Annotated in this window: 55 protein-coding genes (1 of these 55 only partly in view); 34 read left to right on the forward strand and 21 right to left on the reverse strand. The window is 56.3% G+C overall.

The genetic code is table 11. The features are described 5' to 3' along the window. Window positions 1-172: 172 nt before the first annotated feature. The 10 genes from KZO34_RS15975 (at window position 173) to KZO34_RS16020 (ending at window position 7041) form a co-directional block, all read left to right on the forward strand. Window positions 173-808, forward strand: a complete 636-nt coding sequence (locus KZO34_RS15975; RefSeq protein ID WP_219477858.1) for a hypothetical protein — start codon at window positions 173-175, stop codon at window positions 806-808. 72 nt (window positions 809-880) lie between these two features. Continuing rightward, window positions 881-1288, forward strand: a complete 408-nt coding sequence (locus KZO34_RS15980; RefSeq protein WP_219477859.1) for a PaaI family thioesterase — start codon at window positions 881-883, stop codon at window positions 1286-1288. A gap of 75 nt (window positions 1289-1363) precedes the next feature. Continuing rightward, entirely contained in the window at window positions 1364-1924 is a 561-nt protein-coding gene (locus KZO34_RS15985; protein ID WP_219477860.1) for a hypothetical protein, read from the forward strand. Window positions 1925-2016: 92 nt separating this feature from the next. After that, on the forward strand, window positions 2017-3321 hold the full coding sequence (locus KZO34_RS15990; RefSeq protein ID WP_219477861.1) for an FRG domain-containing protein: 1305 nt from the start codon (window positions 2017-2019) through the stop codon (window positions 3319-3321). A gap of 40 nt (window positions 3322-3361) precedes the next feature. Next, complete coding sequence (locus tag KZO34_RS15995; protein ID WP_219477862.1) at window positions 3362-3772, forward strand: hypothetical protein; 411 nt, start codon at window positions 3362-3364, stop codon at window positions 3770-3772. A 599-nt stretch (window positions 3773-4371) separates the two neighbouring features. Then, entirely contained in the window at window positions 4372-4734 is a 363-nt protein-coding gene (locus tag KZO34_RS16000) for a hypothetical protein (RefSeq protein WP_219477863.1), read from the forward strand. 106 nt (window positions 4735-4840) lie between these two features. After that, complete coding sequence (locus tag KZO34_RS16005) at window positions 4841-5374, forward strand: hypothetical protein (RefSeq protein ID WP_219477864.1); 534 nt, start codon at window positions 4841-4843, stop codon at window positions 5372-5374. Between the two features lie 78 nt (window positions 5375-5452). Further along, window positions 5453-5908, forward strand: coding sequence for a hypothetical protein (locus KZO34_RS16010; protein ID WP_219477865.1), 456 nt, complete (start codon window positions 5453-5455; stop codon window positions 5906-5908). A gap of 146 nt (window positions 5909-6054) precedes the next feature. Then, complete coding sequence (locus KZO34_RS16015) at window positions 6055-6588, forward strand: GNAT family N-acetyltransferase (RefSeq protein ID WP_219477866.1); 534 nt, start codon at window positions 6055-6057, stop codon at window positions 6586-6588. Window positions 6589-6705: 117 nt separating this feature from the next. Beyond that, window positions 6706-7041, forward strand: a complete 336-nt coding sequence (locus KZO34_RS16020) for a zinc ribbon domain-containing protein YjdM (RefSeq protein WP_219477867.1) — start codon at window positions 6706-6708, stop codon at window positions 7039-7041. Between the two features lie 349 nt (window positions 7042-7390). Here the strand turns inward: KZO34_RS16020 and KZO34_RS16025 are convergent, their stop codons facing one another. The 3 genes from KZO34_RS16025 to KZO34_RS16035 all read right to left on the reverse strand — a co-directional run bounded on the left by KZO34_RS16025 (window position 7391) and on the right by KZO34_RS16035 (window position 9634). After that, a complete protein-coding gene (locus KZO34_RS16025; protein ID WP_219477868.1) occupies window positions 7391-7843 on the reverse strand; it encodes a hypothetical protein in 453 nt (150 codons plus the stop codon). Further along, entirely contained in the window at window positions 7836-8393 is a 558-nt protein-coding gene (locus tag KZO34_RS16030; RefSeq protein WP_219477869.1) for a hypothetical protein, read from the reverse strand. The genes KZO34_RS16025 and KZO34_RS16030 overlap by 8 nt, the downstream gene beginning before the upstream one ends. A gap of 68 nt (window positions 8394-8461) precedes the next feature. Further along, window positions 8462-9634, reverse strand: coding sequence for an MFS transporter (locus tag KZO34_RS16035; protein WP_219477870.1), 1173 nt, complete (start codon window positions 9632-9634; stop codon window positions 8462-8464). 127 nt (window positions 9635-9761) lie between these two features. On the opposite strand from KZO34_RS16035, the gene KZO34_RS16040 reads away from it, so the two are divergent. Together KZO34_RS16040 and KZO34_RS16045 are read left to right on the forward strand one after the other, a co-directional pair. Continuing rightward, complete coding sequence (locus KZO34_RS16040) at window positions 9762-10721, forward strand: LysR family transcriptional regulator (RefSeq protein ID WP_219477871.1); 960 nt, start codon at window positions 9762-9764, stop codon at window positions 10719-10721. Between the two features lie 587 nt (window positions 10722-11308). Next, window positions 11309-11617: an antibiotic biosynthesis monooxygenase family protein gene (locus KZO34_RS16045; RefSeq protein WP_219477872.1), complete on the forward strand. Its 309-nt coding sequence runs from the start codon at window positions 11309-11311 to the stop codon at window positions 11615-11617. 300 nt (window positions 11618-11917) lie between these two features. Here KZO34_RS16045 and KZO34_RS16050 read toward each other — a convergent pair whose 3' ends face one another. The 4 genes from KZO34_RS16050 to KZO34_RS16065 form a co-directional block, all read right to left on the reverse strand. Further along, window positions 11918-13390 carry a Na+/H+ antiporter NhaC family protein gene (locus tag KZO34_RS16050; RefSeq protein ID WP_257900488.1) on the reverse strand — a complete coding sequence of 491 codons (1473 nt, stop codon included), beginning with the start codon at window positions 13388-13390 and terminating at the stop codon, window positions 11918-11920. A gap of 154 nt (window positions 13391-13544) precedes the next feature. Beyond that, entirely contained in the window at window positions 13545-14828 is a 1284-nt protein-coding gene (locus KZO34_RS16055) for an NAD(P)/FAD-dependent oxidoreductase (protein WP_308318836.1), read from the reverse strand. A 175-nt stretch (window positions 14829-15003) separates the two neighbouring features. Beyond that, entirely contained in the window at window positions 15004-16281 is a 1278-nt protein-coding gene (gabT, locus tag KZO34_RS16060; RefSeq protein WP_219477874.1) for a 4-aminobutyrate--2-oxoglutarate transaminase, read from the reverse strand. Window positions 16282-16311: 30 nt separating this feature from the next. Next, window positions 16312-17775 carry an NAD-dependent succinate-semialdehyde dehydrogenase gene (locus KZO34_RS16065; RefSeq protein WP_219477875.1) on the reverse strand — a complete coding sequence of 488 codons (1464 nt, stop codon included), beginning with the start codon at window positions 17773-17775 and terminating at the stop codon, window positions 16312-16314. A gap of 116 nt (window positions 17776-17891) precedes the next feature. Here KZO34_RS16065 and KZO34_RS16070 point away from each other — a divergent pair, with 116 nt between their 5' ends. Both KZO34_RS16070 and KZO34_RS16075 read left to right on the forward strand, forming a co-directional pair. Beyond that, window positions 17892-18827, forward strand: a complete 936-nt coding sequence (locus KZO34_RS16070; protein ID WP_219477876.1) for a LysR family transcriptional regulator — start codon at window positions 17892-17894, stop codon at window positions 18825-18827. 114 nt (window positions 18828-18941) lie between these two features. Then, window positions 18942-20429 carry an aldehyde dehydrogenase gene (locus KZO34_RS16075; RefSeq protein WP_219477877.1) on the forward strand — a complete coding sequence of 496 codons (1488 nt, stop codon included), beginning with the start codon at window positions 18942-18944 and terminating at the stop codon, window positions 20427-20429. Between the two features lie 53 nt (window positions 20430-20482). On the opposite strand, the gene KZO34_RS16080 is transcribed toward KZO34_RS16075, so the two are convergent. Both KZO34_RS16080 and KZO34_RS16085 read right to left on the reverse strand, forming a co-directional pair. After that, entirely contained in the window at window positions 20483-21292 is an 810-nt protein-coding gene (locus tag KZO34_RS16080) for a LuxR C-terminal-related transcriptional regulator (protein WP_219477878.1), read from the reverse strand. 84 nt (window positions 21293-21376) lie between these two features. Beyond that, window positions 21377-22780, reverse strand: coding sequence for an aspartate aminotransferase family protein (locus KZO34_RS16085; RefSeq protein WP_219478069.1), 1404 nt, complete (start codon window positions 22778-22780; stop codon window positions 21377-21379). Between the two features lie 242 nt (window positions 22781-23022). On the opposite strand from KZO34_RS16085, the gene KZO34_RS16090 reads away from it, so the two are divergent. The 4 genes from KZO34_RS16090 to KZO34_RS16105 all read left to right on the forward strand — a co-directional run bounded on the left by KZO34_RS16090 (window position 23023) and on the right by KZO34_RS16105 (window position 26585). Then, the gene (locus KZO34_RS16090) at window positions 23023-24360 is read left to right on the forward strand and encodes a glutamine synthetase family protein (RefSeq protein ID WP_219477879.1); all 1338 of its coding nucleotides are present in this window, start codon (window positions 23023-23025) and stop codon (window positions 24358-24360) included. A 101-nt stretch (window positions 24361-24461) separates the two neighbouring features. Further along, window positions 24462-25238, forward strand: coding sequence for a glutamine amidotransferase-related protein (locus KZO34_RS16095; protein WP_219477880.1), 777 nt, complete (start codon window positions 24462-24464; stop codon window positions 25236-25238). A gap of 453 nt (window positions 25239-25691) precedes the next feature. After that, entirely contained in the window at window positions 25692-26078 is a 387-nt protein-coding gene (locus tag KZO34_RS16100; protein WP_219477881.1) for a DUF4345 domain-containing protein, read from the forward strand. 156 nt (window positions 26079-26234) lie between these two features. Further along, entirely contained in the window at window positions 26235-26585 is a 351-nt protein-coding gene (locus KZO34_RS16105) for a RidA family protein (protein ID WP_219477882.1), read from the forward strand. Between the two features lie 41 nt (window positions 26586-26626). On the opposite strand, the gene KZO34_RS16110 is transcribed toward KZO34_RS16105, so the two are convergent. Further along, window positions 26627-27211 (reverse strand): hypothetical protein, encoded by a 585-nt coding sequence (locus KZO34_RS16110; protein ID WP_257900490.1) that lies wholly within the window; start codon window positions 27209-27211, stop codon window positions 26627-26629. A gap of 219 nt (window positions 27212-27430) precedes the next feature. Further along, window positions 27431-28333 (reverse strand): LysR family transcriptional regulator, encoded by a 903-nt coding sequence (locus KZO34_RS16115; protein WP_219477883.1) that lies wholly within the window; start codon window positions 28331-28333, stop codon window positions 27431-27433. 138 nt (window positions 28334-28471) lie between these two features. On the opposite strand from KZO34_RS16115, the gene KZO34_RS16120 reads away from it, so the two are divergent. The 4 genes from KZO34_RS16120 (at window position 28472) to KZO34_RS16135 (ending at window position 31132) form a co-directional block, all read left to right on the forward strand. Beyond that, a complete protein-coding gene (locus tag KZO34_RS16120; RefSeq protein ID WP_219477884.1) occupies window positions 28472-29212 on the forward strand; it encodes a nitroreductase in 741 nt (246 codons plus the stop codon). A gap of 47 nt (window positions 29213-29259) precedes the next feature. Then, window positions 29260-29682, forward strand: coding sequence for a hypothetical protein (locus tag KZO34_RS16125; protein ID WP_219477885.1), 423 nt, complete (start codon window positions 29260-29262; stop codon window positions 29680-29682). 184 nt (window positions 29683-29866) lie between these two features. Next, window positions 29867-30622 carry a hypothetical protein gene (locus KZO34_RS16130; protein WP_219477886.1) on the forward strand — a complete coding sequence of 252 codons (756 nt, stop codon included), beginning with the start codon at window positions 29867-29869 and terminating at the stop codon, window positions 30620-30622. A 15-nt stretch (window positions 30623-30637) separates the two neighbouring features. Then, window positions 30638-31132 carry a gamma-glutamylcyclotransferase family protein gene (locus KZO34_RS16135; RefSeq protein ID WP_219477887.1) on the forward strand — a complete coding sequence of 165 codons (495 nt, stop codon included), beginning with the start codon at window positions 30638-30640 and terminating at the stop codon, window positions 31130-31132. Here KZO34_RS16135 and KZO34_RS16140 read toward each other — a convergent pair. Together KZO34_RS16140 and KZO34_RS16145 are read right to left on the reverse strand one after the other, a co-directional pair. Then, window positions 31129-32184, reverse strand: coding sequence for a M14 family metallopeptidase (locus KZO34_RS16140; protein WP_219477888.1), 1056 nt, complete (start codon window positions 32182-32184; stop codon window positions 31129-31131). The two genes, KZO34_RS16135 and KZO34_RS16140, sit on opposite strands and share 4 nt — an antisense overlap. Continuing rightward, window positions 32166-33650: a hypothetical protein gene (locus KZO34_RS16145; protein WP_219477889.1), complete on the reverse strand. Its 1485-nt coding sequence runs from the start codon at window positions 33648-33650 to the stop codon at window positions 32166-32168. Before KZO34_RS16145 ends, KZO34_RS16140 begins: the two co-directional genes overlap by 19 nt. A gap of 169 nt (window positions 33651-33819) precedes the next feature. Between KZO34_RS16145 and KZO34_RS16150 the strand changes: the two genes are divergently transcribed. Further along, window positions 33820-34743, forward strand: coding sequence for a M14 family metallopeptidase (locus tag KZO34_RS16150; RefSeq protein ID WP_219477890.1), 924 nt, complete (start codon window positions 33820-33822; stop codon window positions 34741-34743). 374 nt (window positions 34744-35117) lie between these two features. On the opposite strand, the gene KZO34_RS16155 is transcribed toward KZO34_RS16150, so the two are convergent. From KZO34_RS16155 to KZO34_RS16165, 3 genes are read right to left on the reverse strand one after another with little or no spacing between them, the layout of a single operon-like run. Next, a complete protein-coding gene (locus tag KZO34_RS16155; protein ID WP_219477891.1) occupies window positions 35118-36539 on the reverse strand; it encodes a hypothetical protein in 1422 nt (473 codons plus the stop codon). Then, a complete protein-coding gene (locus tag KZO34_RS16160) occupies window positions 36536-36967 on the reverse strand; it encodes a hypothetical protein (RefSeq protein ID WP_219477892.1) in 432 nt (143 codons plus the stop codon). Before KZO34_RS16160 ends, KZO34_RS16155 begins: the two co-directional genes overlap by 4 nt. A gap of 55 nt (window positions 36968-37022) precedes the next feature. Further along, the gene (locus KZO34_RS16165; protein WP_219477893.1) at window positions 37023-38207 is read right to left on the reverse strand and encodes a hypothetical protein; all 1185 of its coding nucleotides are present in this window, start codon (window positions 38205-38207) and stop codon (window positions 37023-37025) included. Between the two features lie 249 nt (window positions 38208-38456). On the opposite strand from KZO34_RS16165, the gene KZO34_RS16170 reads away from it, so the two are divergent. The 7 genes from KZO34_RS16170 to KZO34_RS16200 all read left to right on the forward strand — a co-directional run bounded on the left by KZO34_RS16170 (window position 38457) and on the right by KZO34_RS16200 (window position 44549). Beyond that, window positions 38457-38885: a DUF4399 domain-containing protein gene (locus KZO34_RS16170; RefSeq protein ID WP_219477894.1), complete on the forward strand. Its 429-nt coding sequence runs from the start codon at window positions 38457-38459 to the stop codon at window positions 38883-38885. Between the two features lie 57 nt (window positions 38886-38942). Beyond that, window positions 38943-39320 carry a nuclear transport factor 2 family protein gene (locus KZO34_RS16175; protein WP_219477895.1) on the forward strand — a complete coding sequence of 126 codons (378 nt, stop codon included), beginning with the start codon at window positions 38943-38945 and terminating at the stop codon, window positions 39318-39320. 35 nt (window positions 39321-39355) lie between these two features. Beyond that, window positions 39356-40279: a glycine betaine ABC transporter substrate-binding protein OsmF gene (osmF, locus tag KZO34_RS16180; protein WP_374706541.1), complete on the forward strand. Its 924-nt coding sequence runs from the start codon at window positions 39356-39358 to the stop codon at window positions 40277-40279. Between the two features lie 33 nt (window positions 40280-40312). Beyond that, the gene (locus KZO34_RS16185; RefSeq protein ID WP_219477896.1) at window positions 40313-41470 is read left to right on the forward strand and encodes an ABC transporter permease; all 1158 of its coding nucleotides are present in this window, start codon (window positions 40313-40315) and stop codon (window positions 41468-41470) included. Window positions 41471-41491: 21 nt separating this feature from the next. Beyond that, complete coding sequence (locus KZO34_RS16190) at window positions 41492-42439, forward strand: ABC transporter ATP-binding protein (protein WP_219477897.1); 948 nt, start codon at window positions 41492-41494, stop codon at window positions 42437-42439. Then, window positions 42439-43182, forward strand: coding sequence for an ABC transporter permease (locus KZO34_RS16195; RefSeq protein WP_219477898.1), 744 nt, complete (start codon window positions 42439-42441; stop codon window positions 43180-43182). Before KZO34_RS16190 ends, KZO34_RS16195 begins: the two co-directional genes overlap by 1 nt. Before the next feature lie 104 nt (window positions 43183-43286). Further along, complete coding sequence (locus tag KZO34_RS16200) at window positions 43287-44549, forward strand: MFS transporter (RefSeq protein WP_219477899.1); 1263 nt, start codon at window positions 43287-43289, stop codon at window positions 44547-44549. Between the two features lie 25 nt (window positions 44550-44574). Here the strand turns inward: KZO34_RS16200 and KZO34_RS16205 are convergent, their stop codons facing one another. After that, window positions 44575-45741, reverse strand: a complete 1167-nt coding sequence (locus tag KZO34_RS16205; RefSeq protein ID WP_219477900.1) for an ADP-ribosylglycohydrolase family protein — start codon at window positions 45739-45741, stop codon at window positions 44575-44577. Window positions 45742-45795: 54 nt separating this feature from the next. Next, window positions 45796-46911 carry a MipA/OmpV family protein gene (locus KZO34_RS16210; RefSeq protein WP_219477901.1) on the reverse strand — a complete coding sequence of 372 codons (1116 nt, stop codon included), beginning with the start codon at window positions 46909-46911 and terminating at the stop codon, window positions 45796-45798. A gap of 178 nt (window positions 46912-47089) precedes the next feature. Between KZO34_RS16210 and KZO34_RS16215 the strand changes: the two genes are divergently transcribed. Continuing rightward, on the forward strand, window positions 47090-49285 hold the full coding sequence (locus KZO34_RS16215; protein ID WP_219477902.1) for an OsmC domain/YcaO domain-containing protein: 2196 nt from the start codon (window positions 47090-47092) through the stop codon (window positions 49283-49285). Here the strand turns inward: KZO34_RS16215 and KZO34_RS16220 are convergent. After that, entirely contained in the window at window positions 49282-51390 is a 2109-nt protein-coding gene (locus tag KZO34_RS16220) for a molybdopterin-dependent oxidoreductase (RefSeq protein ID WP_219477903.1), read from the reverse strand. The two genes, KZO34_RS16215 and KZO34_RS16220, sit on opposite strands and share 4 nt — an antisense overlap. Window positions 51391-51600: 210 nt before the next feature. On the opposite strand from KZO34_RS16220, the gene KZO34_RS16225 reads away from it, so the two are divergent. Both KZO34_RS16225 and KZO34_RS16230 read left to right on the forward strand, forming a co-directional pair. Further along, complete coding sequence (locus KZO34_RS16225) at window positions 51601-52062, forward strand: methyltransferase family protein (RefSeq protein WP_219477904.1); 462 nt, start codon at window positions 51601-51603, stop codon at window positions 52060-52062. A 267-nt stretch (window positions 52063-52329) separates the two neighbouring features. After that, entirely contained in the window at window positions 52330-54276 is a 1947-nt protein-coding gene (locus tag KZO34_RS16230; RefSeq protein WP_219477905.1) for a DUF3604 domain-containing protein, read from the forward strand. 279 nt (window positions 54277-54555) lie between these two features. Here KZO34_RS16230 and KZO34_RS16235 read toward each other — a convergent pair whose 3' ends face one another. Further along, complete coding sequence (locus tag KZO34_RS16235) at window positions 54556-55122, reverse strand: DUF2845 domain-containing protein (protein WP_219477906.1); 567 nt, start codon at window positions 55120-55122, stop codon at window positions 54556-54558. A 171-nt stretch (window positions 55123-55293) separates the two neighbouring features. Here KZO34_RS16235 and KZO34_RS16240 point away from each other — a divergent pair, with 171 nt between their 5' ends. Next, window positions 55294-56115, forward strand: coding sequence for a methyltransferase, TIGR04325 family (locus tag KZO34_RS16240; protein WP_219477907.1), 822 nt, complete (start codon window positions 55294-55296; stop codon window positions 56113-56115). Window positions 56116-56208: 93 nt separating this feature from the next. On the opposite strand, the gene phbB is transcribed toward KZO34_RS16240, so the two are convergent. Beyond that, a protein-coding gene (gene phbB / locus KZO34_RS16245) for an acetoacetyl-CoA reductase (protein ID WP_219477908.1) crosses the window boundary here: on the reverse strand, window positions 56209-56235 show its 3' end. The gene runs 735 nt beyond the window's last position; only the last 27 of its 762 coding nucleotides appear in the window; the start codon falls outside the window, past its right edge; it ends in the stop codon at window positions 56209-56211.

Raw genomic sequence — 56235 nt, forward strand, 5'->3', positions numbered from 1 at the left:
GCCTTGGCTACCGGAGTCCGCTGGAGTTCGAGGGCGCTAACTGATGGAAGCGTGTCCATTTATTTGGGGGAATACCATTCCGGCCCTGGCGAGCCTCCACCGGACGGCCTTTTCTCCGCTTCGCTACGCAAAGGCCGCCGCTGAATATTGGCGTTAGGGTAGAAAGGGAATTATGGAGCTATACCAAGTCATCATAGCCTCAGCAGTTGCAAATGGAGTTGCAATCGGAGCGATTGGTTTTCTTTGTAAGTCCATCATCGCTCACTTCCTGACCAAGGATGTAGAAACCTTCAAGAATAAACTGCAACTGGAGTCAGAGCACTCTATCTCTTCATACCGTTCCGAATTGGAAAAGGAAAGAATCCGGCTGCAGATCTCCTATGGTGGAATTTTTGAGAAGCAGGCAAACGTCATAATCAACCTTTACCAACTAATCGTGGGCTTTGAACGCTCGATTGATGCGGCTGTTCATGCAGCGGGTGACAAAGGAGAGCAGTATGAGGAGTTTATTATTCGCTGGCGAGAACTGTTGTCCTACCTTGACGAGAATAGACTTTTGATTCCAGAGTCAGTGGAAAACTTATTCGAAAAGTTTCATAGGGGCGTTTTCTATAGTGTCAGAGACTACCGGGTATCAGAGAAGCGAATGGCACGACGCAACATGACGAATAATGAGATTGAAAAACTGTTGGCGAAGCAAGACAAGGCACTAGCGGATTTAGATCAGATCCCGGCAATAAAGAGAGAACTTACAGAAAGTCTCCGTGGATTGATCGGAGTGACGGATCATGCACGAGACCTGCCCTAACAATTCGCGTCACTCGGACGCACTAAAGTGCGCCGGTGCGCTCCGGCGTTATATCTGCAAGGAAAGCAAATTATGAGTGAGCTGTTCGAGTTCGGGAAGAATATATTAGAGAGTCAACCGTTCAGCGTTCTACTGGGAACCGAACTAGAAGTTTTCGAGCCTGGGCTGGCCAACCTCTCACTCAAGGTCCGTGATCAGCTGAAGCAGCAACACGGATTTGTTCACGGTGGGGTAATTAGCTACTTGGCAGATAATGCGCTGACCTATGCCGGTGGGTCGGTTTTAGGAGATTCAGTTACCTCGGAGTTCAAAATTAATTATCTGCGCCCAGCTATTGGGAAGAAATTGCTTGCCACAGCCTCTGTACTTTCAGCAGGCAAGAATCAAGCGGTCTGCCAGTGCAATGTGATAGCGATTGGAGACGATGGAGAGTGTACGGTCGCAGTTGCGCAGGGAACCATCACTCGAGTCGCAAAATAGATATAACAAGTCACGGCACGCGGACGGCCATAAAACGGCCGCCCGTGCGCTCAGCGTTAAATTAAGAAGGAAATCATGAGTTCATATTTTAGTTTATTAAAAGATGCAAATAACACATCCAAGAAACTTGGAGCCTCGGGTGTATCTTTGCCAGAGTCTGAGCTGGCCCCGTTGCTCACAGACGAAAAAATGGAGGCTTTGGCATCTCTTCTGGTGGAGCGGTACGGCCCTCCAGCCCCGTCTAAACTTGCGCATAAATGTTTGGCTATTCACTACGAGTTGCTGGAAGACGTCGAAAAGATTATAGGGGTTAAGCCGATATTTACTATTGGCCATATGAATATCCATGGGGAAGAATACTGGCGAATAACTGAAGACCAATTGCTGGAGATGTCGAGGTCGCCGAGTTTTCAATCCAAACGGCATCTGCATGCCTGGTTATCGCTCCCGTCAAGCGAAATCATAGATTTCACTTTCCCTGCCTCCTATGTTGTTGAAACCAAGTATTCCGGTGAAATTGGCGTAGCGATTACAAAGCACCACTCAGAGCTTCAAGGGATGTCATACCACCCAGTGGCACTAGGAGAGGAAGTTCTTTACCGAACGGGCTTAGCTGCTGTGACAATTGGTGCCTAATCATTTAACCAGAGCGCCAACGGGACTGGTTTTCCGCTGACGCGCCAAGCTAGCCCGTTACGCGGGCGTTAAATTAATAATTAGAGGGGCTCATGTACAATCTGCTTGTGACAGCTATGGAAGGAGCTTGGGATGAAGGCTTCTATGAATATGACAGAAGCCGTTTTCTTGAGTACACCAATGAAGAGGTTGCTGAAGCTCTTAAGGACTTAAGTCCAACACACATTGAAAACCTCAAAAGCTACCCCTGTCTTTTTGCGTACGAAGGTGAAGATTCAGATATCCGTATTGGGTATATCACATCTATAAAACTACGCAGAAGAAATATTCTTATTGAATTCGAGTTTGATAAGGATATAGAACCAATACCTTTTGATCAGATTCAGCCTATCGCGCCGCTTTTAGATATACGCGGATGGGAGATGAATAGAACACACTGGGCTGTCAAAGATGAAGACCTCTTTGGCAGGCTAAGTGACCGAGGCATTCTCGAAGGTGATCTTGGCAGAACCGCTGATATACAAGAACGTCCGGTCCCGGAGGAACCTTTAAATCCGGCTATCAGTACGGTCCAGGAGTTTATTGGCAAGGTATTTGGCATCGATCAGGGCGATGACCGTGAAGTATTTTATCGAGGCCATTCCAACAAGAAAAAATACAAACTAGAGCCCTCATTGTTTCGCAGGGATGAAGAGGGTAACTATCTTTACAAGGATAGTGAGCATTTATTGTACAGAGAGCTTTTGGTTTCAAACTCTGCTGACTTTCAAACAGATAAATATACTCTCGATAGCCTTGTAAGGATGCAGCACTACTCATTGCCAACACGGTTGCTCGATATAACTTCAAATCCCTTGATAGCCCTTTATTTCGCGTGCAAATCATCAGGCAACGAAGATGGAGAGGTCATTATATTCTCCGTGAAAAGAAAAGACGTTAAGTATTTCGATTCAGATGTGGCAAGCTGTATCGCCAACCTTGCTAGACTTCCTCAGTCTGAGAAAGATGAAATAAGCTTTAAGGAAGAAGGGTTCAATGATCAGCGACCAGTGAGACGTCTTCTTCACTTTATCAAAGAAGAAAAACCATTTTTTGAGGCCGCTATAATCCCCGACGATCTGCGCAAGATTTTATGCGTCAAAGGAAAACAAAGTAACGACAGAATTTCCTCGCAATCTGGCGCATTTCTGTTGTTTGGCCTGGATTCGATATTTGATGAAGATGGGACGTCTGAGATAACGGTTACGAGAATATCTGTGACTAATAAAAATTATATTTTGGGAGAGCTTGACTATCTGAATATTAATGATAGCACCGTTTTTCCTTATATCGAAAACTCAGCCAAATACGTGGCTAATAAGTTTAAATTTAACAAGTTAATTCAGCCGACCGCTTGAAAACGGCGGCTGATTATAACGTTAAATACCAGAGTTACCCATGGAAGATGAAACAAAAGTGAAAATCGCCGAGCTACAGCAGTTACATGCTTTCGAGCATTTTCGCTCTGTAATCAGCATGGCTGAGCTAGCATTGAAAAGCGCCATCTTGGTGAATGGAGGGGCATGCATTGCTTTGCTGACCTTCATTGGTAATGTGAGCTCCAGCGGCAGCAAGCTAATCGTTTTCGGGCTTTTTGCCTTCGCTTCTGGAGTTTTCTTGGACGCAGTTGCCACTTTCTTAGCCTATCTCACTCAAAACGAGTTCATGCGCCAGATCAACGAAAAAGAAAAGCACAACGATAAACAGTGGCAAAAGCGTTGGGCAATACGGACCTGCGGTGGTTCCTACGTCGCTTTCTGTCTTGGCGCGTTATTGAGCGGATGGAGTTTTCTTGTCTGCAGTATTTAACAAGGCAATTAAATTCGTTCCGGCCTTTTGGCCTCCACCGGACGCCCTTGTCAGGGCGCCGTTTATTGCTGGCGTTATAAATTGAGGTAGTCCAATGACGGGCCTCGTATCCAGAATCCACCAAGGGCGATATGACTCCGAAAAGGAGCTGTTACGTCTCCGTGACAACGCTCTCGAGAGAGGCAGGGTTGATGTCCTGGATGCGGTTCATCAACGGTTGAAGAAAAACTACCCCCTCATTTACCAGAGGCTAGTTGGCCCTCTCACCGATAGAACTCGAGATAAGAAGTTCAAATGCTATTGCAACAACCCGAAGAGTCTCCACGAGATCTATCTGGATATCATGGCGGGCCACGTTCATTATCATTCCTTGATCTGCGACGATTGTTGGCAAGAAGATCTCACTAAAACGTGGGGCTACTACGGTTGGGCGAGCAAGCTAATTCCGCAAGAGGTGTGGCATGCACTCTGCGAAGAACGGGCGTACGACAAGTACGTTGAGTAATTTATAACAAGGCGCAGCAGTTCGCGGCCGATGGCCGCCGGACGCCACTGACGTGGCGCCGCTTAGCTCAGCGTTAGTTTTTAAGGAGTATGTCATGAGGTTTTTGGTTCTGTTTTTGGGATGCGTATGGGCGTTTGGCGTGCAGGCAATCGAGGGAATCAAGGTAGATGACTTCAAAGCTGCCGCAATTGTCCATATTCAGAAGGAGTACCCGAACGTCGCTCCGGATGATCTGGTGTTTTACGATCTCGACATCTCAGTATTAGACAACGATCTTCAAAAAAGTCGTCTGCGGCTTGGTTTTGTTGATGAAAGTTCTCGTCACTCGACTGGGAGCTCTCCTTATGCGTATGACACATACATCGTTAATTTCAAACTTATTTCAGGAGATTTTGTGCGGGCGCACAAAGGGTTCTGGGGAGGCTTTGAGTCGGTTTCGGGTGATGCAATTAAGTGAGCATCTGCAAAGAAACTAACAAGGCCAGGCACGCGACGCCCACTGCATTGTGGCTTCGCCTCCATTCCGTAGCCGCGCATGCTGGCTGGCGTTAGCGAGTAGGTATATGCGTCGGATTTGGATGGTAGCTTTATTAACAGGCATTTTGGCAGGATGTGCCAATGTTTCCCGCTTTGAGAAAGACGCTTTAGTCGCCCATGGAGAACATCTTAATGACGCTCCTGAGACTCTTTATTACACACTATTTATAGAAATTGGCAGGGTGACTGACGCTAAGATAATGAAAGTATTAGTGAAATTGACACCAGATGCGCCTCCCATATTGCTATCAGAAGTGAAACCAGAGTCAGTTGCCAGGTATTTGCCGCGGTTTATACCCCCATCACAATGGCCGGAGCATTTGAAGAAAAAAGTAACAGAATATCAGACCTATGTGGGTGGCGGTTTCCATATCACATTTGACGATGGTCGGTTTAAATCTATAGGAATATGCTCTCACTGTTCCGGAGGTCGTGAGTATCCGGTTATCGGAACTCCAAATGGAAATGACTTTTATACATTGCCAATTACAGAGCAGCAGCTTATAGATGTGTTTGGTTCGCCTAGCCGAGTGTATAAGGTCAATGAAGTTAGGTATTGACGCTAACAAACGCATGCAGTCGGACGCGGCAGCGCCGCGCCGCTGATGCGGGCGTTACAGGGACTTGCAAAGCAGATCATGAGAAGGGAAGCGGTAGTCGAGCATATTGAACTCAATCCTCTCGGTGAATTCCGAATGGGTTGCGACGCCTATGGCATGACGATCAGAACGAATTTCGGTGAAATTGAGACGTTTAAGGATGTCCCAATTATGATCGGGCAAACCGATCACTCGTTGTTTGTCGAACAGTCTTCATGCAAAGGTTATCTCTTGATCAAAGCTGCTTTTGCCACCTACTTCGTGGACATCAAAGATCAAACCATTAGCGTCTACAAAGCTACTGTGCGCGGTCTCAACAATGAGTGGTGTGACGAGAATCCGATCTACGGAAAAGAAACTCGCCACGTGCAGGGCTTTACCCGTCATTACCATCTCCAGTTCCCCTTCGTGAGAAAGGATCGTTTTCATCAGGTTTTCGGAGAATACGAAGCACTGCGTAAGCGCCAAATTCAGGAAGCGACTGATGCCCTGTAACAAGTCAATTAAGTTCGTTCCGGCCCTCGGCTCCCACCGGATGCCTCCGCCAGAGCAACCGATCCCGGAAGATTATGAAACCCTTCATGCCTGAAGTGACTGCCACATCGGCGCATCAGCGAGGCATTATGCACAGGGAGAATTCAGTGCAATTGTTTGAAACACAAAGGCTGATTGCCAGGCAGCTATCCCACCAGGACGTTCCCGTGCTTACTGACATTCTGAGCGACCCGGACGTCATGAAATACTCCGTTCGGGGAGTGTGCGACGAGGAAGCTATCCGCAAATTTATAAACTGGTGCATCGAGTGTTACTCATCCCACGGCATCGGCCCCTGGGCGTTGTCCGAGAGGGGATCAGGCGATCTTGTTGGCTTCTGTGGCGTTGGGCCTGAGCTGGTCGGCGACGTTGAGGAAGTCAATCTGGGCTATCGCCTGGCGCGCAGATTCTGGCATCAGGGGTTGGCCACCGAAGCGGTCAAAGGTGTGATGCGGTATGCCTTCGATCAAAAACACTGTGAGTCGGTCGTTGTTATCATTGAGCCGGAGCATACCGATTCCGTCAGGGTGACTGAGAAGGCAGGATTCGGAGACTACACCGTGCAGGAATTTCATAACCGACTGGTGCGGCTCTATCGAATGACCCGCGAAGACTGGGCGTCGCAGAACCGGCAGATGTAGCTCGTTCCGGGGCTGGCGGCGCGACACCGGTTACTGCTTCGCCGCCAGGTATAAGCGCAACGTCCCGCAGACGAAGCCCCAGCCATTCAATCATCAGAATCCAGAGTAACAACGATCATGTCGTATCCCCCGTGTCCAAAATGCAATTCCGAGTATGTCTATGAAGATCAACCAAACCTTGTTTGCCCCGAGTGTGGTCACGAGTGGAATCCATCGGAGGTAACGGCCGAAGACACCTTCGTTGTCAGGGATGCCAACGGCACGGTTCTGGAAGCAGGCGATCAGGTAACCCTGATTAAGGACCTCAAGGTGAAAGGCAGCTCGCAAGTGCTCAAGATTGGGACCAAGACCGCCATAAGACGAATCGTGGAAGGAAAGGATCATGAGCTCGACTGCAAACTTCCCGGAGTGGGCGAAATGATGGTGACCGCCAAGTTCGTCAAGAAGGTGTAGTTCGTGCCAGCGCCATCCACCGTGCCGGAAAATTCCTATCTTGGCGCCTACCAATCTGACGGCGCTTTCACCGATTGCTACACGATGACGGTGCCGTGAGCCGTCAACTTGTCGGAGCTGGTGGAGGCCTTTTACACAACGCGGCTTTTCAAAGTCGAGCTCTGGTTGTTGTCGAAGACATTGGGATTTCCATCGACTGACGACCAGGCCCGGCAACTTGCACGTGACGAAACCCGCAACTTTTCGGCATGGGTCGTCGAGCACCGGTCAGACAGTAAGTTTGGTCTGGCGTTTCATGCGCTTGGTGGCTTGCATCGTCTCTATTCCAAGCTCTTGCTGGCCTCTTTCCTCAGATGGCCTCAGGGTGAACAGGGGCATTAACCGCGTCGCTGAGAGCCAGGTTGGCTCCTCGTCCCACTCGATAGTGACCATAAACCAGGCCCAGACTGATCAGTGCAGGCAAGGTCACCCCCGCAAAGTCCACCAGCAGGTATTCAGGCCCGCACAGGCCCACGGCGACTTCCAGGACATGGAAGATCGCGTGGCCGACCAGCCAGGTGGTGGGTAGCGCCCACAGCAGCAGCCGATGCTGGCTGTTGCGGGCACCATAAGCGAAAGCCACGCCCATCAGCAGGTACTGGATGCCAATGTCCCGCACAAAGTGCTGATTGAACGATCCCCGAACCGGTACGCCAGGCACGGTCCAATACCAGGCTTCGGGCGCCACCAGCATGAACACGCCGTTGGCGAACAGGGCCAGCCCGATGATGAACGCTGTTACGGTAATCAGTTGTTTAGCCATGTTTCGCCTCCGCTGAGCGGGTGGGGACCAGGGTGTGGTCGTTGACCTGGACACGGCTGCAGGCGTGTCCGTACCCGAGGGTGTATTTCAGTGCCGGGTAGACCCGGGACGAACTGATGCTATAGGCGATGGAGATCAGGCCTTTGCTGCCCCACAGGGCGCGGATCTGCTCCCGCAACTCGTCCGCTTCCGGGTTATGGGCCAGCACCAGCTCGGTAAAGCGAGCCACCAGGGCGGTGCTTTCCGGCAGGCTGTCCAGATCCATGTCCACCATGGCACGAACCCGATCCGGGCTCACCTTTGCTTCCAGCGCCATGTTGACCACCAGTTGCGTGCAGGGGCCGCAATCGTCCCAGATGATCGCCCTTACCCTGGCGGCAAACAGGGGTTCCGCAGGGACTTTCGCTGAATGGACCGCCATCATCTGAAAGCCCAGGTATTTCAGGAACGCTGGTAGGTCGGTCTGCAGGATCTCCTGCAAGTAGCGAACGTCATAGTCGTATCGCCGGTGCATGGCCATCAGCATCTTGTTCAAGAGATATCGAATCATGTTGCTACCTTCTGTGACGTAGGGGTTGATGTAAGTAATGACGAATCAGGGTGTCGGGTTGTGACCGACTATTGCGACAGCGATACGGCGCTTACCGGAGCGTCCTGGGCCTGAACGGGCCGTAACAGCAGCACAAAGCTCATGAAGAAAATGCCTGCACAGCTGTAGAGCATGACCGAAAAGCTGTCGCGCTCGAGCAGGCTGGCGGCGAGCAGGGGACCGGACGCCAGTCCGACGTAGGCGGTGAGGCCGGCCATGGCCGAGAGTCGCCCGGTGCGGTCCATGTCTGCGGTAACCGCGAGCAGGAACGATTGCACCGCGGGCCATGCGAAGAACAGCAGGGCCATCGCCGCCACATAGAGGACGGTGTGCTGGGCGTAGTCCAGCAGAACGACGGCAACCATCGACATGGCCAGACCGGTGGTCACCCAGAACAGGCGGCCAAAGCGCTTGCCACTGATCACCGGCAGCATGGCGCCCAACAGCCCCAGCAAGCCGGTCGCGGCGATGTACTGGCTGACCGGTTCGGCCGCCATGCCCGCATCACGGCCGATCAGCCCCACGTAGGCCCAGATCCCGCTGGCCGCCACCTGATAGCCGAGGATGGCCAGCAGCAGGAGCGTCGTGTTGGCAGGCAAGGGGGTGGATGGTTCGGCTGGACGGCTACCGAGCCGCAGGGTGGGCAGGAACGGAAGGAAAATCAGGCTCAGGGCAGCCAGGGTAGCCATCACGTAGAACACGGCGTGGGGGCCAAGGACGGTTTCCAGTCCCGGCAGCAGATAGATAACCACGGAGCCCAGGCTGAACTGGACGAACATCAACAGGCCGAATGCCCGGTCGGGGTCGTTCAATCGCGCCAGCACCGCAAGCCCAATGCCGACACAGAGCCCGCCCAGCACGCCGGCGCTAAAGCGCCAGCCGAGCAGCAACGGGTAGGGCTCCACCCAGGCGGTGGCCAGGTCAACCATGGCCAGTAGGGTCAGGAAGATCAGCATGGCGTATTGCCATTGCACCCGGCGTATCAGGGCAATCGCAATGGCACTGCCCAGCAAGCCGCCGTAACCGTTGAGCGCAACGATCTGCCCGGCCTGGGCGTCACTGAATCCGATGTTTCCCGCGAGCGCGTTAACGACTCCGGGCAGGAAGTTGATGTAGGCAAGGCCTGCCATGGCAACAAACGCCAGAAGGCAATAGGCCAGGGTGCCGGTGGTGGCTATGGGATTTGGATCATGGTGTTTCAACGGTTTTCCCCAGACATGTGCGTGGTTGGTTAACGAATTCTAGGCACCTGAAAATTCGGGAAAATCGGCCTGTCATCCCAAACAGTCGTGAATATTGTTCATGATTCTTTGTTGCTATACTGGGCTGATGGACAAGTTACGGTCACTGGAAATCTTTATCGCCACCTGTGATGGCGGCAGTTTCGCGGCGGCAGCCAGGTTGTGTGGCAGCGACCCGTCCACCGTCAGCAAGGCCATTGGGCGCCTGGAGGCCCAGTTGGGGCTGACGCTCTTCCAGCGTTCAACCCGGCAACTGCGGATTACCACCGCCGGTGAGCGTTACGCCAACACCGTACGCAAGATGATGCAGGACCTCTCCAGTTGTGAAGCGGAGCTCAAGCAGATCAACCGCTCACCCAGCGGCACTCTGCGCATCAGTTCCGCCGTCTGCTACGGCCACCTCTATCTGCGCCCCTTGTTGCGGGCGTTTTGCCTTCAGTATCCGGACATCCGTCTGGAGCTCGAAATTAATGACCTGCATGTGGATATCATCGACAACGACATCGATGTGGCACTGCGAACCGGCTATGTAAAGGACAGCCGTCTGGTGGCCCGACGCCTCAGCCCGATGGATTTCCTGGTCTGCGCGTCGCCCCGGTATCTGGAGGAGTACGGCACGCCCCGTCGTCGCGAAGACTTTCACTCGCACCCCTGGATTGGTTTTCGCATCAAGGAAACCCAGCAGCTACAGCCGATCTTCCTGCCCGACGAGTCAGGGGAGTATCAGCCCTATGAGCTGGAGCGCCGCTATCTCACGGATGATGGTGAAGCCATGGCGTACATGTGCGTCGACGGTCTCGGCTTTGCCCAGTTGCCTCACTTCCTCGCCAAGGAAGGACTGGACTGTGGTGCCCTGGTGTCGCTATACCCCTATTTCCGCCCCCCGGATCCGGGCAGCGGTGTCTTCGCTATTTACCCCAAACGTGATTACCTGCCCGCCAAGGTTCGGGTGTTCATCGATTTTCTGAACGACGCACTGGCTGCCCGGGGCGAAAGTGCCAACCATACGTGGGCGGAAACCTGGGCGCCGGTTGCTCATCGCGATTGACGAGAGCGCCATGCGTCGACGGCTCGGGGCGGAAACCGATCAGTATTGTCGGCGAGTGCGGCAGTCTGTCTGGTTTGTTCAGTACGATTGCGAGAGCACAACATGGACGCCAGATGATTCCATAGCGAAGTGCTTGCTGACTGGCTACGCTGTTGTTTTATAAAGTGATCATTGGTGCGTTGTTGCTGTGAGATTGCGTAGTCATGATGCAGTCAGCGGTGTGCAATGATGCAGCGGGCCACCTAATTGCTGTTAGGCACCAACAATCAATTTGGACAGACAATGAAAAAACAAGCTATCCCATTTCAGACCATTGACTGGGCAAGTGTTCCGAGGACCGAGCACAAAGGTGAAGTTACCAACGAATTGAAGGATGGCTCGAGATCGGTATTGCGGGAAGGGATGTCGTACATCGTATCGGACGATTTGAGCTCCCACCGCTCAAACACTGAAAACGGAGCTCATCTACTTATTATCGATGGTGATTTTTTGCGTACAAATGCCTGACAATCGCAGGCACTGGTACAAGTTTTTCGCTGCGCTGCAAACTTGCCCGTGCTGCGGGCGTTATGTGAGAAGGAGGTAAGGTGATTCGAGTAGTTTACCGTTGGAAAGTAAAGGAAGACGACTTTGCGAACTTCCAAGAGGTGTGGAGCCGCACCACGAATCATATACATGAGACTGTGGCGGGAGCGTTGGGAAGTTTTATGCTTCGCAGCCCAGAAGATCCGACTGAAATTCTGACAGTGGCAAAGTGGGATTCAGTAGAGAACTGGAAGGCCTTCTGGGTGGCGGATAATCCGTCCGAGATGAAGGGAATGCGGGAGATAGGTGAGCGGATTTCCGTGACCGTATACGATGAAGTGGACGACTTTACGCGGAGTCACGAGGAGTAGCTCGACGGAATCGTTCACGTGCCACATAACCAGTGGCTGTTGTCGGACGCACCTTCGCTGGCGCTTCGGTGCGCCGCAAAGCCAAGGCGATATATCTTTCCAAAGAAGGAGCAATATGCGAATACGGCGTTGTGCGGCAGAGGAAATTGAGCAAGCTGCTCTTATTTTTTGTCGGGCTTATGCTGCTGAGCCATGCAACGAATTCTGGGAACCAAGCGGTGCTTCCCGCTTAGCTCGGTAGGGAAAAAGGAGAGAGTTTGCCAGGCAGAGCAGTGCTCCACCTGGCAAAAGGGCTAGTGATCAGGAGACTGCGTAGCCAAGGACAATCAGAGAGATAAACGCCAGTGCCGCGCCGATCAGGGCGTACGGGATCTGGGTCAGGGCGTGCTGCATCGGGGTACAGCCGGAACCGGTAGACGACAGAACCGTTGAGTCACTGAAGAAGCAGGCATGGCTACCGAACGCAGAGGCCGAAAGCAGGGCGCCTACGGTCAGCGGCATGGAGACATCCATCGCTACCGCCATCGGAATTACGATGGGCAGGGATACCACGAACACACCCCAGCTTGAACCGGTGGCAAATACCACAGCAGCCATGGTGACGAACACCAGCGCCGGCATCAGTTCCGGAGACAGGTATGGGGTAATGGTTTCGATGATGTAGGTGGTCATGCCCAGCTGGTCGTTGATTTCCTTGATCATGAAGCCGGCGGCAACCACGGCGATCGGATGCAGCATCACCTTGAAACCATCCAGCATGGCATCGGCCAGCTGACCGAAGCTCATCAGTCGCTGCCAGAAGTACAGCACCATGGTGAAACCGGAAGCCACCAGTGCACCCAGAAGCAGGTCAATCTCGTAGTAGATGCTGGCTGAAACCAGTACCGCCATCGGCAGGATGAAGTTCATCATGCCAACCATGACCGGCGGGCGCTTAACGTGCGAGGTGTCAAAGCCAATGGACTCTACGCCATCCGGAACCGGCTGGCCTTTTTGGGCCCGCAGTTCCGCCTGTTTCATGGCGCCCAGGTCTTTGAGCTTGCCGGATGCAACCAGCAGCACCACAATCAGCGCGGCCCAGCCATACGCCATGTAAGGGATGGACTCGATGTAGAGGGACATGCCCTGGCCTTCAGCAACCGCTCCATTTTCCTCAAGCAGGGCACCGAAGTACACAGCCCAGGTGGACAGCGGAACAAGGATACAAACCGGGGCCGCCGTAGAATCCACCAGAAACGCCAGCTTCTCGCGGGAAATGCCAAAGCGGTCGGTCAGATTCTTCATGGAAGCGGACACCGCCAGGGAGTTCAGGTAGTCATCAATGAACACCGCCAGGCCGAGGAAGGAGGTCGTCAGCATGGTGCCACGCTTGGTTTTCACCCGCCTGGCCAGGAACTCACCAAAACTGAGGACACTGCCGCCACGCTCCAGGATGTTGATCAAACCGCCCATCATGCCGCAAACCAGCACAATCCAGGCGATGGTCTCGTTCTGAACCACGCCCATGGACAGGTCGCCAAGGCTGGTGATCAGGGTGGTCGGCTCAAGCAGGAGCAGGCCGGCAATGATGCCGGCAAAAATTGATTCGAGCGGCTTTTTGGTCTTGATCGCGACCAACACGATCAACAAAGAAGGCAACAGGCTTACAAACCCATAGGATTGCCCATCGGTATACTGCGAGGAGAGGTAAGCAAACCCTGCCATGATGGCGCCGTATACGGCAATGGAGAAAAGAGGGCCCCGTTCTCTGGTTTCCCGAGCCTGGTCTTCCATAGAAGGGTAGTCACCCATTGTTTGCGAAGTGTCATGTGTCATTATCGTACCCATCGTCTACTTTTTTTTGGAATTGCGGCGATTTCTCGCCGCGGTAACTACAGGTCATTGTTGTGCAGCAGGCTCTTTGCGGCCTGTCTCTTACTTAACTTGCTTAAACACCAAGCTGGTCGCGCAGGTTGTAGTACCAGGCGCCCATGGCCGTGAAAGGAATCCGGAACAGTCGGCCGCCAGGGAAGCTGGGCTGGGGCAGGCTGGAGAACACGTCGAAGCGCTCGGCCTGGCCGCGCATCGCGTCACTGATCACCTTTCCTGCCAGGTGCGAGCAGGTCACGCCGTGGCCGCTGTAGCCCTGGGCGTAGTAGACATTGCTACCAATGCGTCCGAACTGCGGCAGGCGCATCAGGGTAAGCAGGAAGTTGCCAGTCCAGGCGAAATCCACCTTGGTGCCCTTAAGTTCCGGGAAGGTCTTGAGCATGTTGGGAACAATTAGGGATTCGATCTTGGAGGGCTCACGGGCGCCGTAGGTCACGCCGCCACCGTAGATCAGGCGACCGTCGCCAGACAGGCGATAGTAATCCAGCAGGTAGTTGCAGTCTTCCACACAGTTGTCTTTCGGCAATAGGCGCTTTTGAACGTCTTCAGAAAGCGGCTCCGTGGCAATAACCTGAGTACCACACGGAATGGCCTTGGATTCCAGCTTCGGCAACAGGCCGTTCAGGTAGGCATTGCCAGCAACCAGCACGAAATCTGCGGTAACGCTCCCGTGTTCGGTCTTCACGACCGCCATGGCGCCTTCTTCTATACTGATTGCAGGACTGCCTTCGTAGATGGTGCCACCGAGGGATTCGAGGGCGGCAGCCTCGCCGAGCACGAGATTCAGCGGGTGGAAGTGACCGCCGGTGTGATCAATAAGAGCGCCGGTGTAGCGATCGGAACCGATGTGTTCCATCGTCTTGTTGCTGTCCAGCAACTCCAGGCCCTGATGGCCATGGGCTTCCCAGAGCGCTTTCTTCTCTTGCAGTTCATTGAACTGGCGGCGATTGCAGGCCGCGAAAATGCCGCCTTCCTTGAGGTCGCACTGGATGTTGTAATCGCGAACGAAGCGCCGCAGGATTCGGCCACCTTCAAACGCCATCTGCCCCATATGCTTGCCAACCTCGTCACCGTAATGCTGTTCGATAAAGTCGATATCACGGCTGTAGCTGTTAACGATCTGGCCACCGTTGCGGCCAGACGCACCAAAGCCGATCCGGCTTGCTTCCAGCACGGTGACTTTGTAGCCAGCCTCAGCGAGGTGCAGGGCAGTCGACATGCCGGTATAGCCTGCACCAATAATGCAGACGTCGGATTTGATGTGTTCCTTCAGGGCAGGACGCAACTGCTTATCATTGGCAGATGCCGCGTAATAGGAAGAAGTGTGTGTCGTTATAGGCACGAGGTCGCTCCCGAAGTCGCTTGAGTTAGAGGTCTTACAATGCCTCTAACGGTACGAGATCCGTGGAAACGCCTATATACCCCCCAGGGTATATTTTGGGACGGAAGGTCAAAAATCGGTTCCGGAAACAAGAACGCCACCCCGTAGGGTGGCGTTCTTGTTAGCCCGAGGCTGTTCAGCTCAGGGCCGCAAAACAGCGATCGAGAATATCCATACTCTCATCGATCAACTCATCGCTGATGGTCAACGCCGGCAGAAAGCGCACAACGTTGCCACGAATGCCGCAGGAAAGCAGGATCAGCCCGTTTTGCCCGGCCTCAGTGATGAGGGCTTTGGTCAATTCCGGGTCCGGACAATTGACGTTACCATCCACCACCAATTCCATGGCAATCATCGCGCCCAGGTTACGAACATCCCCAATGCGGGCCGGGAAGCGTTCCTGCAGCTTGCGCAGACGCGCCGTCATACGCTCGCCAATCGCCACGGCACGCTCGCACAGGTTTTCTTCCTCGATTACGTCCAGCACCGTCAGCGCTGCAGCACAGCCGATGGGGGAACCACCGTAGGTGCCGCCCAGGCCCCCCGGGCCGGGGTGATCCATGATGTCAGCCTTGCCAACCACGGCCGCAATCGGGAAGCCTCCGGCAATACCTTTTGCCATGGTCATCAGGTCCGGCTCAATGCCAGAGTATTCGGTCGCGAACATGCGGCCGGTACGGGCGAAACCGGTCTGGATTTCGTCTGCGATGAGCAGAATACCGTGCTTGTCGCAGCAGTCACGCAGTGCCTGCATGAACTCCGCAGGCGCCGGATAGAAACCACCTTCGCCCTGAACCGGCTCGATGATGATGGCAGCAACGCGATTCGGTTCGATGTCGCACAGGAACAGGTCGTCCAGCGCGGCCAGTGACTCCTCAACCGAGACTCCGTGATAGGCGTTCGGGTAGGGCGCGTGGAAGATTTCAGCCGGGAATGGACCGAATCCCGCCTTGTACGGCTTCACCTTACCGGTGAGCCCCATGGTGAGGTTGGTGCGCCCGTGAAAACCGCCTTTAAAGGCAATCACACCGGAGCGACCGGTGTAGGAGCGGGCAATCTTGACGCAGTTTTCCACGGCTTCGGCACCGGAGGTAACGAAGATGCTCTTTTTTGGGGTAGTGCCGGGGGCAAGGTCGTTGAGCTTTTCTGCCAGATCCACCGCGGACTCGTAGGGAGTCACCATCAGGCAGGTATGGCTAAAGCGCTCGAGTTGAGCCTGCACGGCCGCCTGAATGCGAGGATGGCTATGCCCGGTATTGTTAACCGCAATGCCGGCACCGAGATCAATGAAACGCTTGCCTTCAACGTCCCAGATTTCGGCGTTACGGGCTTTGTCGACGTAAACCGGATGAAGCGCACCCTGGCCTTGTGCCATGGCAGCAGAACGGCGCTGATGAAGTGATTGATTGGACATGAGCGTGTCTCCTTGTTTGTAAATGGCGGGTCAGCGAATGCCGCCCATGCACAGATATTTGATTTCCACGAAGTCATCGATGCCGTAGCGAGAGCCCTCACGGCCGATACCGGACTCCTTGATGCCGCCAAACGGCGCCACTTCGTTAGAGATCAGGCCTTCGTTGATGCCGACCATGCCGTATTCGAGCGCCTCGGCAACCCGCCAGACGCGGCCGATATCCCGGCTATAGAAATAGGCCGCCAGACCAAACGGGGTGTCGTTGGCCAGGGCGATCGCTTCAGACTCCTCGGAAAAGCGGAATACCGTGGCGACCGGGCCAAAAATCTCCTCCTGCGCGATACGCATGGATGGCTTTACGCCGGTTACCACGGTAGGCGGATAGAAGTTGGGGTTGTCGGGGGTACTGGTGTGCTCCTGAGAGACCCGGGCGCCGGAAGACACGGCATCGTCGACCAGGTCGCGAACCTTGGCCACCGCCTTGTCGTTGATCAGCGGGCCGATGGTGACCCCATCCCGGAATCCGTCACCAACAGTCAACGCCGCGACCGCTGCGTTCAGCTTTTCAACGAACGCATCGTGAATGCCATCCTGAACCAGAATGCGATTGGTGCAGACGCAGGTTTGCCCAGCGTTCCGGAATTTGGACGCCATCAGGCCGGTAATGGCCGCATCAATATCGGCATCATCAAACACGATGAACGGGGCATTGCCGCCCAGTTCCAGCGATACCTTCTTAACGGTATCGGCACACTGGCGCATCAGCAGCTTCCCGACCGGAGTTGAGCCGGTGAACGACAGCTTGCGAACGCGGGAATCGTCACACAGGGTCCGGCCTACTTCCGGCGCCTGCAGGGTGGTCACCACATTCATTACGCCGGCTGGAATACCTGCCCGCTGGCTGAGTTCGGCCAGAGCCAGGGCACACAAAGGAGTATCCTCGCCCGGTTTGATCACCACAGTGCAACCTGCGGCCAGGGCAGGCGCCACTTTGCGCGTGATCATGGCGATGGGGAAGTTCCAGGGGGTGATTGCCGCCACCACGCCAATCGGCTGTTTGATGGTCACCAAGCGTTTGTCCGGGCCGTGAGCCGGAATCACATCGCCGTAGATGCGTTTGGCTTCTTCCGCGAACCACTCAACGAACGAGGCGCCATAGGCAACTTCACCCTTCGCTTCCGCAAACGGCTTGCCTTGTTCGCTGGTCATGATGTGCGCCAGGTCGTCCTGGTGCTCCATGATCAGGTTGAACCAGGCACGCAAACGCCCAGCGCGTTCTTTCGCCGTCAGCGCCTGCCAAGCAGGCATTGCCGCTTCAGCCGCGTCGATCGCGGCACGGGTTTCGTCGCCGCCAAGGTCGGGAACCTGGGCCAGGGTGGCGCCGGTGCTGGGATTGAAGATGGGAAAGCTATGGGCTTTCGCTGCGCCTACCCATTCACCATTAATGTAGGCGCGATCCCGAAACAGATCGGGCTCGTTCAGTTTTAGTGTCATCAATCGCTCCTTAAAAGGCTAAAAATCTGGGTGTATGCCGTTGGAAGGATGGTAAACCGGACACTTTGTGTGATAAATCTGGATGATTAGGCGTTAACGTTGAGAGCGATCAAACAATGAAGAAGGACCTGAAGGTCAGCCTGGGGCAAGTCGGTGATTACGAGATCCGATTACTCAAGGTGTTCGAGGCGGTGGTAGAAAGCGGCGGTTTCTCGGCGGCGGAAAGTGAATTGAGCATCGGGCGCTCTACCATCAGTACCCACATTGCCAACCTGGAGGAACGCCTGGACCTTAAACTGTGCCGCCGGGGACGTGGCGGATTCTCCCTGACGGAGGAGGGCATTGAAGTCTACGAACTGATGAAGGGGCTGTTCTCCGCGCTTGAAGGGTTTCGCTCGGGCGTGAATGCACTACACGTTCGCCTGACCGGGGATCTGCGCGTCATCGCCAGCGACGCCGTCTGCATGGAGCCCCAATCCCGGCTGCCAGAAGCCATCGCCAGTTTCTCCGCAGCCGCACCGGAAGTGAATGTGCTTCTGGACGTTAAGGCGCTAAACGATATTGAGCGCATGGTACTGAATGGCGAGGCGGATATCGGACTGATCCCGTTCCACCGGCAACTGTCCGGCCTGAATTACGCAACGCTGTACGCAGATCACTTCCACCTCTATTGCAGTCGAACGCACCCACTGTTTGATGTGGTGCCCTCAAAGGACTTGCGGGACAAAGTTCTCGCCAGCAAGGTGGTCCATGCCGGCATTCACACCAGCCCGGAGGTAGGCAGCCAACTGGCCGACATGAATAAGGCAGCCATTTCCTATTTTTACGAGGCACGCCTGGCCATGATCCTGTCCGGCGCCTACATCGGTTTCATGCCGGACGCATACGTAGAGAACCAGGTTGCCAATGGCGAGTTAAAGGCACTCATTCCGGAAACCAAGCATTACTCTCTGGAAATTGCCGCAATTACCCGAACCCACGGCCGTGGGAACCGGGCCCGGGATCTTTTTCTTGAAATGCTGACTCAACTGACACAGACAGACCCACACTGAAAAGAGAGGTCGAAGCCGTTTCCCTGGCGTGGCGTACCCCCTGGGGGATATGGCCCCTCCCGAACCAGAACGCTAGCCTTGGCGAATAACCCATTTGCTTGCAGGGAGCGTTCCATGAAGACCAAAGCCGAGTGGCAGACACTGAGCCAGCAGATCACATTCCGGAATCAGGCGTACATCGGCGGCCGCTTCCAGCCGGCAGTTTCCGGCGAGACCTTTGCGTCCGTGAATCCGGCCACTGAACAGACCCTGGCGGACGTTGCCAGTTGCGATCAGGCAGATGTCGATCTGGCAGTGGCCTTCGCACGCAAGGCTTTTGAATCCGGCGTGTGGTCAACAAAATCACCGAAAGAGCGAAAAGAAGTGCTTCTGCGCCTGGCCGACCTGATGGACCAGCATCGCGATGAACTAGCGGTCACCGATACCCTGGACATGGGTAAGTCCATCTCCGAAATGGTGAATATCGACCTTCCGGATTCCATTGATTGCTTCCGTTGGACCGCCGAATCCATCGATAAGGTCTACGGCGAGATCGCACCAACCGGTGGCGACACCCTGGGTCTGATCAGCCATGAGCCCGTGGGTGTTGTTGCCGCCATAACGCCGTGGAATTACCCCCTGATGATGGCCACCTGGAAACTGGCGCCGGCCCTGGCAGCAGGCAACTCGGTCATTCTGAAACCGTCCGAAAAATCTCCACTAAGTGTGCTGCGCCTGGCCGAACTGGCCACTGAGGCAGGCATCCCTGATGGCGTGCTGAACGTTCTGCCGGGCTACGGCCACACCGCCGGCAAGGCGCTTGCCCTGCATCACGGCGTGGATGTGCTGGCCTTTACCGGCTCCAGCCGGGTTGGTGGCATGCTGATGGAATACGCTGGCCAGTCGAACCTGAAGAAGGTCTGGCTTGAGGCCGGCGGGAAATCTCCGATGGTGGTGTTTGATGACTGCGGGGACATCGAAAAGGCGGCACAGACCGCTGCTGCCTCGATATTCTCCAATCAGGGTGAAATCTGCATTGCCTGCTCCCGGCTGTACCTGCAACGTTCCATCAAGGACCAGTTCCTGAAAGCATTAATGGAAGCGGCATCCGCCTACAAGGGGGGCGATCCGCTGGACCCCGACACCCGCATGGGCGCACTCGTCGACAAAGCCCAACTCGACACCGTGGCACGGTACATCAAATCCGCCATGGACGATGGCGCCACCGTTCTTACCGGCGGCATGCCGGAATACATCGAAGGCAAAGGCTTCTACGTTGAGCCCACCATCATCGACGGCGCCAAGAATGGCATGCGTTTCGTTCAGGAGGAAATCTTCGGGCCGGTACTGGCGGTGTGTGAATTCGACGACGAGGCCGAGGCTATCGCGCTGGCCAACGACAACCGCTATGGTTTGGGCGCTTCGGTCTGGACCAACAACCTGTCTCGCGCGCACCGGGTGAGTAAACAGATCCAGAGCGGCATGGTCTGGGTGAACGGCTGGGGTGGCGGTGACTCCACCATGCCTTTTGGCGGCGTGAAAGCCTCCGGCAATGGCCGCGACAAGTCGCTTCACTCGATTGAAAAGTATACAGATCTCAAAACGGTCTGGATCAGCCTTTAAGGGCTGGGCTAGGGCAGGCGCAGGGAACGCGCCCGTACCCGAATAAACAGAGCCTAGTAGTCGTCCAGGCTGTTCAGGTGGGCGATGAATTGGGTGAAAATTTCCGCCTGGGTCGATGTGTTCAACCGATTATGAATGTTTTTTCGGTGCACTTTCACTGTCCCCACACTGATTTTCAGTTGGTCGGCGATGGCCTGGGAGGAATAGCCCCGCAAGATCAGCTCGGTTATTTCCCGCTCCCGATGAGTCAGCACACCGCTGGCAAAGGTACTTAGCGCCCGCTTCATTGGCCCGTGGGAACGGCCGTATTGCAGATATTCCTGTGATTGGGAAAGCCAGAACTGGCGCACCAGCGCGCTCAAAATCGGATAAAACTCGTTGAGCGTGTTCAGTTCGCTTCGTGGAATGCTATCGAGCGCCGCCTTACGCCCAAGGGTCAGCGTGCAGGTCACCTCGTCATCAAGCTGGATGATCAGGTTGATTTCGTCCACCAAGCCAAAATCCTGGTAGCAAGTCTGAAAGTATTCCGTTTCCTTGAACGAGTCCGGCATGATGTCGGCGAGTCGAATCACGCCTGGTGCAACGCCGGACTCGATGGCATGAAACAGGGGATCGATAACATAAGCGTGATTGATGTAAAGCCGAAGGGTGTCGCTCTGTTCTTCAGGTGCCGTCGGGTGAAGGAGGATAGGGCGCAAGGACGCTTTATACGCCACCATAATAAATGTATCGTAAAAACAAAGTGTTGAGAGGAACTCTTCGAGGGCTGCCGGAAAGCTGCGCAGGCGTTGGTGGTCGATCAACACTGCGACATTTTTTTGCCAGCTATCGTTGGCATTGATACGGCTGATTCGTTCTCGCATACGCGTTTGCAGTCCGACCTGTTCAAACCTGTGTCTGTGTGGCTCGGGAAACCCGGCAAACGCCAGGCTCCCAAAGTGTGGGCCTTATCCGGCCTTGGCCTGATCAGGGATCAATGCCCTGACATCATCGTAGGTCAAATCGAAGCATTCGCGCGCTTTTTCCACCATCTCGTCAACTTCGGCAGGAGTAATGACTAAAGGCGGGCAGAACACCATCCGATTGCCACAGGCACGCATGACCAAACCATTGCGGAAGCAATGATCGCGGCAAATCGTGCCAACATCAATTTCCGAATCAAACAAGGTGCCGGACGCCCGATCCCGCACCAGCGCGATGCCCGCCAGGAGGCCAACCCCTTCGATATGACCGCATAGAGGATGATCACCGAGGCGCTCTCGAATTCGGGTCTGGAAGTAAGGGGCTATGGTGTTGGCGACGTAATCGACCACACGTTCTTCCTGCAGCAGGCGGATATTTTCAAGCGCCACCGCCGCGGCAACCGGGTGGCCGGAATAGGTGAATCCGTGGTTGAAATCATCGCCGGCGTTAATCAACGCATTGGCAATGCGATCACCGACGGCCACCGCTGATATCGGCAGGTATCCGGATGACAGCCCCTTCGCCATCGACATAATATCCGGCTGGAAGCCAAAAGTTTCACAACCAAACCAGCTTCCGGTGCGGCCAAACCCGCAGATCACCTCATCAGCAGCCAGCAAAATGTCGTATTTTCGACAGATACGCTGAACTTCCGGCCAATAGGTTGCGGGTGGAACGATCACGCCTCCTGCACCCTGTACCGGTTCACCGATAAAGGCCGCCACATTTTCCGGGCCGATCTCCAGTATTTTGTCTTCCAGGGGCTTTGCGCACAGCAGCCCAAATTCATCCTCAGACAGACCGCGGCCCTCGCCATACCAGTAGGGCTGAGGAATGCGGTGAATATCTGGCAGCAGGGGCGTTGCCTGCTTGTGCATTGGCCCCATGCCGCCCAGACTCGCCCCGGCCACGGTACTGCCATGGTAGGCATTCTCACGGGCAATCAGTGCCTTGCGACGTGGCTGGCCTTTGAGCGTCCAGTAATGGCGCACCATCCGAATGACAGTATCCACCGCCTCGGAGCCGGAACTGGCAAAGAAGACATGATTCAGATCGCCCGGAGTGATATCCGCGATGGCCTGCGCTAACCGGGCCGCAGGCGCATTGGTGGTCTGGAAGAAGGTGTTGTAATAGGGCAGCACTTCCATCTGTTGCGTAGCTGCAGCGATCAATTCTTTTCGGCCGTAACCGAGGTTCACGCACCACAAGCCGGACATGCCGTCGATCAGCCGCTGGCCCTCGCTGTCCCACAAATAGATCCCTTCGGCGCGAGTGATCACGCGGGCTCCCTTGGCGTTAAGTTTTCCTGAATCGGTAAACGGATGCAGGTGGTGTTGCGCATCGACGGCACGAATGGCGTCCCCGTTTCCCTGCGGTGGGGTTTTCATTGTTGGTGGCATTTTGTTTTCCCTGGCTTCCAATGAAGAGCCCGACTGGTGAACTAAGTTGTGGCTCGGATAAGGCTTTTCTAACAAAACGGGCCAGACTGGGGATATACCTATCGGGGGATATCGGCTCGCCGCCATGCTTTTAATCACCCCATATACCCCCTGGGTTATAGTTACACTACTCATGGGATCGTTTAGTGTTCAGACACTCATAGAAACGGCAGCGTTCCAAAGAGAGACGTATGACAGTCAACAAGAACACCGAATTCGATTTCTTTATCACCGACCTGAACGGCAATTTACGCGGTAAAAGAATGCCTGCCGGCGTTCTGAAAAAAGTTTTGAGCGAGGGCATCAAATTGCCACGATCCGTGGTCGGCTTCGACTTCTGGGGGGCCGACGTGCTCGATAACGGGCTGGTCTTTGAAACCGGGGACAGCGATGGTGTGTGCCTTCCGGTCTCCGAAACACCACTACCGGTGCCCTGGTCAGACATTCCCCGGCACCAGATTCTGGCCATGATGTTCAACGCTGACGGATCCGCTTTTGAAGCCGACCCACGCCAGGTGTTAAAGCGCGTGGTAGATCGCTTCAAGGCCCGTGGTTTGCGCCCGGTGATGGCCACCGAACTTGAGTTCTACCTCATGGATGGCAAGTCCGAAACCACCCAACGCCCCATTCCCCCCGTACTCGCGAATGGCCACGGTCGCCGCCTTTCGAACACTGAAGGTTACGCAGTGGAGGAGATGGACGGGTTTGACGCCTTCTTCGCGGATATTCGCAAGGCCTGCGACGCCCAGGGCATCGAAGCAGATACCATCATTGCCGAAATGGGGCCCGGCCAGTTCGAGATCAACCTCAACCATGTCGACGACCCATTGCTGGCCGGCGACCAGGCCATCCTGTTCAAACGGCTGGTGCGCGGAGTATCCCGCCGCCATGGCTACGGTGCCACGTTCATGGCCAAACCGTACGCCGAACAAAGCGGCAACGGCTTCCACGTTCACTTCAGCCTGCTCGACGAATCCGGACAGAATGTGTTTGATAACGGCACGGAAGAGGGCAGTGATCTGATGAAACAGGCGGTCGCGGGGATGATGAAAACCATGCCCGACACCATGCTGACCCTGGCGCCCAACCAGAATTCCTATCGCCGCTTCATGCCGGGTGCCCACGCGCCTACCATCGCTTGCTGGGGCTACGAAAACCGAACCGTGGCCCTGCGGATACCGGAAAGCCCATGTGCCGCTCGCCGTATTGAGCACCGTGTCGCCGGCGCCGATGCCAACCCGTATCTGGTACTGGCTTCTGTTCTGGCTGGCGCGCTGTATGGCATTGAAAACGGCCTGGAGCCTGCGGCTCCCATCGAAGGCGATGCCTACGCGGAAAGCGACGAATCATTGGTTCTGCCCAACAAGTGGGAAGACGCCACCAATGCCTTTGCGAACAGCCCGATCCTGAAGGAATATCTCGGCGAGGAGTTCCAACGCGTCTACAGTGCTGCCAAGCGCCAGGAACAACGCCTGCTCAACGAGCGGATCACCGACGTGGAATACGAGGCCTACCTCGGGCTGCTCTAAACGAATCACTGAATATCCGACCAACCTGTCCGACGCATCAGTTCGTGTGGCACTTAACCGCCTGAACTGATGGGGCGGGCGCTTTGAACTGGAGAATCCGGATGACTTTGAAGATAGGCATTCTGGCCACCGGCATCACGCCGGATCCATTGATTGGCGAGTTCGGTTCCTTCGCCGACATGTTCCAACGCTTGTTCAAGCAGGCCGGTCAGCAATTTGATTACGTCAACTTTGACGTGCGTGACGGCGAGTTTCCCGAATCCGCGACCGATTGCGACGGCTGGATTGTGACTGGCTCAAAGTCCAACGTGTATGAAAACCTGCCCTGGATGCAAAAGCTCAAGGTACTGATCCGCGACATTTACCAGGCAGACCGCCCGATGCTTGGCATCTGCTTTGGCCACCAGATCATTGCCGATGCCTTCGATGCATACGTACACAAGTATTCCGGCGGTTGGGGAGTGGGGCTGCACGAATACGCCCTGACCAGAGAGGTAGAGGGCCTGGACCTGAGTTCAACGAAATTCACGCTCAGCGTGATGCACCAGGACCAGGTACTGGAAAAGCCGGACGCAGCCGAAGTGATTGCGGAATCGGCTTTCTGCCCGTACGCGGTGCTCCAGTACGACAACCGGATACTGACGTTCCAAGCGCATCCGGAATTCGATGTAACCTTTGAGACCCGCCTGGTGAAGCACCTTCGCGGCCAATCCGTTCCGGAAGCCGACGCAGACAAAGCGCTTGAAGGGCTTTCAACACCAGAGGCCGCGACAGACTCCATAGCGATCGCCAACTGGATGGCGGGATTCCTGATGCGCGACAAAAAAAGGGCCAGCAACACTGCCAAAGCCGAAGAGGACACTGCGGCAACCTGCTAACGCGGTAAATCACAACTGCTTCAACAGAAAGCCGGCCTAAAAGCCGGCTTTTTTAATAAAGGTGTGCTAACGGGTCGTCGCCGCCGGCTCACACGTTCAATGGAATTAGTCATAGCGGAACCGCCCCACAGGATACGATGCGACAGTGTGCCTCGCTTTATCCGGTGATCTTTAGCGATATTCATCATGATAGTTGGCCCGCACACCACAAAGATCCAGTCGCTGAAAATACCCGATCCAACAGTACTGCAATTTCGTGTGCTGTTTCCTCTGCTATCTGTCCGGGATAGTGCGGGCTATCATGTGGCTGTTGCAAATTGGAGAGCTAGTGATTGATTGGCAGTTCGTTCCGTCCCTAGAGGGCCTCCACCGGAGCGGTTTGACACGTTGCGCTCCGCAACCCGGCCGCTGAACATTGGCGTTCGTGCTCACAAGCGAGACTTTATCCAGCACATGAATATGAACAAATTCCTAGTAAATATCACTGCCACGATTTTTGCTTTGTACGGCCTGGGGTTCGTATTCGCGCCATCTCAGCTTTCTTTTTTGGTTACAAATGCTGTCCCAACAACCGCGGCTGCATTAACCGATATGAGAGCCACATACGGTGGCATGTCGATAGCAGTTGGCATAGTGCTATTCACCCTCGCTTCAAAACAAGAATCAATCCGACTTGGGTTAGCTGCCATTGTATTTCTAATGCTCGGCATGGCTTGTGGCCGTGTCGTAGGGCTCGTTATCGACGGATCAGAGAATCCAATCATGTACGTCTATTTAGCCCTTGAAATAGGGGTAGCAGGAGCTGCTTTGTTTTTACTGAGTCGTAGCAGGAAGTCATGAGCACTAACAACCCAATGCACGGGACTTTCGAGACAAATGTCATCTGCACCCGCTCGGGCAGTTCGTAACCGTGGCTCCACAGCGTGGCACTATCTGTGAGAAGCTGGTGAGCGTAAAAAACTTGCATTCATCCCATTTCCCAATCAGGCGACAGCAATGACTATTGAGCGTATTTCCACCAATAACCGCATGAGCAAGATCGTGAAACACAATGGCACCGCTTACCTTTGCGGTCAGGTTGCCAAGGACAGGAACGGTGACATTCATACCCAGGTAACCGGGATGCTGGAGAAAGTGGACGAGTTGCTGGAGAGCATCGGTTCCGGTCGCGACAAAATTCTGTCAGCAACGATCTACCTTGCTGATATGGCTGACTTCCAGGCCTTAAACGAGGTTTGGGATAACTGGGTGCCTGAAGGCGAAGCTCCAGCAAGGGCCTGTGTGCAGGCGCAGATGGCGTCTCCGGAGTTGCTGGTAGAAATTTCGGTGGTGGCGGCGACTTCCTGAACCGGCCGCTGTTGCCGGACACGTGTCCACCGCTGCGCGGCCTATTCGATCGGGGCCTGGCGTTTCTGGGCGTCTTTTCTTGCATCCTCGAGAAACGACTCAACGGTCTCGCCCGGCGTCAGCAACTGCTCCTCAATCATGTTATCCCGCCACTCTGATTCGTCGAAAATACAGCGGTAATGATTGGGAAATTCGACATAGAGTCGTTTGAAATATTCCCGCGCCAGAGCCTTGTTTGGCTCCAGCTTTCGGGAGTTCAGAACCGCCATGTTATAGAGCGCCGCGGCACGGACACCCTCTTCCTGGGACTCATCCTGGTAAATGGCACCAAGCCGGTCCATCACTTCATCGTAACCACTGACCCGGTAGTTCTTGAGAATCTCCACCGCGGGTTCGAGAACCCGGTCCTCACCCTGGGTGCAGGGCGAGTCGGCATGGTCAGCAATATAACGGTCAACGGCGCGCTCCACCTCATGCTGGTGCTCGTACTTCTGCTTCTGTTCGTACACAACCCCCGTACCAACGGCAGTCGGGATGGTTCCGGGCATGCAGCCCGTCAGCAGTAATGACGTCAGCATCAACGCCGACAGATCTGTGGCAACAGCCCGTAAATTGGCAAAACTCATGGCATCTTTCCCTGACCGTAGTGAATGTTCCGTTCGGTAATCGCGCCATTAAAACACGACACTTGCTTCGGAAACGTGAGATTTGTTCGAAATCATCGAAATCATCGGCACAGGGTAAGCGACCGGTCATCATGCCCTGTCAGGTATAGCCGGCTTCCCGGAAGCAGCCCGTTATCATTAATGCCGGTGACGTTTTCAGGGGTGATGAAGGTCAATTCTTCAAATACTGCCCTTCGTAACCTGCGCGAAACGTGTCGCCAGGAAATCGATAAACACTCGCAGTTTATGGGGCATGAAGTCAGTTCCCTGAAAGAGGACGAACACCTCGTGCGGCGGCCGGACCTGGTCCGGGAACAGCTCTTCCAGAACGCCGTTCGCCAGGTCCTTGCTGATCAGGTAATCCGGTAACAGGGTAACGCCCATGCCCAGCTTGGCCGCCTGGTAAATGGATAGCACGTCGTTCACCACCAGCACTTTGTGGGATTCGGGCACCTCCGGGGTTGGCAGCCTATTCATATGGCGCTTTTCGATGTCGGGCAAATGGCTGCTGTAAATAATTTGGTGCCGGCCCAACTCCTCCAGCGATTGCGGGTATCCGCGTTCGCGCAGGTAACCCGGTGCAGCGCACAGCACGAGGCGGGAAGCGAGTAACCGTCGTGATTTCAGGCGCGAATCCTTGAGATCCCCGATACGTATGGCGAGATCCAGATCGGATTCGACCAGATCTTCGTGCCGGTCGCTGAGGGTCAGGTCGAACTGGATGTCCGGGTAATGTTGCGAGAAGTCGGCCAGTGCGGGCAGGAGCTGGGCGTTTGCAAAAGCGGGCGTCGCAGTGATTCTTAGTCGCCCAACGGGCTTGGCGGTAAGGTTTTGCAGCATGCGCTGGGTGGTTCGTTTTTCCTCTTCAATCCGCCGGCAGGAATCAAGGTAAACCCGGCCAGCCTGGGTCAGGGACAGAGAGCGGGTGGTGCGATTGAGCAGTCGAACGCCCAGGGCCTGTTCAGTCTGCTTGAGTTGGCGGCTGACCGCCGACGTGCTCACTTTCAGTTGATCGGCCGCGCCTCTGAAGCTCCCCGCCTCCACGAGGGTCAGGAACAACGCTTGCTCTGTAACGGCTGACATGGGATTCCTTATTGTTGCCTATTTCGCAACAGTATATTGCCTGAAGTACTGTTTATTGCTACCAGTGGGATTTCTATACTGCTCGCTCACAGTCCGAGTTCACTCGGTGACCCGATGAGTCAGCCGGAGAGAGGCCCCATGGAACTGATCAATGCCTTGAACCATCGCCGTAGCATTCGGCACTTCCAGAGTATTCCGATTCCTTCAGGCGTAATGGGCCGGGTCCTGAAGCAGGCTCTGAAAGCGCCCAGCAGCTCCAATGCGCAGCCCTACCGCCTGGCCGTGGCCAGCGGCTCCGTGCGCCGGGCCATCAGCGACGAACTGTGTGAACGTTTTGACCGGGCTAACAGGGTCAGCCGCATGCCTTTGCCCCTGAAGCTCTGGCATGGCGCGACCGGTAAGGTGTTACCGGACGGCGACTACAACCCGAATGTGAAGTATCCCGGGGAGTTGCACCAACGCAAATTCGAGTGTGGCATGGGCCTGTATGAAACCCTCGGCATTGACCGGGAGGATTATGCGGCGCGGGACCGCCAGATGCGGCGCAACTTTGAGTTCTTCGGTGCTCCCACGGTGATTTTTGTCTATGTGCACGACAAGCTGGGCCGTTACAGCGCCCTGGATGCGGGGATTTTCCTGCAATCGTTGATGCTGGCAGCCGTGGACGAAGGCTTGGGTACCTGCACCCAGGCTGCCCTCGCCATCTGGGGCAGTCCCATTCGCGAACGCTTTCAGATAGAGGCAGACTACAAGTTGCTGTGCGGGGTCTCTATCGGTTACCCGGCAGAGCATCCAGTAAACGAGTTCCGGCCGGTGCGACGCGACGTGGAGGACATCCAGCTGAGGTTGCGCAACACCGCAAGCCGGGCATCGGGATAGGCATCAATACAGGCAATCGCAAGAAAACACGGTAGGGAAACACAGTCATGCTGGAAATTATTCTGTTGGTTAACACCCTCTGGTTTGCAATGGGCTTTCATGCCTTCTCAATTCGCCACAGGGTATTTGCGAAAATCATGGTGCCCAGGGAACACAGGGATACACCCGTCTTCGATATTCTGGCGGAGTCGGGCAGATTTCTCGGTGGTTTTAATTTCGCTTTTGCTGTCTTCAATATTCTGTTGTTAACCAACCTGGACCAGTTTCCGGGCGACGCTCAAAGGTCGATCTTACTGTTGGTCTTCGCTGTCGCTCATGGATCACAGTTTGTTTTTAATGTGCCGATTGCCATTCAGAATCGGAGTGGTGGTGGGGCATGGCAGATTAAAGGCATGATGCTTTTTATCTTCATCACGGATTTCGTAATGATGGCGTTGAACCTGGCTGCAGCTGCTTTTTACGCCATGTAGAACGATTGACAATGCGCTTGTCCAGAAGGAGTCGGCTCATTCAGCAGGAAGAACGAGAAAAATATAAGAATGCGTTGTTGGCAGTATTGCTAAGAGATACAGATCGAAACTTCCTTCTGATCCGCGAGTCGAACTAGACGAATGAGCAGCGGGCAAGGTGGTCATGTCACTCCAAGACGAGAAAATGAGCTCATCGAACCGAACGTTTATAGCTGTCTGTAAAATATTCTACAGGCCGGTTTTTCGTCGATCCGCCCGTCAGGTTCTGAAGGGGCGACTCCTTGATCTCGAAGAGCCGCAAAAGGGAAGGTGGCTTGAATCTGACATTAAGGAGTATCTCAAGCAAACATGGGCTCGGTCTGACTCGTTGATGCCCATTGCAGAGCTCGACAATTTGCCAACCTACGGTAATCGTCAAACTGTATTTCTGGCGGTAATCACGACCGCAGCCTTCCAAGAGATGATAGCGCGTGGAGTGCCTTTGGAGTACGCCAAGACACTGGTGGGCGATTTAGGCTGGAAAGTTTATAACTGGATGCTAACGGCCGTATCCCTTCCTTTTCGTGTCACTAGCCGCGACCCGGCAACACGCATCGAGAGGACACTCCGGGCGCTCATGGTTTTTCCTTTCAGTGCGCCCGGTGCCCCGGGGTATGAAGTAAAAGCCTGGACCGAAGGACCTAATACCTATACGCACTGGTCCCACTGCCCACCGCAAACCTTTGTTCGTCGTGTGATTGAATTGAATGGCGACCAAGGCGAGCTCGATGCTTTCTTTCAGTCCTGGTGTCTCTATGATTGGCCGGGTGCTGATGTCCTCGCCAGCGATGGTCGGCATGGGCATTACAGTCGTCCACATACTCTCTCCCGGGGCGATTCGGTTTGCGATATGTGCTGGCATGGTTGCGCGAAGACTGTTGAGGAGCGAAGGCACCGTTAACTGATTGGAGACACGGTGAAGTATTTTGCTTACGGATCAAACATGTCCCTCCCAAGATTGAAAGAGAGGGTTCCCAGTGCTGAGCGAGTCGGTAGGTTCGTGCTTGTTGAGCACTCTCTCCGGTTTCATAAGTGGAGTAGAAAAGACGGATCTGCAAAATGCGACGCGCTGTTCACTGGAAATAGCGATGACTACGTCATTGGTGCACTGTTCGAAATATCGGCTTTCGAGAAAGGCCCGCTAGACAGGGCCGAGGGATTGGGCTTCGGCTATGAGGAAAAGCGGGTTAGGGTAACGGATGTGCAGGGGAATTGCCTCCAAGCTTTTACCTACTGTGCAACCGATACAGACCCATCCTTGCTGCCTTACTCCTGGTATTTGCATCACGTTATACGCGGTGCGGAAGAAACAGGGGTTCCAGCCGACTATCTGGATGCCGTTTCAGCCACAGAAAGCCAGGAAGATCCCGACCGAGAAAGAGATGCGAGAGAGCGGGCAATATACCGTTAAAAAATAGGTTCGCCCGTTGCCTTGACCGCATAGAACAGGCAATCACTCTTCGCAATAACCGGGTTGGTGGTGATCATGAAGGCTTTGATGGCCTGGGCCGGGTAGATCTGCCCATCCCTGACTTGAAGAACCTGCTCCATGTTCTCGGTCCGGTTGTGGCTGATCGCTGTCAGTATGCCAAGGCCTTTTTCTCCAACCCATCCCAGCGGCTCATCAGGGGAAACAACCCCAAAATTGCGGTGTTCGATGTCCGGCGGAAACGTGAGGTCAGCCTGCCCGCTGGGCTCAAGGCGGTATTCAACGGTCGCTTCGGGCGCCAGCTCCACCCGAATCGGATTTCGCAGTACGGAGACGTTCCACTCCGCCTTTTCCAGCGACAATACGTCTGGTCTTGAGGCATACCGAACCAGCCCCTCGTACGCCAGTTGATGAGCGTGATCATCCTGGGCTCCACCACACTCGATGGTCACCGTCGGTACCTCCTGTTCAGAATATTCCATCAGCGCACCCAGACGTAGGTCCGTCATTATGAGGCGATCGGTGTAGAGCGAGGTCAGCGCCTGGTGTGCGGCGTCATTGGTGATGCTCACAGCGAAGGCCGGGCCAGTGCCTGAGGTGTTGTGCATGTCCAGCAGGCATTCAGGTTGCGCCTTGCCAAGCTCTGCCAGCATGGCTTGTGCGATGGCACCTTCCTCTCCCTCGAAGGGTTCTTTGAAGCACCGGTTGAGGTCGCGTCCTTCTGGCAGCTGGCGAAATGAAAGCGCAGGTGGGATTTTTGCGGGATAGACGCCTCCGAGCAGAAACAGCATGTTGACCTCGGGCGTGTGCTGCTCCAGTAGCCACTGGTGAAGGGCGAACAGACCCGAAGGCTCATTGCCGTGAATAAGGGTTGCCATGGCCCGTGTACGGGAGCGATCGCGACCGGCAACATGAATAACCGTGGGCTTGTGCAGCCGGTCCAGCCACTCTAGCGGTGAACGCCCCAGCGTCCGGGGGGAAGGGTCATTCAGATAATCAAATACGTTCGATTTGCTCACGGTGACAGTGTCCATTCATGCACCGGCATGTTTTTCTTCTGGTTGGCCATGTAAAGAGACAGCATACTCCGGAACGCCTCGTCGGGGCTCAGGGACCTCAGAAAAGACTCGGTGATGTGTCGCTGCCACCGGGCGCCCGACACGTTGTTTTCAATGCGGCCTTCGATGATTCCCAGCAGGCGTTGAATTTCCGTCTCGTCCACGGCTGTTTTTTTCAATGCTTCCCGGGCGCGCGGCAGTAGCTCACGGGCCACGGTCAAGAGGGGCATATCCTGCAACTGAACCTGATCCTTGTGCGGCCAGATGATCTCTGCGTCGATGCCATATTTGGCTGCGCGGTAGAAATTGTGTTCGGTGTAATGGAAGGGGAGTATCGACGTCAGGTGGCGGATGTCATCAAGCACGGCGAGCGCAGCCCCGATCACGAACAGTCCGTTCGCACACATATCAACGGCAGTCGGCCCTGCCGGCATCGAGCGAATCTCGATGCGCAGATGACCGCCGTCTGCGTGATCAAAGATGGCCCGGTTCCAGGGCCATGTGGTGCCCTGGTGCAGTCGCATCTCGGCCAGTTTCGGCACCTCCCCACGGTCAATCACGGCCATGGGGTCTTCCTCCGACATCAGTGGAATGATGGGGGGATACAGTGATGCGGAGGCCGCAAACAGTTCCCAGGCGCTGCGTACCCAGCCATTCCCGTAATAGACCCTAGGAGGATGGCGCCAGGTTTTATAGTTAGGGGATCGGCTGTCGATGGATTGCTTGAACAGGGCAATGCGGGTTTCATCCCAGAGGTGGTGGCCAAACAGGCTGGGCGAATTGCTGGCCAGAGCCAGGACAATCGGCGTGACCAGTTGGACCGCATTGAAATAATCAGCAAAACGATGGGCAGGGACGCGCCAGTGCAGCTGGAACGAAGTGTTGGCGCCCTCCATGGTGACATCGTCGGCCTCCAGATCTATGACATCATTGCCACCGATGTGGATGCTGAATGGCTCACCTCGTTGTTCAAGCAGTGCTTTGGACAGGGCATGGTAGCGGGGCTCGTCTGTCATCACCTCCGCGCTGATATCGGACTGGCGTAGTGTGGGCAGAATGCCGATCGGAACCAGTTCCCCATTCAGTGGTGCCGCGTGCTGGTTGATTTTTCTGATGGCAGCGAGCAGCTCCTGCTCTGTTCTGGCAAACGGGGCTCCCTTGAAAGCCTGGGGGCTGAGGTTGTATTCCAGGTTGAAGCGGTTGAGCTCAACGGTCAGTTGGGGGTCCTGAACCCTGGCGGCGATCTCCGTGTTGATGGGTTGAACGCACAGGTCCGGATTTACGATGTAGAACTCGACCTCGGCACCAATGGAACTCTGGCCCTCGCCAAAGCCGGGCCGGTTCAGAAGACGAGTGAGCGCTTTAAGGTCCGTCCGGACCTTGGCAGCAAAACGCTCAAACTCATCCGCCGAGAATTCCGTTTTATTGATCGACAGTCCCACGGTAACGTCGTCTCTAACGCCAACTTACTTTGATAGTAGTGGAAGATGCGCCCGGCACCAGCCCAAGAATACTTAACTGTGGCGGTATGGAGCCTGTTCAAAGAGGAAAGCGCCGCATTGATGCTAGAATGCCCGTCTGCATCCGCCATCACTGGAGAAAATAATCGATATGAACACGGCTTCCGCCCCTTATCCAATCGGTACGCCCGGCACGCCCTGGGGCGATGTTGAACGTGCCGAGTGGTTGTCACGACAGACCCGTCAACGCAGCTACGAGTCCGAGGTGTTGAGCGTGATTGAGCGCCTGCGCTCGGGCTTTGATGTGGAAGAGTATGGTCGTCTGAACTATGGCACCGACACCTATCCGCTGATGGCGATCCGCAGCCCTGACTGGCGGGACGATCTGCCTGTCGTGCTGATAACGGGCGGGGTACACGGTTATGAAACCAGCGGTGTACACGGCGCGCTGCAGTTCGTCGATCAGCATGCGGCGGATTACGCGGGCCGCGTCAACCTGCTGGTCGCACCCTGTGTCAGCCCCTGGGCGTACGAGCGCATCCATCGCTGGAACGCGAACGCGGTTGACCCGAACCGCTCATTCTGCGCTGACAGTCCGGCTGAGGAGTCGGCGGCACTCATGCGACTGGTGGCGCCCGTCGCCGATCGTGCACTGCTGCATATCGACCTGCACGAGACCACCGATACCGACGAAACCGAGTTTCGCCCTGCGCTGGCCGCCCGTGACGGCAAGTCGTTCGAGCCCGGCGAGATTCCCGACGGTTTCTATCTGGTTGATGACAGCGAGAGCCCACAGCCTGAATTCCAGCAGGCGTTGATCGAGGCGGTGGAGCAGGTCACTCATATCGCTCCGGCTGATGACAACGGCGAGATCTTCGGCTCACCGGTGGTCGCTCGGGGTGTTATCCAGTACCCGCTCACACACCTGGGCCTGTGCGCCAGTATCACCAGAGCCCCCTACAGGACGACCACCGAGGTCTATCCCGACAGCCCTCGTGCGACCCCCGAGCAGTGCAATGCCGCTCAGGCTATCGCAGTGTGCGCGGCGATCGACTATGCGCTGGCACGCCAGTAGGGAAGGGCTACTGGTGGCAGGCATGGGGCTATTTCCTGCTGATCTTAAGTGCAGGTATTGGCGGACGCGTATGGGCGGAACATCGTCATCCAGGGTTGACCGCTGAACGACAAGATATTGAAAACCACCAGAACGCAAAGGCCTGGGATAAGGCGCTTGCTCCGCTGATGGCAGTGAGTATCAGTTATCCCATGGTAATTGTGGCAGGGTTGGACCCCGGGATTTACTGAGAGAGTAGACTCTAAGGAGCACATCCATCTCCTGACACTTCGCCCCAGCCGACGTTGCCGTATGCGGCCGGAGTGGAGTGTATGATCATTATGAGCGTTCAGACCCTCAACGCGCTTCCCCTGACCTGCGCACGGAGATTCCAGTCACTCCGTGATTGGCTGTGAAAGGATCCACAGGCTCAGCACAGTCAGTCCGACCATGCCAATCGTCATCGGGACCTGCGTGAGCGCGGCGCGCCGCGCGTCTTTGAAGAGCTGAAGTGCGCGCCGGTGTGCGACCAGAACGGAAAGCGCGTGCCCCGCGATCAGTGCCGTGAAGGCTACCCACCAGATGTGTCTGGTTCCGATGACGCTGATGTCGATGGACCAGTTCCGCGTACCGAAGAGGTCCCAGCCCAGGCCGAACGGATCCGACGCGGCGGGGAAGATTAGCTGGCCGGCGATCAGCAGGTATGAGACATAGTGCGAGAGATGGTAGGCGACTGCGATGGGCAGGAGCGTACCGACGAAGGCTCGCGCGAGCTGACCGATCGTGAGTGTGCCGCCGGCCAGCGCCCGCATCAGCACGATCAAAAGCCAGTAGGCGCTGTAGAAGGCGGCAATGGTCGCCAGGAGGCCAATGGTGCGAATGACCTGAATCAAATCTGCGCCCTGACCGCGCAGCCACAGCAGCGGCGCTCGCAGGAACGGCGAGTTGCTCACGAAATCCAACACGCCGGCCCAGACGGGGGTCTCGGACAGGCCATCGAAGAGCACAATCCCGATGAGCCCCGTGACCAGCGCCACTTCGCCGCCAACCGGCGCTGACCTGCTGAGCAGGCCCTCGCCCGGTGGACGCACGCGCACTGCAGTGCCGCTGGCCACCGACAGCGGCGCGACCCGGCCAAGCACCGCGAAAATGCGGCTCAGGGGGTCTGCGACACGGAACCACTGTTGCCCGAAGGCGAGCCCGCCGAGAAGCGCGACCACGAGATAGGTCATCACGAGCAGGCCCACCGTGTGCGGATCTTCCGACCAGTCCGATACCAGCTCAATCCAGGCGATCGCCAGCAGCCCTGCTGGCGCCATCAAGCCGGCGGCCCACGGAAGATTGGCCGAACTGCTCTGCCACGGCCGACCGACCGCCCATGTCGAGAATGCCGCCAGTCTTCGAAAAGGGTCGATCTGCGGCCAGAGACAGACCACCAGGGCTGAGAACAGCACGAATCCTACCCACCAGATCACCCAGACCCAGACAGTCGCGAAATTGCGCATGGCCTCCTGCGGTCCGAAGAACGCTGCACCGAGCAGGACGGCGAGCACCAGCAGGCCGACAATGCCCAGCACCGTGGAAAGCGCGCGGCCAGCTTTGGCGGGGATCGGAATGTCCAGATGCATTGGGCGTGACAGCCCGGTACGGAGAAAGAGTAGTGCGCCGAGAAACGACGCCGCCACTGCCATCCCCGCTGCGGCAAGATACAGGCTGAGTGGCAGCGGCAGATCGTAACGGGCGCCAAACGCATGAGCGTTGACCTGCGACGCTGCCAGAACCGCCGTCGTAGCCACCGCCACCTGCCAGCGTGTCACTCAGGCCGAACCTCAAGGTAGGCGAGTGCGCTGTCGGTGCGGCCCAGAAGGTCTTGCATCCCGTGCGCCTCAATTGGGAAGCGGCCCGTATGATTGGCGCGAAAGCTCATGACAACCGGCGCCTCGCCGTCCACGACTCCTGACAGATCGTATCCGTGAAGGTGCAGTTCAACGCCAACCGGCGCGTGCAGGACCAGCCGGACGGTCGCGCCCTGGCGGACCACAATGGTGCCGACCGGCCCCTTCCCGAGTGTGCGCTCAATCACGGTCACTCCGCTATCTGTGGTCTTGCCGGCAGGCTCGGGTACGGTCTTGAGCCCCTTTTCAATCGGCTGATGGTCGGTTGTTTCATGCGCCCAGCCGATCCCTGTCGACGCAAAAAGGAGGAGGATGCCTGTCATTGCGACCGCAAGTTTCTTCAGATACATCGCCACCTCCGGAAGAGTTGCCGCGGCGCTGTCGATCCGGCGCCGCGGCATTCGCCTAGTGTCCGGCCAGGTGGTTCCACTCCGGCAATAGCGTGAGCGAGTTCGGATTAAACCCGGCATTCTTGAGGGTGTCCATGGAGGCGACTACCTCGCCGCGCTCAAGATCCACCACCGAGACCGAGCCGTCACTCATATCCGGCAGGTTGATGAACGAGTTCTGGACGAATCCGTACCGGAAGTCAGGCGTGAATCCGACGTGGTGTGCACCGTCGGCCGTGGCGACCTGCTTCAGCAACTTCGGTTTGGTCGGGCCTTCCGAGATGTCGAAGATATGCAGGTGACCCGGTTTCATGGCCGTCGTCACGTACATACGATCAGGGTTCTTGTCGTCGTTGAAGTAGATCTCAAGCGGCACAGTGGCACCATGCTCTGCGAAGTTGAAGATCGTCTCCCGACCGAACTCCTGCGAGTCCGTGTCCCAGACCAGCGCCTCGAGCGTATGACCGAACATGTTGGTCACGATCGCTGTCGCCGGCTCGGCACCTGGCACGAAGAACACCTCGACGGGCGCGACCTTGGACGGCGACTCGGCATCCGTCATCTTGATTTTGCCAAGCGGCTTGAGGTCAGAGGCACGCACCACCGAGACGAACTCGTCCGGGCTGGTCAGATCCGGCGTGATGGTCGAGGTGACCAGTATGCGATCGATCGCAGTATTGACGGCTAGGCCGTGCGGGTAGGTACCCGGCAGATCAATCTCGCCCACCACTTCGTCGCTCGCAACGTCACCGACGATCACCTTGCCAGAGCCCATGCAGGTCAGATACCAGCGCTCGTTCGCTTCGTCCAGAATCACGTCCTCGGCCACGTTGCATGGCGGCGTTTCAATCGTGGAGAGGCGATAGGGATTCTTCGTGAGATCAAGAACCTGAAGCGCAGGCTGTTGCAGACCGGTGATGTAGGCCTTGCTCATCGTTCGGTCGTAGAAGATGTGGTGTGCGACTGTTGCCGGGTCGATTGGAATATCCGATACGATTTTTCCGAAATTCGGACTCTCCGGATCGACATCGACGATCGCCAGGCCCTCGCGTCGAGCTGTTTCACCAGATAACTTGAGGCTCTTGAGTTGGTCGGCGGGCTTACTCTCGTAATTCATGACTGCCAGGATTTCGGCCGTCACTGGGGCGACTGGGACGATTGCTGCCAAGGCAGCAATCGTCCAGGGGATTGCGGTTTTCATGATATGCCCTCCTGAATGGGGCACGACTAACCTGAGACAACCCCAGGCAGTCTCATAGAAGTATATAGCTCTCGCTGGCCGGGAAAGCAAAGCTCCCCACCGTCCTCGGCAACCAAGGAAAACCGGCAATCCGGAACAGATTGATTTTATACACGGAGAGTAGCGTGGGAACCTGGCGGGAAGGGTCGGGTAACGATCCCTCATTTCCTCACTATACTGACATTTGACGAATGTAGAGGAGGACGTGAAATGAAAAGGATCGCAATCGTTTTGTTTTCAGCTTTGGTGTTCGCGCCAGTCAATGCGTTCGCTGAGAGCATGACTTCAGAAGCCCCTGCAAATGCCGAAGTGTATTTCGTTGAGCCAAGCGATGGTGCGACGGTCGGGGGAACCTTCAAGGTCGTGTTTGGCCTACGGAATATGGACGTCGCGCCTGCGGGTGTCGAGAAAGAGGGTACCGGACACCACCATTTGTTGATTGATACTGAGGTACCGTCTGATTTGAGCCAGCCGCTTCCAGCCACCGATCAAATCAAGCATTTCGGTGGTGGACAAACAGAGACCGAGCTTACGCTGCCGCCCGGTGAACATACCTTGCAGTTGTTGCTGGGCAATTATGCGCATGTGCCGCACAGTGATCCGGTTGTCTCTGAGCAGATCACTATCACGGTGGAATGATTGAGTGTGGGGCTGGGGTATTGAGGATAGTCCCCGGCCTTGCAATGGAGTTGATTGATGCAGCCTAAAGACATCGTGGCGCAGTTCATTGCGGGGATTAATGACCAGCGTTTTGATGACGCAAAGGCCTTGCTGGCTGCTGACGGCTTCGAATACGTGGGCCCGAATATGCGTTTCCTTAGCCCGGATGACATGCTGGCCTACCAGTTCGGTATGGCCGCTATCCAGAAAGACCTGATCATCCGTCAGCTCAGTGCTGACGGAGAGCATGTGTTCGCGATTCTGGATTACCGGACCCACTTCGAGCCGATTGGGGATGTTCGGCTCGCGGTCTGGTTCCGGGTCCGGAACGACAAAATCCAGACGGTTGAAACCTTCTACAATGCGGCAGTGGTCGAGAACATGCTGGGAGGCAACTTACCATCAGCCGAATGAGTAAAAACAGAAACATACGCCAACGACCAAGAGGAATGGCCGTGCTTCCTATTTTCCGATTGCGCCGCGCAGCGGCATTCGTTTTTATGCTCACTGTCGGGCCGGCAATGGCCGCTGATCCGGTGGTGGTGTCGTCCAAGATCGATACCGAAGGTGCCGTGCTGGGCCAGATGGTGCTCCAATCCCTGGAAGAGGCCGGTATTCCGGTCGAGAACCGCCTCCAGCTGGGGGCAACCAACATTGTGCGTAATGCCATCAAGGCTGGCGAAATAGACCTCTATCCGGAATACACCGGTAATGCAGCCTTTTTCCACGATCAGGCCGATCGGGATTTCTGGAGGGATCCAGACCAGGCTTATGAGCAGGCGGCCAGCCTCGACAAGAAAGCGCACAACATCATCTGGCTGAAACCGGCTGAGGCCAACAACACCTGGGCCATGAGTGTGCGTGGAGATTTGGCACGGGATAATGGCTTGCAGACGCTGGAAGATCTCGCGAACTATATCAATGACGGCGGTGCGTTCAAGTTTGCTGCCAGTGCCGAGTTTGTCGAATCAGCCAGTGCTCTGCCGGCTTTCCAGGAGGCTTACGGTTTTAACCTGGAGTCTGACCAGTTGCTCATCCTCTCCGGCGGCAACACCGCGGCGACGCTCAGGGCTGCTGCGCTGAATGACAACGACGTGAACGGCGCTATGACCTACGGCACCGATGGCGGCCTTAATGCGCTTGATCTGAAGGTGATGGAAGATACCCTGGGGGTTCAACCGGTCTATCAGCCTGCGCCAATCGTACGCGCTGAAGTGCTGGAGACGTACCCGAAGATCCGTGAGGTACTTGAGCCCATCTTTGAATCCCTGGATCTGGAAACCCTCCAGCGCCTGAACGGACAGGTGGCGGTGAACGGTGCGCCGGCCGACAAGGTGGCCCGGGATTACCTGGACTCCCTGAACCGGGACTGAGGTTTGCCAGCTACCCCCAGAATTTCGATCAGGATGGGCTCGAATCGCGTCATTCCGGTGCTCGGGGTGCTCGCCCTGATACTGGTGTGGGTTCTTGACCTGGGCACCATTCAGCCAAACCGAATCGTCCCGGGGACTGGTCACAGCCTGCTGTCAGCGGTAGGGGGGATCGGCGCCGGGCTGGTTTCGCTGGTCCTGTCGGCGTCGGTTCTGCTGTCCGTCATGCCATTGCGTAGCCGTTACCGGCTCCTGCTGGGCCTGGTCGGGCTTGCTCTTTCAATGTTGCCCCTGTTATTGCAAGTCTTTGCCACCCGGCATCTTCCGGAAGGCTCACCTTACGCGCGTTCTTCGATCGGGGCGGGATTCTGGTGCCTGTTGTTCCTGCTTTCTCTGATGTTGATCGAAATCCTCGGGCGGCTTAGCACCCGGCGAGGACTGCAGCTCATGCTCCTGGTGTTTATCTCAGGAAGCTGGCTGGTACTGTTACGCGGCGATGGCCTGGAGAGTCTGTCTCTGGTTCGGGAATTCAGCGCCCAACCCGACAAGTTTGAGCAGGCACTCTGGACCCACCTGGCGCTGGCCCTTGGCGCGGTGACCATCAGTGCGGGTCTGGCTTTCTTGCTGGCTTTCAAGATGATCCGCAGCCCCGCCTGGCAGCGGCCCATTCTCGGCGCCGTCAGTTTTCTGCAAACCATTCCCAGCCTTGCGGTTTTTGGTTTACTGATTGCACCTCTCAGTGCCCTGGCGTCTGCGTTCCCATTTCTGCAGGAGCTGGGCATTCGTGGCATCGGCTGGGCGCCGGCATTGCTGGCGCTGGTTGCCTACAGTCTGCTGCCCATGGTGCGCAATACCTTTGTCGCCCTCACGGAAGTCCCCGAGAATCTGGCCGATGCCGGCCGGGGGATGGGCATGAACGAGCGTCAGCTGTTTTTCCAGCTCAAGTTACCCTTGGCGTTGCCGGTTATCATCGAGGGTGTGCGGATCACCACGATTCAGGCGATCGGCCTGACCGCAGTGGCTGCTCTGATCGGCGCCGGAGGCTTTGGCGGTTTTATCTTCCAGGGGCTGGGGCAGGCGGCGATGGATCTGGTATTGCTCGGTGCCTTACCCACGATAGCGCTCGCTCTGCTGGCCGATGCGTTACTCACGATGCTGGCGGCCAGCCTCAAGCCGACCCCGACGACGGCCTGATATGGAAAAGGATGTGTTCGGATGATCGAACTGAAAAATGTCACCCGGCGCTTCGGTGAAACCGTCGCCGTGGACAACATCAACCTGACCATCGAAACCGGTGAGGTCTGCGTGCTGGTGGGCAGCTCCGGCTGTGGCAAGTCCACCACACTGCGCATGATCAACCGATTGTTGCCTCACAGTGCCGGCGAGATTCTGGTGGATGGTGAGAGCATCACCACCATGAATCCGGAACAGTTGCGGCTGAACATGGGGTACGTCATCCAGGGGACGGGGCTGTTCCCGCACTGGACCGTGGCCCGCAATATCGCGATGGTGCCCCGGTTATTAAAGTGGCCCGGGGAACGGATCGACGCGCGGGTCCACGAGCTGATGACCTTGCTGGAGCTCGATCCGGCCACCCACGCCAGTAAATACCCCCAACAACTGTCCGGGGGCCAGGCGCAGAGGGTGGGTGTCGCCCGGGCACTGGCGGCGGATCCCAACATCCTGCTGATGGATGAACCTTTTGGTGCGCTGGATGCGATCACCCGGGAGAACCTTCAGCTGGAGATGCTGCGTATCCAGAAACAGGTCCGCAAAACCACCGTTTTCGTGACCCACGATATTGATGAGGCCCTGAAACTGGCCACGCGTATTGCTGTTATGGATCAGGGCCGCATTATCCAGCATGACACGCCTGAAAGTATCCTTCGGCGCCCCGCGTCTGACTTTGTTGAAAATCTGGTCGGCAAGCAGGATCGCGGCCTGAAGTTGATGAGTCTGCGAGCAGTACGGGATCTGATGACGCCTCATTCGGATCCAAAGCGGTCGGAACCCGGTGCGAACGCGCTCAAGGAAGAGGACAGCTTGCGCCTGGCGTTATCTGTAATGCTCTGGAAGGATCTGAGTGAGGTGGCCGTGTTCAACGCACGAGGGCAGGAGACTGGCGTGATTACCCGCGAACGTCTTATTCAGGAAGGTGCCTGATGCGCGTATGGTTGCCTCCCGTATTGCTGGCCTTTCTCCTGTGCGGGTTGAGCGCCGGCATGCCAGTACTGGAGCCGTTGTTTCAGTGGGTGCAGCCGGACAAGCAGCGGGTCATTTACGACCGGGAAAGCTTTCTGTTCCTGTTACAGCATCATCTGCTGCTGGTTGTCGTTTCTGCGGCTATAGGCACAATCGCGGCGGTTGCCGGCGGGATTTTTGCAACCCGCCCATCGGGCCGCGATTTCCTGCCGCTGGTCAGTCAGGTGGCGTCTATCGGCCAGACATTCCCTCCGGTAGCGGTGCTTGCGCTGGCGGTGCCGGTCCTAGGATTCGGCGAAGCGCCAATTCTCTTTGCGTTGATCCTGTATGGCCTGCTGCCCATTCTGCGCAATACTCTGGCGGGCCTGGAGGGTATCGATCCGTCGGTACGGGAGTCCGCGCTGGGGATGGGCATGTCCCCGGCACAGGTGCTGATGCAGGTCGAGCTACCTTTGGCGGGCCGGGTAATCCTCGCCGGCATTCGAACCTCGGTAACCATCAACATTGCTACCGCGGCCATCGGATCGACCATCGGCGCGCGTACCCTGGGTGACCCGGTGATTGCCGGGCTGGTGAATGGCAACACCGCCTACGTGCTGCAGGGGGCGATCCTGATCGGTTTGCTGGCGCTTACCGCCGACAGCCTGTTTGAGGCGTTGGAACGGACCTGGGACGGTCGGTTCTCGCCGCAGGCGGCGGTTTGATACGCGTTACCCGAAAATGCCCTGGTCTTTTTCGACACAATCCTTGTTGGTGCTCTCGTTGATGTCTACGCTGACAAAGTTGGCGAACGCATGGAGCACGGCGCATGAAGTTTCCTTCAAGCACAGCGTTTGCGCTCTTAGGGGCGGCACTGATCGCGATCAGTTACGGGCTCGCGCGCTTTGCTTTCGGCTTGTTCGTTCCCCCGATCCGCGCCGAGTTAGAACTGACGCCGGACGTAATCGGCATCATCGGCGCGCTGCCGCTGATCAGTTTTGTGTTCGCCTCACTCGTTGCTCCCTTATCCGCTGATCGTCTGGGCGCTCGCAACACGGCGTTTCTGTCTGGTGTCTTTGGTACCGTTGGGCTGGCGTTGATAAGCCAGGCGGTTGGTGCTGTATCCCTTGGGGTGGGTGTGGTTGCCTGTGGCATCTGCACTGGCCTGATGATGCCGGCCCTGACCGCTGCCATGCAGGCGCTGGTGAAGCGCTCCCTGCACGGGCGGGTGAGCTCGGTGATGAACGCGGGCACCAGTATTGGCGTGATTGTTTCCGTGCCGACTATTATCTTCCTGGCCGGCGCCTGGCGTTATGCGTATGCGTCCTTTGCTGTCATAGCGGTGATCGGAGTGGTTGCCACCTGGTTTTTCATCCCGTCGGTTTCCCGTGTTATGCCGGCGAACGCCGCCCCGCCACCCCCTGTCAGCGCACAGCAGTGGTGGCGCCTGTTCCGGCTCTCACTGTTTGCCTTCATGATGGGCTTCGTCTCCGCCGCTTACTGGATTTTTGCGCCAGACCTGGTCGTCAACCTCGGTGCCCTGGCGTCCGATGCAACCGGTTGGCTGTGGCTGGCGGTTGGTATTGCGGGTCTTGGAGGTGCGGTGGTGGCTGACCTGGCTGATCGCAACAACCCGCCGATTACCCAGGCGTTGATGTTGATGATGCTGTCCGCGAGCCTGGCATTGCTCGCCGCCAGTCCGGACAATCTGGCAATCGCGGCATTCTCCGCGCTGGTCTTTGGTCTGGCCTATATGAGCCTGACCGGGCTGTATCTGATGACGGGTATCCGCCTGTTGCCAGGCCGGTTGTCCATGGGGCCAGTGCTGCCGTTCATGGCTGTTTCGCTAGGTCAGGCTACCGGTTCGCCCCTCGTTGGTCTGCTGGTGAACGAATTCGGCTACTCTGATGCATTTGCCATGTTCTCCGTCGCTGGCATTCTGGTGGCAATCCTGTCGCCTCTGTATCCGCGCTACCTAGAGCAGGAACCCCAAGAGGAGTTGGAGGAAGAAACCGGCCTCCAGGCAGCTTACGACCACCAGCTTCTGGACGAAAGTGGGGAACCTATCGGGCCATCCTCTTCAACGAGCTGATGACTCCCTGACGAGGGTTCTGCCTCTAAACCAGCGCTTCCAGGTCAGCAAACAGGTCAGCGCCATCTGTTACTCGTGCGAGCCAGCTTAGCGGGACGCCCTTCTCATGCCCAACCCCGTGTATCGCCGCCATGGCTGGCCCGATGATCCAGGCTCGACCGCACGAGTCGCCGCCACAATGGATATTTGCCCGTACCGCCTCGGTAAAGGATTGAGCCTGACTGATTATGTGAAAGCAGACTGGCATCGCCTCATGGAGATAGCAGGTGCGGCCAAACGTGTCTCCGGCTTTAACCGGATTGAGAGCGGTGTCAGAGATGGCTGCAGCCAGGTTCTTTGGGTCCGGGGCCAGTTCGGAGGCGGCTTCAATCGCTTCCGAAGGGGGAGTGCCCAGAAACAGTTCTTCCAGAAGCCTGGCCGTACAGCGGGCCCAGGCGACGGCTTCATCGTTATTGTTGGTGACCCGCACAGCGGCTTCGACGCAATCCATCAAATCACGTTGCCCGAGATAACAGGCGACCAGGGGAGGGAGCTTGGACACGGCGGGTAATTGCATGTCGTCGGCGCCGCTGTCTGGCTGCAAGTGCCCATCGATGGTTTCGGCCAGCAACACGCCCGCTTCCTGAATTCGGGATTCCTGATAGGTGAGGTTGATGGCTTCACGAACGGGTGCCGCCAACTGGTCACCGCTTAGCCTGCGGGTGTAGGGCAATACCTTCTGCACCAATATGCGTTTCTGCTTTTCCGACAGGTCCGTTTCGATTGACGAGAAGGCCAGCTCGATGGCCTTTTGCTCGGTGGCGACCAGATTGTTCAGGGTGCCTCGGGTGGGGTTATCGATAAAGCCCTGCCAACCTCCGCCAGGGCCGAAATGGTTCACAAAGCGGCGCTGATAATCGCGAATATTAAGCTCGCCTTTGTTGGCGAGAAGGCTGTCGGTGAGCACTTTCGTTGCAGCGCCGTAGTGGCTGATGTCACCCGGAATTTTGCCTTCATGGGCGAAATAACCGAACACACCTTCGAAGTAGTCCGCCCGGGGCGGGAGAAATTCGGGGTATCGGCCGCCGACTTCGGCTATCCGATCGCTGTTGTACAGCCAGTGCAGTCCCAGACTGGCGGCGTCTGCCACCCAGCCACCGGCGATTGCCGAGATCACTTGTGTACGTCTGTCTCCGGGCAATTTTTCAGTCATGTTATTCACGCTTGAATAAGTTGAATGGGAAGGGCCGCTGAGGTGCCGGGCTCTTCAAAAGGAATAGGTGACCGCGCCAAACCCTTTGATTAGCCCATCATCTTCAACTATCGGGCTATCGGTGATGTCGCTGCCCAGCTCCTCCATGGCCACGCTCATGACGATGCGCCAGCTTTCAGTCAGCTCGTAGAAGGCACCTACGCCCACCTCGAACGTCACGGTGTTCCCCACATCATAGGCCGGTCTGCCGGCAACGGCTGCCGAGGTGGGCACGCCAAAATCGTGGTTGGCCAGTTTGCTGCTCAGCCAGTTAACGCCAAGCTCAGGTGAGAGGCGCAGGTTGCCAAACTGGAATCCCCTCGACGCCTTTATCACCGCGGTGCCACCACCGATCTGATCGAGAGCATCGTGTTCATAGCCTAGATCAAATTCCAGTCCGTAGGGCGCCTCATAAACGAGACCCAGACCGGCCATCAGCGTGCTGTCGCGATCCCCCAATCCGCGCAGGAATTCGCTGTCATCTTCTTCATAGGCGCCAACCCGATACGAGGCGGTAACCGCGAGGCGAAGGTCTTCACTCCCCACAATGCCGTAACGAATGTTTGGCCCGATCCACTGAAGGCGCTCGCCGAAGTAGGTGATGGCTGGTATTGGTTGAAATACGTTGGAATCGGAGCCCACATAGGGGCTGCCGCGACCGATCACACCCAGGCCTACACCCCATTGCCCGAACTCGCCGAGAACACGATATAGTTCGATGTTGAGTGAGGCCATCTCCTCCTCACGAACGGTGAAGGCCGCGTTCCGGAAGCTGGGCGGGCCCTTGGGCTGATAGTTGTTCGAAAGGCCCACCGGCTCGCGCGGGATGCCGATAAAGTTCTTGTCCAGCGCACCGTTGTCGTTCTCGTCCAGATAGGCGAGGACAGCGATCCTCCCGGTCGGGACATCGGGGATGACATAACGTTCGCCGGGCTGGATGGGATATCGGACCTCCCGCCTGGGGTTGCGAAAGTCGCCGAAGGCGTCCGGATCGTCGTAGACCTGCAGAACCAGCGTACCCTCTGCAGGCAGGTTGCGGACCTGCACGGAGAGGTCAGCGGCGCGCACGGCAGTTGCACTCAGCAGAATCAGGAAAAAAAGTGAAGATAGCGTCACGCCGGGGGTTTTCATAAGACAACAAACCTTGAATCAGTGAGTCTGTCGGAATACGACCGGGGCATATAATCGGATGGCCCCGTCGATCCATGCGATTTGTACGGAGGCTCCGAGACGAAGCCCCCCAAAAACTGGATAATGGCCGGCATTCAGGCCATGGCGCGCCAAATTTTACAAACCGGGTACCTACGTAATGGAAATCAACGTCAACTTCCTCGACAATCTCAGACTTGAAGCCAAGTTTGACGATTTCACCGTCGTTACTGACCAGCCCATTCGCTACAAGGGTGATGGTTCAGCGCCCAGCCCCTTCGACTACTTTCTGGCATCCTCGGCGCTGTGCGCCGCCTATTTCGTAAGGGTGTACTGCAAGGCCCGTGATATTCCCACCGACAATATCCGATTGTCCCAGAACAATATCGTTGATCCCGAAAATCGCTACAACCAGATTTTCAAGATCCAGGTAGAGCTGCCGGAAGACATCTCCGACAAGGACCGGCAGGGCATTTTGCGGTCCATTGATCGCTGCACCGTGAAGAAGGTGGTTCAGACAGGCCCGACCTTCGAGATTGAGACTGTAGAGAATCTCGACGAAGACGCCCAGGCCCTGCTGATGGTTGAACCGGACAGTGAGCATCGTACGTTCATTGAAGGGAAAGACCTGCCGCTTGAGCAAACCATTGCCAACATGACCGGTATCCTGGCGGATCTCGGCATGAAAATCGAGATCGCCTCCTGGCGCAACATCGTGCCCCATGTGTGGTCGCTGCACATTCGTGATGCGGCCTCGCCCATGTGTTTTACCAACGGCAAGGGCGCCACCAAGGAAAGTGCCCTGTGTTCCGCGCTGGGCGAGTTCATCGAGCGCCTGAGCTGTAACTTCTTCTACAACGATCAGTTCTTCGGCGAGGATATTGCCAACAGCGAGTTCGTGCATTATCCGAACGAGCGGTGGTTCAAGCCGGGACCCGATGATGAGCTGCCTGAAGGCATTCTGGATGACCACTGCCTGGCTATCTATAACCCGGAGGATGAGCTGGTCGGCTCCAACCTGATCGATACCAACTCCGGCCGGGTGGACCGCGGTATTTGTGCCCTGCCGTTTGTGCGTAAGTCTGACGGCGAGGTGGTGTATTTCCCCTCCAACCTGATTGAAAACCTGTTTCTCAGCAACGGCATGAGTGCCGGCAACACCCTGTTTGAGGCGGAAGTCCAGTGCCTGTCGGAAATCTTCGAGCGGGCGGTCAAGAAGCAGATTATCGAGGAAGAGATTGCGCTGCCGGATGTGCCCCAGGAGGTGCTGAACAAGTATCCGGACATTGTGGAGGGTATTCAGGCGCTGGAGGCCCAGGGCTTCCCGATCCTGGTGAAAGATGCCTCCCTGGGCGGGCAGTTCCCGGTGATGTGCGTCACCCTGATGAATCCAAGAACGGGCGGCGTGTTTGCCTCCTTCGGGGCGCACCCGAGTTTTGAGGTGGCTCTGGAGCGCAGCCTGACCGAACTGATGCAGGGACGCAGCTTCGAAGGCCTGAACGATGTGCCGGCGCCGACGTTCAATAGTCTTGCGGTGTCTGAGCCGAATAACTTCGTTGAACACTTCATTGATTCGACCGGGGTGGTTTCCTGGCGTTTCTTCAGTGCCAAATCGGATTACACGTTCAACGAATGGGATTTCTCCGGATCAAACGAGGAAGAAGCGGCTCGGCTGTTCAGCATTCTCGAGGCGATGGGCAAAGAGGTGTATACCGCCGTCTACGAAGAACTGGGTGCACCGGTGTGCCGGATTCTGGTGCCAGGCTACTCGGAGGTGTACCCCGTTGAGGATCTGGTCTGGGACAACACCAATATGGCCCTGGACTACCGTGAGGACATCCTCAATCTCCACTCCCTGAGCGATGAGCAACTGGCGGATCTGGCGGAGCGGCTCGAAGGCAGCCAGCTCGATAACTACATGACGATTATCAGCCTGATCGGCATCGAGTTTGATGAGAACACAGTGTGGGGCCAGCTGACGATTCTGGAACTGAAACTGCTGATCTGCCTGGCTCTGCAGTGGCACGAAGAGGCCCTGGAGTTTGTGGACATGTTCCTGCAGTTCAACGACAACACCGTCGAGCGCGGACTGTTCTACCGCGCAGTGAATGCGGTGTTGGAAGTGACACTGGATGACGAGCTGGAGCTGGATGACTACCTCTCTAACTTCCGGCGCATGTTCGGCGAGGAGACCATGGACGCCGTGGTGGGCTCCGTGAATGGCAGCGTGCGTTTCTATGGTCTCACCCCGACCAACATGCAGTTGGACGGTCTGGAAAAGCACCAGCGCCTGATCGAAAGCTACAAAAAACTGCACACCGCCCGTGCCGCCGAGGCGGCACGGGCCGGGAACTAGGCTTCCGCCGCCTTCACCGCAACCCGGGTGCCGTTGAACGCGGCATTGCCGGTCAACGCGTCGATGCGTTGTGAGTCGGTAACATCGTTGATGCTGACCCCCGGCTGCGATTCGGCCACGGTCATGCCGGTATGCTTCCGGTTGTGACCCCAGCCCTGGGGAATGCTGACGACCCCTTCAAACATGTCGTCATCAATTTCCACCGGGAGCCGGATACTGCCGACGGAGGAGGACACCTGTGCCGTCTGGCCGTCCTCCAGCCCGAGCTTCCTCGCGTCCGCCGAATGAATCTGCAGCGTACAGGGGTTCTTGCCCTTCACCAGGCGATGGGAATTCTGGGTCCAGGTGTTGTGGCTGCGGGCCAGGCGCCGGCTGATCATTGAAAACGGAAAGTCCGGGTCCGAACCCTGGGTGAGGATCCCGGAGGTTTCCAGACGCTCCAGATCATCAATATGGGGCTCTGGCGCAATGTGAATTCGGCCATCCTCCGTCTGCAGGCGTTGCTCCAGGCAGGGTTGCAACGGCCCGAGATCAACACCGTGCGGGTTTTCCCTCAGTTTCTCCAGGCTCATGCCCTGTTCACCGTAAGCGCCGTGTCTCAGACCGGCGTCCAGCATCATTTCCGGCGTCAGGCCGTCGTCTTCGCGCCCGGTCAGGCGCAGTGCCAGCTCCTTGAGAATTTCCCAGTCGTGTTTCTGGTGCGGTGCCTTGGCGAACAGGGGCTCCGAGAACTTGGCCGTGTTGCGCACCGCGAACGAGTTGAAGAAGACATCAAAGTGGGGCACTTCCAGGCCAGTTGTTGCCGGCAAGATGATGTCGGCGTACCGGGTGGTCTGGTTCAGATAAATGTCCACGGACACCATGAACTCAAGTGATTCGAAGGCCTCTCCCAGACGGGCGCCATCGGGGCTTGAAAGCACGGGGTTGCCGGCAATGGTGATCATCGCCCTGATCTGGCCCTCACCGGGCGTGAGGATTTCGTCTGCCAGCGTGGCAACGGGAAATTCGCCATTGTAGAAGGGCAGTTTCCTGACCCGCGATTCGTAGCGTCCGTAGGAACTGGGTTTGCCCTTGGTACTGCGGACCAGATCGAATGCCGGCTGGGTAAACATGGCGCCGCCACGTTGATCGAAATTTCCGGTGAGCAGGTTCAACACATTGGTCAGCCACTGGCACAAGCCGCCGAACGACTGGGTAGAAGCCCCCATCCGGCTGTAGCAAACGGCGGTCGGAGCGTCGGCCATCTCCCGGGCCAGCCGGCGAATGGTCGCGGCGTCAATGCCGCAGGCATCCGCGACGCGCTCCGGCGGGTAAGGCCTGACCGCCTCTTCCAGTTGGTCAACGCCCTCGATCAGGTGTTCAAGGTGACCAAGCTGGACCCGATCCTCCTCAATCAGGGTGTGAGCCATGGCGAGCAAGAGCAGGGCGTCGGTTTCTGGCCGGATGAACAGGTGCTCGTCCGACTTCCGGGCGGTTTCCGTGCGGCGCGGATCAACCACCACGACTTTGCCACCCCGTTCCTGGATGGCTTTGAGGCGCTTGCCAACACCCGGCGCAGTCATCAGGCTGCCGTTGGAAACAATCGGGTTGGCGCCGATGATCAGCATGAAATCCGTGTGGTCGATGTCGGGAATCGGGATCAGCATGCCCGCGCCGAACATGTAGTTGGACGCCACGTGGTGAGGCAACTGATCGGCGGACGCGGAGCTGTACCGATTGTTGCTGCCCAATGCCTTGAAGAAGCTCGGAAAGGTAATGGCGTTGCCGAAGTTGTGCGCGTTCGGGTTACCCAGATAGGTGCCCACCGCATTTTTGCCGTGGGTCTGCTGAATGCCCTGGATGCGGGTGGTGATTTCCTCGAATGCCTCGTCCCAGGAGATTTCCTTCCAGCCGTCGGTGGTCTTCCTGAGCGGCGTTTTCAGACGGTCTTTGTCTGTGTAGAAATCCTGGAGGGCGACCGCCTTGGGGCAGATGTGACCGCGACTGAACGGGTCGTCCTTGTCCCCCTTGATGGAAAGAATTTCCTCGCCCTGCAGTTTGATTTCGAGGCCGCACATGGCTTCGCAAATGTTGCAGGTCCGGTAGTGGGTCTTGGGGTCGCTCATCGGGTATGGCCTGTTATTGGAATATTTGTCCGGTCAGTATGCCAGTCAGCCCTCGGAATTCCAGCGGTCATAAATGACATTAACTTGGCCATTACCGCCAGTACGCTACATTGTCATTCCCATTGTTGCGGTTTCTTTGCTTCCGCTCCGTGCGAGATGCGGTTACGATTCCTTGCATTTGAAATTCAGGTTTTCTCTTGAGGTAAGGCTATGGCACTGCTGGATAAAAAAATTCCACCGTTGGCGCTGACGGTGGTTGCCGGTGTTGGCATCTGGGCGTTGTCGGCGGCTCTGCCCGGAATGTATTTGCCCGGTTGGCTCCGGCTGTCTGTGTCTCTTATTCTTCTGCTCTTGGGAGTCGGGGTCTGTGCCGCCGGTGTGCTTGAATTCCGACGTGCCCAGACAACCGTGGATCCTCGCAAACCCGAGTCTTCGGCTTCACTTGTCTCCTCCGGTATTTACTCTGTGACGAGAAATCCAATGTATGTCGGCTTTACGCTTGTGCTGCTTGCCGTAACCGTTTTCCTGGCATCGCCGTGGTCGTTGCTGATCGTGGTGGCATTTGTTCTCTATCTAAACCGGTATCAGATCCGACCCGAGGAGCACGCATTGGTTGAAATCTTCGGGCCAGAGTTTACCGAATACCAGTCCCGCGTCCGGCGGTGGCTTTGACCTGTTGTTCTGGCTTCAGAAGAACAGGAAAACGCCGTAGCGCCTCCTCTTGATAAAACCCGGTGCCCCACTATTCTTAGTTAAGTTCTTTCTTGACGTCTTCAGGCGCAACAGCGCAATGGGCTATCACATACGAGTGCAGTAGCTCGATTCCCCCCCCCAGGAATGTTTTCGTGCTTCGTAATGATGTTTCGGTGACAGGATTCGTTACAAAAACAGCGAATTGTCCTGTACCCGTCCGGCATCCAGAAACGGAGGACACCCGTGATGAAACGGATTTTTCTTTCCGCTCTTGTGTTTGTCCTGGCACTGCCAGGAACCTTCCTTTTGATTCCCGATGCAGCGTGGGGCCAATTCAAGCCTTCGCGGGAGTCTCTCTCTGACCAGTATCCCGGCAAGGCTTATTCGCCATACGCTCAGCGGAGTTTCCCTGATCGAGTATTCTGGGGCGACACCCATCTTCATACGGGCTTGTCGATGGATGCGGGTCTTTTCGGTGCACGCTTGGGCCTTGATGATGCCTATCGTTTTGCCCGCGGCGAGGAGGTAACGGCATCCAGCGGACAGCCCGTGAGACTCTCGAGACCCCTTGATTGGCTGGTGATTGCCGATCACTCGGACGGGATGGGTCTTTTCAATGATCTGGCCAGCGGCAAGCCTGAACTTATCGGGTTTGAGCAGGGCAAGCGCTGGTACGAGGGGTTGCAGAAGGGCGGTGACGCCTCGACTGATGCCGCGCTTGACTTGATTACCACGTTTTCCCAGGGCGAGATGGACCCAGAGATGATGGCGGAATATTCGCCCGGTGGTAAAACCTACCAGACCATCTGGGACAAGGTGGTTGATGCGGCCGAGCGATTCAATGAACCGGGCCATTTCACGACCATCATCGGTTTCGAATGGACCTCTCTGGTTGCCGGCAACAATCTTCACCGAAACGTGTTGTTCCGGGACGGTGCTGATAAAGCCAGTCAGGTTGTGCCGTATACCACCCAGTCGCCGGTTGGCTCCACGGATCCCCTCGATTTGTATGCGTGGTTGGAGAACTACGAGAAAACCACAGGTGGCTCGGTACTGGCTCTGGCGCATAATGGCAATCTGTCCAACGGGATCATGTTCCCGGTTGATGCCCAGTACACCGGAAAAGACATAGATGAAGAGTATGTGCGTTTGAGGGGTAAGTGGGAGCCCATGTATGAGATCACCCAGATCAAGGGCGATGGAGAGGCCCACCCCTTTCTCTCCCCGGATGATGCCTTTGCCGATTACGAAACCTGGGATGCGGGCAATCTCGATCTCTCGGAAGCCAAAACCGACGACATGCTCCAATACGAATATGCCCGGGAAGCACTTAAGAATGGCCTGAAGCTTGAGGAGCGGCTTGGCACCAACCCCTACAAGTTTGGTCTGGTTGGTTCCACCGACAGCCACACGGCGCTTTCTGCAGTTGAAGAAGACAACTTCTTCGGTAAGGCGACGAACGTCGAGCCCAAACCCGACCGCATGGACCACCCCTTTGCGAAGACGGAAGAAGGTGTTTACGAGGGGTATGAACTCACAGCCTCCGGCTACACCGGTGTCTGGGCCACCGAGAACACTCGGGCGGCGATCTTCGATGCCATGGAACGCAAAGAGGTTTACGGAACAACGGGCCCGCGCATGCTCGTTCGTTTCTTTGGAGGATGGGACTACACCGATGAGGACCTGAATAGCCGTCAGCCGGCGTTCCGGGGCTACGAAAAGGGTGTGCCCATGGGTAAGGATCTGCCAGCCAGAACCGGTGATTCATCGCCAACCTTTATGGTCTATGCGCTTCGCGATCCGATTGGTGCAAATCTTGACCGGATCCAGATTGTGAAGGGGTGGCTGGACAGTGACGGCGAAACGCACGAAAAGGTCTATGATGTGGCCTGGTCGACGGGCCGGGAGCTGGATGCTGACGGCGCATTACCGCCGGTCGGCAACACCGTGGATATCGAGAACGCCAACTGGACCAACACCATTGGTGCCTCGGAGTTGGCCACCGTCTGGAGCGACCCGGATTTCGATGAGTCCCAGTCAGCGTTTTATTACGCGCGAGTATTGGAAATCCCGACACCTCGCTGGGTGGTCTATGACGCCATGCGTTTCGATGTAGAGATTCCTGAGGGGGCTGAAACCGCGGGGCAGGAGAGGGCTTATACCTCTCCCATCTGGTACTCGCCTGAAGAATGATTGATCGTTTTGCTTCGACAGACAGAGCATCCCGTTCTGAACCGTCGAAGCAAAACACTTCTGGTAGGTCGTTGTGCTCGTGTTATGCCACGAGTTTTGATCCGCTGTACTCCATCTCATCCATGAACTTCCCAAGGCCTTTGCCTCTGTCGGTTCCGTTCACGGAAGAGGTGGTCATAGCAAAGGTCATTACGGAGTGTGCGACGGCATCTGACTGCACGAAAAGAGGGCTGGGGAGGGTTTTTGTGACGCTTCAAGGGACATTTGTGGACGGATCTGTTACCGGCCCGGGCGGGACTCGATATCCACCACTCGGCCGTTTTTCAGGGTGACAACCTGACGGAACTGGTTTCTTGAAAAGTCGTATAGCCATTCCTGAACAAGCACGGGTTGCAGCACCTGCCAGGTTTCAGAACGCCTCCGGGACGTCGGCATCCGCCATTCCACCCGTTTGGACGCGGGTTCACCGCAGCGCGTAATCAGCTCGTACTCGTTCTGGATGTGTCGAAGGGTGCCGGGATCGCAGGTGCCCATGTTAGTCGTATGGAAGCCGTAACCCAGAGTTTCCACCCGTGCCAATTTTCCATTACGAAAAATCAGACGGCGAATGAACCGTTGTGGTCCCGGGTTGTAGTACCAATGCATTTCCGTTTGTACCACCCCCAGCCCCGGGACAGCCGCAGAGGGGTACTCTGCAATGTAATCCGGCGGCCCGCAGCGTTCCTCCACCTCGATCGGCCAGGCATCGTCACTTACCAGCGACGCGCCACAGCGAAGTGCGCCCTGAACCGTTGGGGCGAACGCAATCAGGGCTAGCAGCAGGGTGAGGTAGTGAGGCTTGATCATAGTCTGGTTTTTTCGCTTCTAGTGCATGAAAACTAGTGTACTCCGGGGGCTTGCAGGTGGACTAAAAACCTTGATTGTTTTTCAGACGAATCTTTCGCTCCTGCGCGCGTGACAAAATGTCCGTGCATGCTACGGTTAATAATCATGGGCTTTTTTAGGGAGCAAGAGGCCATGTTTCAGCGAACAAAGGTGTTACTGCATCAAGTAGAACAGATTCCCTTTATTAATCATGCCCTTGACAGGCACTACGCCAAAGAATTTGCAAGTGCAACCAATGTAAACTGGTTCAAGGGCGTGTACCCGGACTTTGCAGCGGCCATTGCCGACGCGCCCGCCAGCAAGCCTCTGGGGTATGACCACGATGCCCCGGCCTCCGCAGAGATGTACCGATTCCGTATGCAGTCGATTTCCCCTTGTGACTATGCGGTCGCATTCTGGCTCAACCGGTTGATGGAGCCCAACCAGAAGTTGCTCGATTTCGGTGGTCATGTGGGTGTGCTGTACTACGCACTCAAAAAGTACCTGACGTTCCCCGAGCCCTTTGAATGGCAGATTTTCGATGTTCCGGCCGTCATCAGGGAGGCGAGAAAGTTTGCGGCGGGTAACGGTAATTCCGGGCACCTGAGCTTTATTGACGACTTGTCGCAGGCGGCAGCCAGTGACTGGGTGCTGTTTTCCGGCTCACTCCAGTATGTCGAGGAGCCCGTGAGTTCGATCATCGAACGACTGCCGCACCGGCCGACCTATATTCTGATCAATATGCTGCCGGTCCATCCACGGGAAGGCTACGTGACGCTGCAAAACATCAGCACAGCGTTCTGTCCCTACCGGATCTACAGCGCGGCGGAGCTGTTAGAAGATATCGGGAAACTGAATGGCGAAGTCATTGATGAGTGGAGGAACACGGACAAGGAGTGCATCATCCCCTATCATGAGGATCATTCTCTGCATTACTATCGCGGAATGCTGGTACGCCTGAACTCTGGTCACTGAGTACGGCGATGTGCTTTGATCGCTCGCCTGACCGAAACGGGACGGCAGAGGGCGGCAGGATAGTCGGCCGCCCAAACGCCTGGATTGCGAGCGTCAGAACTGCATGTGCTGGCCACCGTT

The organism is Marinobacter sp. F4206, from assembly GCF_019392195.1.
In the GTDB taxonomy this organism is placed as follows: Bacteria; Pseudomonadota; Gammaproteobacteria; order Pseudomonadales; family Oleiphilaceae; genus Marinobacter.

What these genes read in the sequence shown, in the direction of transcription:
- KZO34_RS16230 (WP_219477905.1), top strand. Translation starts at nt 52,330, where the DNA reads ATGAAACGGATTTTTCTTTCCGCTCTTGTGTTTGTCCTGGCACTGCCA.
- KZO34_RS16225 (WP_219477904.1), top strand. Translation starts at nt 51,601, where the DNA reads ATGGCACTGCTGGATAAAAAAATTCCACCGTTGGCGCTGACGGTGGTT.
- KZO34_RS16140 (WP_219477888.1), bottom strand. Translation starts at nt 32,184, where the DNA reads ATGGACACTGTCACCGTGAGCAAATCGAACGTATTTGATTATCTGAAT.
- KZO34_RS16205 (WP_219477900.1), bottom strand. Translation starts at nt 45,741, where the DNA reads ATGACTGAAAAATTGCCCGGAGACAGACGTACACAAGTGATCTCGGCA.
- KZO34_RS16020 (WP_219477867.1), top strand. Translation starts at nt 6,706, where the DNA reads ATGTCGTATCCCCCGTGTCCAAAATGCAATTCCGAGTATGTCTATGAA.
- KZO34_RS16100 (WP_219477881.1), top strand. Translation starts at nt 25,692, where the DNA reads ATGAATATGAACAAATTCCTAGTAAATATCACTGCCACGATTTTTGCT.
- KZO34_RS16115 (WP_219477883.1), bottom strand. Translation starts at nt 28,333, where the DNA reads ATGTCAGCCGTTACAGAGCAAGCGTTGTTCCTGACCCTCGTGGAGGCG.
- KZO34_RS16170 (WP_219477894.1), top strand. Translation starts at nt 38,457, where the DNA reads ATGAAAAGGATCGCAATCGTTTTGTTTTCAGCTTTGGTGTTCGCGCCA.
- KZO34_RS16190 (WP_219477897.1), top strand. Translation starts at nt 41,492, where the DNA reads ATGATCGAACTGAAAAATGTCACCCGGCGCTTCGGTGAAACCGTCGCC.
- KZO34_RS16010 (WP_219477865.1), top strand. Translation starts at nt 5,453, where the DNA reads ATGAGAAGGGAAGCGGTAGTCGAGCATATTGAACTCAATCCTCTCGGT.
- KZO34_RS16070 (WP_219477876.1), top strand. Translation starts at nt 17,892, where the DNA reads ATGAAGAAGGACCTGAAGGTCAGCCTGGGGCAAGTCGGTGATTACGAG.
- gabT (WP_219477874.1), bottom strand. Translation starts at nt 16,281, where the DNA reads ATGTCCAATCAATCACTTCATCAGCGCCGTTCTGCTGCCATGGCACAA.
- KZO34_RS16105 (WP_219477882.1), top strand. Translation starts at nt 26,235, where the DNA reads ATGACTATTGAGCGTATTTCCACCAATAACCGCATGAGCAAGATCGTG.
- KZO34_RS15980 (WP_219477859.1), top strand. Translation starts at nt 881, where the DNA reads ATGAGTGAGCTGTTCGAGTTCGGGAAGAATATATTAGAGAGTCAACCG.
- KZO34_RS16040 (WP_219477871.1), top strand. Translation starts at nt 9,762, where the DNA reads ATGGACAAGTTACGGTCACTGGAAATCTTTATCGCCACCTGTGATGGC.
- KZO34_RS16110 (WP_257900490.1), bottom strand. Translation starts at nt 27,211, where the DNA reads ATGAGTTTTGCCAATTTACGGGCTGTTGCCACAGATCTGTCGGCGTTG.
- KZO34_RS16235 (WP_219477906.1), bottom strand. Translation starts at nt 55,122, where the DNA reads ATGATCAAGCCTCACTACCTCACCCTGCTGCTAGCCCTGATTGCGTTC.
- KZO34_RS16075 (WP_219477877.1), top strand. Translation starts at nt 18,942, where the DNA reads ATGAAGACCAAAGCCGAGTGGCAGACACTGAGCCAGCAGATCACATTC.
- KZO34_RS16150 (WP_219477890.1), top strand. Translation starts at nt 33,820, where the DNA reads ATGAACACGGCTTCCGCCCCTTATCCAATCGGTACGCCCGGCACGCCC.
- KZO34_RS16215 (WP_219477902.1), top strand. Translation starts at nt 47,090, where the DNA reads ATGGAAATCAACGTCAACTTCCTCGACAATCTCAGACTTGAAGCCAAG.
- KZO34_RS16210 (WP_219477901.1), bottom strand. Translation starts at nt 46,911, where the DNA reads ATGAAAACCCCCGGCGTGACGCTATCTTCACTTTTTTTCCTGATTCTG.
- KZO34_RS16165 (WP_219477893.1), bottom strand. Translation starts at nt 38,207, where the DNA reads ATGAAAACCGCAATCCCCTGGACGATTGCTGCCTTGGCAGCAATCGTC.
- KZO34_RS15985 (WP_219477860.1), top strand. Translation starts at nt 1,364, where the DNA reads ATGAGTTCATATTTTAGTTTATTAAAAGATGCAAATAACACATCCAAG.
- KZO34_RS16220 (WP_219477903.1), bottom strand. Translation starts at nt 51,390, where the DNA reads ATGAGCGACCCCAAGACCCACTACCGGACCTGCAACATTTGCGAAGCC.
- KZO34_RS16160 (WP_219477892.1), bottom strand. Translation starts at nt 36,967, where the DNA reads ATGTATCTGAAGAAACTTGCGGTCGCAATGACAGGCATCCTCCTCCTT.
- KZO34_RS16000 (WP_219477863.1), top strand. Translation starts at nt 4,372, where the DNA reads ATGAGGTTTTTGGTTCTGTTTTTGGGATGCGTATGGGCGTTTGGCGTG.
- KZO34_RS16080 (WP_219477878.1), bottom strand. Translation starts at nt 21,292, where the DNA reads ATGCGAGAACGAATCAGCCGTATCAATGCCAACGATAGCTGGCAAAAA.
- KZO34_RS16240 (WP_219477907.1), top strand. Translation starts at nt 55,294, where the DNA reads ATGTTTCAGCGAACAAAGGTGTTACTGCATCAAGTAGAACAGATTCCC.
- KZO34_RS16120 (WP_219477884.1), top strand. Translation starts at nt 28,472, where the DNA reads ATGGAACTGATCAATGCCTTGAACCATCGCCGTAGCATTCGGCACTTC.
- KZO34_RS16050 (WP_257900488.1), bottom strand. Translation starts at nt 13,390, where the DNA reads ATGGAAGACCAGGCTCGGGAAACCAGAGAACGGGGCCCTCTTTTCTCC.
- KZO34_RS16130 (WP_219477886.1), top strand. Translation starts at nt 29,867, where the DNA reads ATGAGCTCATCGAACCGAACGTTTATAGCTGTCTGTAAAATATTCTAC.
- osmF (WP_374706541.1), top strand. Translation starts at nt 39,356, where the DNA reads ATGGCCGTGCTTCCTATTTTCCGATTGCGCCGCGCAGCGGCATTCGTT.
- KZO34_RS16065 (WP_219477875.1), bottom strand. Translation starts at nt 17,775, where the DNA reads ATGACACTAAAACTGAACGAGCCCGATCTGTTTCGGGATCGCGCCTAC.
- KZO34_RS16095 (WP_219477880.1), top strand. Translation starts at nt 24,462, where the DNA reads ATGACTTTGAAGATAGGCATTCTGGCCACCGGCATCACGCCGGATCCA.
- KZO34_RS15975 (WP_219477858.1), top strand. Translation starts at nt 173, where the DNA reads ATGGAGCTATACCAAGTCATCATAGCCTCAGCAGTTGCAAATGGAGTT.
- KZO34_RS16200 (WP_219477899.1), top strand. Translation starts at nt 43,287, where the DNA reads ATGAAGTTTCCTTCAAGCACAGCGTTTGCGCTCTTAGGGGCGGCACTG.
- KZO34_RS15990 (WP_219477861.1), top strand. Translation starts at nt 2,017, where the DNA reads ATGTACAATCTGCTTGTGACAGCTATGGAAGGAGCTTGGGATGAAGGC.
- KZO34_RS15995 (WP_219477862.1), top strand. Translation starts at nt 3,362, where the DNA reads ATGGAAGATGAAACAAAAGTGAAAATCGCCGAGCTACAGCAGTTACAT.
- KZO34_RS16085 (WP_219478069.1), bottom strand. Translation starts at nt 22,780, where the DNA reads ATGAAAACCCCACCGCAGGGAAACGGGGACGCCATTCGTGCCGTCGAT.
- KZO34_RS16030 (WP_219477869.1), bottom strand. Translation starts at nt 8,393, where the DNA reads ATGATTCGATATCTCTTGAACAAGATGCTGATGGCCATGCACCGGCGA.
- KZO34_RS16005 (WP_219477864.1), top strand. Translation starts at nt 4,841, where the DNA reads ATGCGTCGGATTTGGATGGTAGCTTTATTAACAGGCATTTTGGCAGGA.
- KZO34_RS16185 (WP_219477896.1), top strand. Translation starts at nt 40,313, where the DNA reads ATGGGCTCGAATCGCGTCATTCCGGTGCTCGGGGTGCTCGCCCTGATA.
- KZO34_RS16195 (WP_219477898.1), top strand. Translation starts at nt 42,439, where the DNA reads ATGCGCGTATGGTTGCCTCCCGTATTGCTGGCCTTTCTCCTGTGCGGG.
- KZO34_RS16125 (WP_219477885.1), top strand. Translation starts at nt 29,260, where the DNA reads ATGCTGGAAATTATTCTGTTGGTTAACACCCTCTGGTTTGCAATGGGC.
- KZO34_RS16090 (WP_219477879.1), top strand. Translation starts at nt 23,023, where the DNA reads ATGACAGTCAACAAGAACACCGAATTCGATTTCTTTATCACCGACCTG.
- KZO34_RS16025 (WP_219477868.1), bottom strand. Translation starts at nt 7,843, where the DNA reads ATGGCTAAACAACTGATTACCGTAACAGCGTTCATCATCGGGCTGGCC.
- KZO34_RS16175 (WP_219477895.1), top strand. Translation starts at nt 38,943, where the DNA reads ATGCAGCCTAAAGACATCGTGGCGCAGTTCATTGCGGGGATTAATGAC.